Origin of the sequence: Meiothermus sp. (assembly GCF_037443965.1) — a bacterium.
Taxonomy (GTDB): Bacteria; Deinococcota; Deinococci; order Deinococcales; family Thermaceae; genus Meiothermus.
The window spans coordinates 1-54,173 of record NZ_JBBINI010000006.1 but is presented as its reverse complement, the minus strand read 5'-3'; the positions used below and the strand labels follow the sequence as shown (position 1 = coordinate 54,173).

63 protein-coding genes, 2 tRNA genes and 1 pseudogene are annotated in these 54,173 nt (G+C 58.6%); 22 read left to right on the top strand and 44 right to left on the bottom strand.

The genetic code is table 11. The features are described from left to right. Positions 1-97: 97 nt before the first annotated feature. On the bottom strand, positions 98-769 hold the full coding sequence (locus tag WKI89_RS04980; protein ID WP_337868114.1) for a DUF3108 domain-containing protein: 672 nt from the start codon (positions 767-769) through the stop codon (positions 98-100). 62 nt (positions 770-831) lie between these two features. After that, a complete protein-coding gene (ald, locus tag WKI89_RS04975; protein WP_337868113.1) occupies positions 832-1,935 on the bottom strand; it encodes an alanine dehydrogenase in 1,104 nt (367 codons plus the stop codon). 109 nt (positions 1,936-2,044) lie between these two features. Between ald and WKI89_RS04970 the strand changes: the two genes are divergently transcribed. Further along, positions 2,045-2,506, top strand: coding sequence for an Lrp/AsnC family transcriptional regulator (locus WKI89_RS04970; protein ID WP_337868112.1), 462 nt, complete (start codon positions 2,045-2,047; stop codon positions 2,504-2,506). A gap of 80 nt (positions 2,507-2,586) precedes the next feature. Here the strand turns inward: WKI89_RS04970 and truB are convergent, their stop codons facing one another. Beyond that, complete coding sequence (gene truB, locus WKI89_RS04965) at positions 2,587-3,516, bottom strand: tRNA pseudouridine(55) synthase TruB (protein WP_337868111.1); 930 nt, start codon at positions 3,514-3,516, stop codon at positions 2,587-2,589. Between the two features lie 443 nt (positions 3,517-3,959). Between truB and WKI89_RS04960 the strand changes: the two genes are divergently transcribed. After that, positions 3,960-4,766: an enoyl-CoA hydratase/isomerase family protein gene (locus tag WKI89_RS04960; RefSeq protein ID WP_337868110.1), complete on the top strand. Its 807-nt coding sequence runs from the start codon at positions 3,960-3,962 to the stop codon at positions 4,764-4,766. A gap of 246 nt (positions 4,767-5,012) precedes the next feature. Here WKI89_RS04960 and WKI89_RS04955 read toward each other — a convergent pair whose 3' ends face one another. Next, entirely contained in the window at positions 5,013-5,885 is an 873-nt protein-coding gene (locus WKI89_RS04955; protein ID WP_337868109.1) for a DMT family transporter, read from the bottom strand. Positions 5,886-6,060: 175 nt separating this feature from the next. On the opposite strand from WKI89_RS04955, the gene WKI89_RS04950 reads away from it, so the two are divergent. From WKI89_RS04950 to WKI89_RS04940, 3 genes are all read left to right on the top strand, one after another. Then, positions 6,061-7,008: a pseudouridine synthase gene (locus WKI89_RS04950; RefSeq protein WP_337868108.1), complete on the top strand. Its 948-nt coding sequence runs from the start codon at positions 6,061-6,063 to the stop codon at positions 7,006-7,008. Beyond that, on the top strand, positions 6,914-7,444 hold the full coding sequence (hpt, locus tag WKI89_RS04945; RefSeq protein WP_337868107.1) for a hypoxanthine phosphoribosyltransferase: 531 nt from the start codon (positions 6,914-6,916) through the stop codon (positions 7,442-7,444). Before WKI89_RS04950 ends, hpt begins: the two co-directional genes overlap by 95 nt. A 202-nt stretch (positions 7,445-7,646) precedes the next feature. Next, entirely contained in the window at positions 7,647-8,324 is a 678-nt protein-coding gene (locus tag WKI89_RS04940) for a queuosine precursor transporter (protein ID WP_337868106.1), read from the top strand. A gap of 315 nt (positions 8,325-8,639) precedes the next feature. Here the strand turns inward: WKI89_RS04940 and WKI89_RS04935 are convergent, their stop codons facing one another. The 4 genes from WKI89_RS04935 to WKI89_RS04920 form a co-directional block, all read right to left on the bottom strand. Beyond that, on the bottom strand, positions 8,640-9,794 hold the full coding sequence (locus tag WKI89_RS04935; protein ID WP_337868105.1) for a DegT/DnrJ/EryC1/StrS aminotransferase family protein: 1,155 nt from the start codon (positions 9,792-9,794) through the stop codon (positions 8,640-8,642). 283 nt (positions 9,795-10,077) lie between these two features. Next, positions 10,078-11,262 carry a glycosyltransferase family 4 protein gene (locus WKI89_RS04930; RefSeq protein WP_337868104.1) on the bottom strand — a complete coding sequence of 395 codons (1,185 nt, stop codon included), beginning with the start codon at positions 11,260-11,262 and terminating at the stop codon, positions 10,078-10,080. Positions 11,263-11,436: 174 nt separating this feature from the next. Continuing rightward, entirely contained in the window at positions 11,437-12,534 is a 1,098-nt protein-coding gene (locus WKI89_RS04925) for a polysaccharide deacetylase family protein (protein ID WP_337868103.1), read from the bottom strand. 186 nt (positions 12,535-12,720) lie between these two features. Then, positions 12,721-14,094: an O-antigen ligase family protein gene (locus WKI89_RS04920; protein WP_337868102.1), complete on the bottom strand. Its 1,374-nt coding sequence runs from the start codon at positions 14,092-14,094 to the stop codon at positions 12,721-12,723. A 209-nt stretch (positions 14,095-14,303) separates the two neighbouring features. Here WKI89_RS04920 and opgC point away from each other — a divergent pair, with 209 nt between their 5' ends. Further along, positions 14,304-15,410: an OpgC domain-containing protein gene (gene opgC / locus WKI89_RS04915; RefSeq protein ID WP_337868101.1), complete on the top strand. Its 1,107-nt coding sequence runs from the start codon at positions 14,304-14,306 to the stop codon at positions 15,408-15,410. On the opposite strand, the gene WKI89_RS04910 is transcribed toward opgC, so the two are convergent. Together WKI89_RS04910 and WKI89_RS04905 are read right to left on the bottom strand one after the other, a co-directional pair. After that, positions 15,407-16,996 (bottom strand): right-handed parallel beta-helix repeat-containing protein, encoded by a 1,590-nt coding sequence (locus WKI89_RS04910; RefSeq protein ID WP_337868100.1) that lies wholly within the window; start codon positions 16,994-16,996, stop codon positions 15,407-15,409. The genes opgC and WKI89_RS04910 overlap by 4 nt on opposite strands. Positions 16,997-17,181: 185 nt before the next feature. After that, positions 17,182-18,447 carry a lipopolysaccharide biosynthesis protein gene (locus WKI89_RS04905; protein WP_337868099.1) on the bottom strand — a complete coding sequence of 422 codons (1,266 nt, stop codon included), beginning with the start codon at positions 18,445-18,447 and terminating at the stop codon, positions 17,182-17,184. Between the two features lie 296 nt (positions 18,448-18,743). On the opposite strand from WKI89_RS04905, the gene WKI89_RS04900 reads away from it, so the two are divergent. The 7 genes from WKI89_RS04900 (at position 18,744) to WKI89_RS04870 (ending at position 28,063) form a co-directional block, all read left to right on the top strand. Then, positions 18,744-20,306 carry a Wzz/FepE/Etk N-terminal domain-containing protein gene (locus tag WKI89_RS04900; RefSeq protein ID WP_337868098.1) on the top strand — a complete coding sequence of 521 codons (1,563 nt, stop codon included), beginning with the start codon at positions 18,744-18,746 and terminating at the stop codon, positions 20,304-20,306. 159 nt (positions 20,307-20,465) lie between these two features. Beyond that, positions 20,466-21,908, top strand: coding sequence for an FAD-linked oxidase C-terminal domain-containing protein (locus tag WKI89_RS04895; protein ID WP_337868097.1), 1,443 nt, complete (start codon positions 20,466-20,468; stop codon positions 21,906-21,908). Positions 21,909-21,914: 6 nt separating this feature from the next. Then, positions 21,915-22,988 (top strand): FAD-binding protein, encoded by a 1,074-nt coding sequence (locus tag WKI89_RS04890; RefSeq protein WP_337868096.1) that lies wholly within the window; start codon positions 21,915-21,917, stop codon positions 22,986-22,988. Between the two features lie 14 nt (positions 22,989-23,002). Beyond that, positions 23,003-24,280 (top strand): glycolate oxidase subunit GlcF, encoded by a 1,278-nt coding sequence (gene glcF, locus WKI89_RS04885; RefSeq protein ID WP_337868095.1) that lies wholly within the window; start codon positions 23,003-23,005, stop codon positions 24,278-24,280. A 4-nt stretch (positions 24,281-24,284) separates the two neighbouring features. Continuing rightward, positions 24,285-25,649, top strand: a complete 1,365-nt coding sequence (locus WKI89_RS04880; protein ID WP_337868094.1) for a glycerate kinase — start codon at positions 24,285-24,287, stop codon at positions 25,647-25,649. A gap of 84 nt (positions 25,650-25,733) precedes the next feature. Beyond that, a complete protein-coding gene (locus WKI89_RS04875) occupies positions 25,734-26,594 on the top strand; it encodes a permease-like cell division protein FtsX (RefSeq protein WP_337868093.1) in 861 nt (286 codons plus the stop codon). A 182-nt stretch (positions 26,595-26,776) separates the two neighbouring features. Then, positions 26,777-28,063, top strand: a complete 1,287-nt coding sequence (locus WKI89_RS04870; RefSeq protein ID WP_337868092.1) for a peptidoglycan DD-metalloendopeptidase family protein — start codon at positions 26,777-26,779, stop codon at positions 28,061-28,063. Between the two features lie 371 nt (positions 28,064-28,434). On the opposite strand, the gene WKI89_RS04865 is transcribed toward WKI89_RS04870, so the two are convergent. Continuing rightward, positions 28,435-28,511, bottom strand: a tRNA-Ile gene (locus tag WKI89_RS04865). Between the two features lie 122 nt (positions 28,512-28,633). Here WKI89_RS04865 and WKI89_RS04860 point away from each other — a divergent pair. Then, positions 28,634-28,710 (top strand) — tRNA-Pro (locus WKI89_RS04860). Positions 28,711-28,937: 227 nt separating this feature from the next. On the opposite strand, the gene WKI89_RS04855 is transcribed toward WKI89_RS04860, so the two are convergent. Further along, positions 28,938-29,732, bottom strand: a complete 795-nt coding sequence (locus WKI89_RS04855) for a class I SAM-dependent methyltransferase (RefSeq protein ID WP_337868091.1) — start codon at positions 29,730-29,732, stop codon at positions 28,938-28,940. Positions 29,733-30,272: 540 nt separating this feature from the next. On the opposite strand from WKI89_RS04855, the gene WKI89_RS04850 reads away from it, so the two are divergent. The 8 genes from WKI89_RS04850 to WKI89_RS04815 all read left to right on the top strand — a co-directional run bounded on the left by WKI89_RS04850 (position 30,273) and on the right by WKI89_RS04815 (position 36,894). After that, positions 30,273-31,922 (top strand): PASTA domain-containing protein, encoded by a 1,650-nt coding sequence (locus WKI89_RS04850; RefSeq protein ID WP_337868090.1) that lies wholly within the window; start codon positions 30,273-30,275, stop codon positions 31,920-31,922. Continuing rightward, positions 31,919-32,245 (top strand): YraN family protein, encoded by a 327-nt coding sequence (locus tag WKI89_RS04845; RefSeq protein WP_337868089.1) that lies wholly within the window; start codon positions 31,919-31,921, stop codon positions 32,243-32,245. Before WKI89_RS04850 ends, WKI89_RS04845 begins: the two co-directional genes overlap by 4 nt. Before the next feature lie 35 nt (positions 32,246-32,280). After that, entirely contained in the window at positions 32,281-32,805 is a 525-nt protein-coding gene (locus WKI89_RS04840; protein WP_337868088.1) for a hypothetical protein, read from the top strand. A gap of 10 nt (positions 32,806-32,815) precedes the next feature. Then, positions 32,816-34,636: a menaquinone biosynthesis decarboxylase gene (locus WKI89_RS04835; RefSeq protein WP_337868087.1), complete on the top strand. Its 1,821-nt coding sequence runs from the start codon at positions 32,816-32,818 to the stop codon at positions 34,634-34,636. 45 nt (positions 34,637-34,681) lie between these two features. Continuing rightward, positions 34,682-35,110, top strand: coding sequence for a hypothetical protein (locus tag WKI89_RS04830; RefSeq protein WP_337868086.1), 429 nt, complete (start codon positions 34,682-34,684; stop codon positions 35,108-35,110). A gap of 54 nt (positions 35,111-35,164) precedes the next feature. Then, positions 35,165-35,407: a hypothetical protein gene (locus WKI89_RS04825; protein ID WP_337868085.1), complete on the top strand. Its 243-nt coding sequence runs from the start codon at positions 35,165-35,167 to the stop codon at positions 35,405-35,407. A gap of 53 nt (positions 35,408-35,460) precedes the next feature. Beyond that, positions 35,461-36,354: a hydroxymethylbilane synthase gene (hemC, locus tag WKI89_RS04820; RefSeq protein WP_337868084.1), complete on the top strand. Its 894-nt coding sequence runs from the start codon at positions 35,461-35,463 to the stop codon at positions 36,352-36,354. Between the two features lie 135 nt (positions 36,355-36,489). Beyond that, positions 36,490-36,894 carry a transcriptional repressor gene (locus WKI89_RS04815; RefSeq protein ID WP_337868083.1) on the top strand — a complete coding sequence of 135 codons (405 nt, stop codon included), beginning with the start codon at positions 36,490-36,492 and terminating at the stop codon, positions 36,892-36,894. A 519-nt stretch (positions 36,895-37,413) separates the two neighbouring features. Here the strand turns inward: WKI89_RS04815 and WKI89_RS04810 are convergent. From WKI89_RS04810 to tuf, 32 genes and pseudogenes are all read right to left on the bottom strand, one after another. Continuing rightward, positions 37,414-37,899, bottom strand: a complete 486-nt coding sequence (locus WKI89_RS04810) for a L17 family ribosomal protein (RefSeq protein WP_337868082.1) — start codon at positions 37,897-37,899, stop codon at positions 37,414-37,416. A 73-nt stretch (positions 37,900-37,972) separates the two neighbouring features. Next, positions 37,973-38,944, bottom strand: coding sequence for a DNA-directed RNA polymerase subunit alpha (locus tag WKI89_RS04805; RefSeq protein WP_337868081.1), 972 nt, complete (start codon positions 38,942-38,944; stop codon positions 37,973-37,975). Positions 38,945-39,015: 71 nt separating this feature from the next. Continuing rightward, positions 39,016-39,633, bottom strand: a complete 618-nt coding sequence (rpsD, locus tag WKI89_RS04800) for a 30S ribosomal protein S4 (RefSeq protein WP_337868080.1) — start codon at positions 39,631-39,633, stop codon at positions 39,016-39,018. A gap of 113 nt (positions 39,634-39,746) precedes the next feature. Further along, positions 39,747-40,148, bottom strand: coding sequence for a 30S ribosomal protein S11 (gene rpsK / locus WKI89_RS04795; protein ID WP_337868079.1), 402 nt, complete (start codon positions 40,146-40,148; stop codon positions 39,747-39,749). A gap of 191 nt (positions 40,149-40,339) precedes the next feature. Then, positions 40,340-40,720 (bottom strand): 30S ribosomal protein S13, encoded by a 381-nt coding sequence (rpsM, locus tag WKI89_RS04790; protein WP_337868078.1) that lies wholly within the window; start codon positions 40,718-40,720, stop codon positions 40,340-40,342. Between the two features lie 27 nt (positions 40,721-40,747). Beyond that, a complete protein-coding gene (gene rpmJ, locus WKI89_RS04785) occupies positions 40,748-40,861 on the bottom strand; it encodes a 50S ribosomal protein L36 (RefSeq protein ID WP_013014843.1) in 114 nt (37 codons plus the stop codon). A 90-nt stretch (positions 40,862-40,951) separates the two neighbouring features. Beyond that, positions 40,952-41,170 (bottom strand): translation initiation factor IF-1, encoded by a 219-nt coding sequence (infA, locus tag WKI89_RS04780; RefSeq protein ID WP_119357170.1) that lies wholly within the window; start codon positions 41,168-41,170, stop codon positions 40,952-40,954. Between the two features lie 31 nt (positions 41,171-41,201). Further along, positions 41,202-41,993 (bottom strand): type I methionyl aminopeptidase, encoded by a 792-nt coding sequence (map, locus tag WKI89_RS04775; protein ID WP_337868077.1) that lies wholly within the window; start codon positions 41,991-41,993, stop codon positions 41,202-41,204. Positions 41,994-42,017: 24 nt separating this feature from the next. After that, positions 42,018-42,590, bottom strand: coding sequence for an adenylate kinase (locus WKI89_RS04770; protein ID WP_337868076.1), 573 nt, complete (start codon positions 42,588-42,590; stop codon positions 42,018-42,020). A gap of 13 nt (positions 42,591-42,603) precedes the next feature. Continuing rightward, on the bottom strand, positions 42,604-43,926 hold the full coding sequence (gene secY / locus WKI89_RS04765) for a preprotein translocase subunit SecY (protein WP_337868075.1): 1,323 nt from the start codon (positions 43,924-43,926) through the stop codon (positions 42,604-42,606). 1 nt (position 43,927) lies between these two features. Then, the gene (rplO, locus tag WKI89_RS04760; protein ID WP_337868074.1) at positions 43,928-44,389 is read right to left on the bottom strand and encodes a 50S ribosomal protein L15; all 462 of its coding nucleotides are present in this window, start codon (positions 44,387-44,389) and stop codon (positions 43,928-43,930) included. Next, positions 44,386-44,562 (bottom strand): 50S ribosomal protein L30, encoded by a 177-nt coding sequence (gene rpmD, locus WKI89_RS04755; RefSeq protein ID WP_337868073.1) that lies wholly within the window; start codon positions 44,560-44,562, stop codon positions 44,386-44,388. Before rpmD ends, rplO begins: the two co-directional genes overlap by 4 nt. Then, on the bottom strand, positions 44,562-45,050 hold the full coding sequence (gene rpsE / locus WKI89_RS04750) for a 30S ribosomal protein S5 (RefSeq protein WP_337868072.1): 489 nt from the start codon (positions 45,048-45,050) through the stop codon (positions 44,562-44,564). The genes rpmD and rpsE overlap by 1 nt, the downstream gene beginning before the upstream one ends. An 83-nt stretch (positions 45,051-45,133) precedes the next feature. Further along, entirely contained in the window at positions 45,134-45,472 is a 339-nt protein-coding gene (gene rplR / locus WKI89_RS04745) for a 50S ribosomal protein L18 (protein WP_337868071.1), read from the bottom strand. A 56-nt stretch (positions 45,473-45,528) separates the two neighbouring features. Continuing rightward, positions 45,529-46,068 (bottom strand): 50S ribosomal protein L6, encoded by a 540-nt coding sequence (gene rplF / locus WKI89_RS04740; RefSeq protein WP_337868070.1) that lies wholly within the window; start codon positions 46,066-46,068, stop codon positions 45,529-45,531. Beyond that, positions 46,068-46,463 carry a 30S ribosomal protein S8 gene (gene rpsH / locus WKI89_RS04735; RefSeq protein ID WP_337868069.1) on the bottom strand — a complete coding sequence of 132 codons (396 nt, stop codon included), beginning with the start codon at positions 46,461-46,463 and terminating at the stop codon, positions 46,068-46,070. The genes rplF and rpsH overlap by 1 nt, the downstream gene beginning before the upstream one ends. A gap of 161 nt (positions 46,464-46,624) precedes the next feature. Then, entirely contained in the window at positions 46,625-46,894 is a 270-nt protein-coding gene (gene rpsN, locus WKI89_RS04730; protein WP_337868068.1) for a 30S ribosomal protein S14, read from the bottom strand. A gap of 65 nt (positions 46,895-46,959) precedes the next feature. Then, entirely contained in the window at positions 46,960-47,508 is a 549-nt protein-coding gene (rplE, locus tag WKI89_RS04725; protein WP_337868067.1) for a 50S ribosomal protein L5, read from the bottom strand. A gap of 14 nt (positions 47,509-47,522) precedes the next feature. Further along, complete coding sequence (gene rplX, locus WKI89_RS04720; protein WP_337868066.1) at positions 47,523-47,873, bottom strand: 50S ribosomal protein L24; 351 nt, start codon at positions 47,871-47,873, stop codon at positions 47,523-47,525. A 230-nt stretch (positions 47,874-48,103) separates the two neighbouring features. After that, positions 48,104-48,472 carry a 50S ribosomal protein L14 gene (rplN, locus tag WKI89_RS04715; protein ID WP_119340844.1) on the bottom strand — a complete coding sequence of 123 codons (369 nt, stop codon included), beginning with the start codon at positions 48,470-48,472 and terminating at the stop codon, positions 48,104-48,106. Between the two features lie 37 nt (positions 48,473-48,509). Further along, positions 48,510-48,803 carry a 30S ribosomal protein S17 gene (rpsQ, locus tag WKI89_RS04710; protein WP_337868065.1) on the bottom strand — a complete coding sequence of 98 codons (294 nt, stop codon included), beginning with the start codon at positions 48,801-48,803 and terminating at the stop codon, positions 48,510-48,512. Continuing rightward, positions 48,803-49,078: a 50S ribosomal protein L29 gene (gene rpmC / locus WKI89_RS04705; protein WP_337868064.1), complete on the bottom strand. Its 276-nt coding sequence runs from the start codon at positions 49,076-49,078 to the stop codon at positions 48,803-48,805. Before rpmC ends, rpsQ begins: the two co-directional genes overlap by 1 nt. Continuing rightward, on the bottom strand, positions 49,056-49,481 hold the full coding sequence (gene rplP, locus WKI89_RS04700) for a 50S ribosomal protein L16 (RefSeq protein ID WP_119340846.1): 426 nt from the start codon (positions 49,479-49,481) through the stop codon (positions 49,056-49,058). The genes rpmC and rplP overlap by 23 nt, the downstream gene beginning before the upstream one ends. Before the next feature lie 3 nt (positions 49,482-49,484). Beyond that, positions 49,485-50,246 (bottom strand): 30S ribosomal protein S3, encoded by a 762-nt coding sequence (rpsC, locus tag WKI89_RS04695; protein ID WP_337868063.1) that lies wholly within the window; start codon positions 50,244-50,246, stop codon positions 49,485-49,487. Continuing rightward, on the bottom strand, positions 50,239-50,631 hold the full coding sequence (gene rplV, locus WKI89_RS04690; protein WP_337868174.1) for a 50S ribosomal protein L22: 393 nt from the start codon (positions 50,629-50,631) through the stop codon (positions 50,239-50,241). The genes rpsC and rplV overlap by 8 nt, the downstream gene beginning before the upstream one ends. A gap of 113 nt (positions 50,632-50,744) precedes the next feature. Then, a complete protein-coding gene (gene rpsS, locus WKI89_RS04685; RefSeq protein WP_337868062.1) occupies positions 50,745-51,026 on the bottom strand; it encodes a 30S ribosomal protein S19 in 282 nt (93 codons plus the stop codon). 45 nt (positions 51,027-51,071) lie between these two features. After that, positions 51,072-51,899 (bottom strand): 50S ribosomal protein L2, encoded by an 828-nt coding sequence (rplB, locus tag WKI89_RS04680; RefSeq protein ID WP_337868061.1) that lies wholly within the window; start codon positions 51,897-51,899, stop codon positions 51,072-51,074. Between the two features lie 257 nt (positions 51,900-52,156). Then, entirely contained in the window at positions 52,157-52,447 is a 291-nt protein-coding gene (locus tag WKI89_RS04675) for a 50S ribosomal protein L23 (RefSeq protein ID WP_337868060.1), read from the bottom strand. Further along, positions 52,447-53,076, bottom strand: a complete 630-nt coding sequence (rplD, locus tag WKI89_RS04670) for a 50S ribosomal protein L4 (protein ID WP_337868059.1) — start codon at positions 53,074-53,076, stop codon at positions 52,447-52,449. The genes WKI89_RS04675 and rplD overlap by 1 nt, the downstream gene beginning before the upstream one ends. Then, positions 53,076-53,720, bottom strand: a complete 645-nt coding sequence (rplC, locus tag WKI89_RS04665; protein ID WP_337868058.1) for a 50S ribosomal protein L3 — start codon at positions 53,718-53,720, stop codon at positions 53,076-53,078. Before rplC ends, rplD begins: the two co-directional genes overlap by 1 nt. Continuing rightward, complete coding sequence (rpsJ, locus tag WKI89_RS04660; protein ID WP_119340854.1) at positions 53,720-54,034, bottom strand: 30S ribosomal protein S10; 315 nt, start codon at positions 54,032-54,034, stop codon at positions 53,720-53,722. Before rpsJ ends, rplC begins: the two co-directional genes overlap by 1 nt. A 12-nt stretch (positions 54,035-54,046) precedes the next feature. Next, positions 54,047-54,173 (bottom strand): annotated as a pseudogene (tuf, locus tag WKI89_RS04655) (elongation factor Tu); the annotation flags it as partial.

Genomic DNA, 54,173 nt, shown 5'->3' with positions numbered 1-54,173 from the left:
CCGGGTATCGCTCGAGGGCCTGGACCCCCAAATTACTTCAGGACTTTGGGATGATCCCTCGGATCAAGCCACCACAAAGTCATCTATTCCGGACACCCTAGCGCCCGTTGTTGCTTTCGATAAGGGTGGCTTCCAGTCGGCCAAAGTCACGCCCAAAGATGATACGCACCGGGGTACGACGGGCATCCTGGCGGTACCAGACTTCTACCAGCAGGTCTTCACGGGCAAAACGATATCCAACTAAGCCGTTCCCTGGCAGATATTCCAACCTTCCTTGGGCCAGCTTGGGATAGTCTACCGCGTGAACCAGGCGGGTCTCGGGGCGATGGCGCAGGTAGTAGATCAGCGATACCTGATCCACCACCTCTTCATTTGAACTGCTCCAACTGGATTGCTTGCCGTCAGGGTGCGTCACCCTGGCCCAGGAGCCGTTGTTCTCCTGGCGCTCGAACACCAGCCGGGTCGTGCCTTTGAGGGGTTCGGTCAGGGTTTGCCAGAAGCGGTCGGTAAAGAAGTCGTAGCCGACCTGGCTTTCCGACTCGAGGCCGTATCCCAGCGCCTGCGCCAGCCCGGTGGGCTCGAGCTTAAGTCGAAAGCGCCAGCCACCCTCTACCGGATCGGCGCTCAGGTATAGCTTCCCCACCCCCAGGCCCTGCCAGGAGAGGTTGTAGGTGAGCCGCTCACCCGCTGGCCAGGGCACCGGCTGCGCCCAGGCCAGGGAACCCAGGCTCCCCAGCAAGAACAAAAACCACCACCCTCCCCGAAACATAGGCCTTGCTATACAGGGTACAGCAAAGCCGGTGATGCTTCGGGTTGGGGCGGGGGTAACGGTTACAGGACCGCTCTGGGGTCGGTGTAGGTCAGCCCGAAAGCTTCCGCAACGCCCAGGCAGGTCAGCTTGCCCTGATGGGTGTTGAGGCCCAGCATCAAGGCGGGGTCGTCGTGCAGGGCTTCCAGGCCCTTCTCGGCCAGCCGCAGCAGGTAGGGCAGGGTCTGGTTGGTAAGGGCAAAGGTGGAGGTGCGTGGCACCGCGCCCGGCATATTGGCCACCCCATAGTGAACCACCCCATCCACCACATAGGTGGGGTCGGCGTGGGTGGTGGGCTTGATGGTTTCCACACAACCGCCCTGATCCACGGCCACATCCACAATCACCGAGCCCTCCTTCATGGTGGAGAGCATCTCACGGGTAATCAGTTTGGGCGCCTTGGCGCCGGGAATCAGCACCCCGCCAATCAGCAGATCGGCATGGCGAATGGAGGCCGCAATGTTGGCCTCGGTGGACGCGAGGGTAATGACCCGCCCACCAAACACATCGTCGAGGTACTGCATCCGCGCCTTGCTGACGTCCAGTATGGTGACCTGCGCCCCCATCCCCAGCGCTATTTTGGCGGCGTTGGTGCCTACAATTCCCCCACCGATAATCACCACGCTGGCCGGGGCCACCCCCGGCACCCCGCCCAGCAGCACACCGCGCCCACCGTGGGGCTTCTCCAGCGCTGCCGCCCCCACCTGAGGGGCCATCCGCCCCGCCACCTCGCTCATGGGCAGCAGCAGGGGGAGCGAGCCATCCTCGAGCTGCACCGTTTCGTAGGCAATGCCGGTTGTTCCCCCCGCCAGCAAGGCTTTGGTGAGCGGCTCGTCGGCTGCGAGATGCAGGTAGGTGAACAGAATCAACCCCTCGCGCAGGTATTTGTACTCCTCGGCGATGGGCTCCTTAACCTTGACCACCAGATCGGCGGCCCAGGCCTCTGGGGCGCTTACAATTTCGGCCCCGGCTTTTTGATACTCGGCATCGGAAATTCCCGAGCCCACACCGGCGCCCTGCTGCACCAACACCCTGTGCCCCCGCCGCACCAGGCTGGTCACCCCTCCTGGTGTAAGGGCCACACGGTTCTCGAGCGTTTTGATCTCCTTAGGAACCCCGATTATCATAGCGACCTCCTGTTTTTTCCAAGGTTAAGTGGCCTGCCCGGCAAAAGGAAGGGGCGTCTTAAGCATTTGGCGGGGCTCAACCTTGAGTTCTTAAGCCATAATTGTCTTTATGGCTTCCAAATTGTTAGATAAGGCCAACCTGGCTATTCTGAACGAACTCCAACAGGACGGACGGCTCTCCTACAGCGAGTTGGGCCGGCGGGTAGGGCTCTCGACACCTGCCGTCAGCGAGCGGGTACGCCGCCTCGAGGATGCCGGTATCATCGTGGGCTACGGTGCACGGATTGACCCCGGTGCTTTGGGATACACCGTCACTGCCTTAATCGAGGTGGCCACCCCACCGGGCCGCTACCAGCAGATGCTCGAGTTTGCCCGCGCCACCCCGGCGGTGCGGGAGTGCTATTTTGTGACCGGCGAGTCTTCTTTTGTAGCCAAGGTCATGACCCCCTCAATACAACACCTGCAAGCGCTAATCCAGCAGTTGGGTTTTTATGGCAGCACCCGCACTTCGGTGGTCTTGTCCCAGCCCATCATCAAAGAGGCCTTTGAACTTAGAGAAGGCGCGGGTTAGGAGCCAGTAGTGGGATACTTATTGAGACCCGCACCAACAGCAAGGACTGACCCGGCCGTGATGGGGATGCTGTTCGAGCTTCATTCCTTGAACACCCGTTTGATGCGCAGCTTGAAGCCATCTCCCTCGGCAATGGCCACCAGGCGGCGCTTGGGCCCGACCAGGGCAACCAAACCCTTGGCCGGAATGGGCAACGGAACGCCCTCCATCACCCGCTTGGCCTCGGTGTGGGAGAGCTCGACACTGGGACAGGAGAGGACCTCGAGCTCATCCAGTGTTTTGTGGATGTCCAGGTTTTCGATGGTCTGGGCCTGCTCGAGGCCAACCTTCCCCACCCTGGTTCGCACCAGGCCCGACAGGAAGGCTTTACTTCCCAGTTGTTCACCCAGGTCTCGGGCAAACGAGCGCACATAGGTACCGGGCCCCACCACCAGACGAATCACCGCGGTGGGATACTCGCCCACCGGTTTGGGCAGTTCCACCTTGCGGCCCCGTTCGGAGAGCTGCCAGCCCGTCGCTGAGGGGGCGATGCGGTGGGCGATGGGGGCCAGGTCGTAGGCCAGTAGACTCACCTCGAGGTACTTAACCGGGCGGGGCTCGAGCTGGATGGCCTGCCCTTTACGCGCCGCTTCATAGGCCTTGACCCCCCCCACCTTAACCGCCGAGTAGGCCGGTGGGGTCTGCTCGGTCACATCCAAAAAGGCCGGCAGGGCCTGCTCAATCTCGCGCCGGGTTGGACGTTTGGGGCTCTCTTCCACAATCTGCCCTTCGGCATCCAAGGTCAGGGTGGTCACCCCAAACGAAACCCAGGCGATATACTCTTTATCTTCTACGGACAAAAAAGGCACCAGCTTGGTCGAAGCATCCACCGCCAGTATCAAAACCCCGGTTGCTAAAGGGTCGAGGGTTCCGGTATGGCCCACCCGGCGCGTTCCAAGTCGTTTACGGGCCATATCCACCACGTCGTGCGAGGTGCGGCCCAACGGTTTGTTCACGGCAAAGAGAGCCATGCCAGCGGATTCTACACAGAAACAACCCGCCACGGGTAGCCAGTGATACCGGATTCGAATAGACAGTCATCCATCAAAAAATCCAGGTGGCACGGCTGACTCACGCTAAAGCCTCCCCTACGCGGTAGGGGAGGTACTGGCTGTCCTTCGGCCAGCTAGGAGGGGTGGGTTCCGAGGTCGTCCATGCAATCTGTGATGGCATGGACTGGTGCGGAACAAACCCCGCCCTACCCACCCCTAGGCGGTAGGGGTGGACTTTACGATGCCGGCAGGCTGATTGACGGGTTTTCAACCTTCGGCTCAGCTTTTTCAGCTTGTTGGATAACTTCGAACTGACGTTAGAATACACCCGTCGGTCGGGTTAGTTCGGAGGCGAACTAACCGAATCTGGTAGGAACCACTCCCCTACCCTCATCACCGCACCTATTCCGTAAACTCTTAGCATGAACTGGCAACTGCACTACCAGCGTTTGAAGTTTTCCCAGCCCAGCGAGGGCGTGCTGGAAATTATCCTCTCCAACCCAGGTCGGCTCAACGCCGCCGATAGCCAGATGCACCGCGAGCTGGCCTATGTCTGGCGGGATATAGACGCCGACGAAACCATTGGGGCGGTACTGGTGCGGGGCGAGGGCGGGGCTTTTAGCAGCGGGGGCGACTTTGAAATGATCGCGGAGATGATGCGAGACTACGACGCCCTGCTGCGGGTCTGGAAGGAAGCCCGCGATCTGGTGTATGGGGTGGTGAACTGCTCCAAGCCCATCGTGGCTGCCATCGAAGGCCCTGCGGTGGGGGCCGGGCTGGCCGTCGCCCTGCTGGCCGACATCAGCATTGCCGGCAAGACTGCCCGCATCGTGGATGGACACGTGCGGTTGGGGGTAGCAGCGGGCGACCACTCGGTAATGGTCTGGCCTTTGCTGTGTGGACTCAGCAAAGCCAAGTATTACCTGCTCCTGAACGAGCCCCTATCGGGGGAAGAAGCCGAACGCATCGGTTTAGTATCCCGGTGTGTGGAAGATGGAGCGGTGTACAACGAAGCCCTCAAAATCGCACAAAAATTGAGCCAGGGTGCCCCTACCGCCATTCGCTTTACCAAGTATGCCCTCAACAACTGGCTGCGCATGATGGGGCCCAACTTCGATACTTCGCTGGCGCTGGAGTTCATGGGTTTCTTAGGGCCTGATGCCAAAGAAGGACTGGCTTCACTCCAGGAAAAACGCAAACCCAAATTCCAGAAAAAATCCCCTCTCTAGCGCGCTCTTGACAATTATCGAGCGACTCATCATTGAATGGTTTTGTCCTGCACAGCACAGTTGCCTTCCATCTAGGAGGCAGCGGCTGTGAAGCGTGCGATAAAGCACCATGTACCTCTATAAAAAACTACCAGCACCAGCTTTGGATTCACACCGGACTTCCTAGCATAAATAACCACCCACCTCGAGCTGTACGCTATCTGCAATCAACTGGGGCGTGTGTACTGCTTGCTCTATTGCGGGGAACTACCCTGTGTTGGGCCTACCAAAAACCCGGTTGACCAAGGCCACACTCAGCAAGATCAAGGCCATGCCTGCAAACAGACTCCAGGTCAGGGGCTCGTCCAGAAACAGGTGACCCCAAAGAATGCCGAATGCTGGGATTAGGAAACCCACGCTGCCCGCCTGCGTAGGGCCGGCGGCGTTGATGAGGTGGAAGAACAGCAGGTTGCCCAGCGCGGTAGCCACCAGCGCCAACAACAAAAACATTCCCAGGATGCTGAGGGGAGGCGGTTCTGCTGGTAGGGTAGCCATAGCGGGAACCACCAGCAACACCGCTCCAAGCAACAACTGACCAGTTACGGTAGCCAAGGGTGTACCTCGGCTATAGCGCCGTGCAAAAACGGTGCTATAGCCAAAACACAGCGCCGCCAAAATACCTGCCCCGATTGCCAGCAACACCATAGGGCTGAGGGCTACGGGGCTCCAGCCAACCAGGATGCCGACGCCCACAATTCCCAGTTGCAAGCCCAGTATTTGGCCAAAGGTAAAACGCTCCTTGAGCCATAACGCTCCAATCAGGGCCGAAAACAGCGGGGCCAGGGCATTGAGAATGGTAGCCATCGAGGCGTTGATATGTAGAACCGAGAAGGCAATTAAGCTAAAAGGAATGGCTGCATTGGTGGCCCCCAATACCAGGTATTCGAACCAACGCCGGGAGAACTCGAGGTGTCCTCTTGTCCAGCGCAGATAGAGAAGCAACAGCAACCCCGCCAACAGCAACCGCCCCTCGACCTGCGGGAATGTGCCCATCACCGGTGTGACCACTCGAGCCAACAGGAACGATGCCGCCCAGATCGCCGCCAACAAAAACAAAATCGCCAGATTTCCAAGCTTCATAGAGCACTCTTTAAAAAGATCGGCCAACCGCTGCCGCTAGAAACGCCCCTGCACCATACAGCCTATTTGCTTTCAGAAACAGGCCTGTACGAAGGGTTTAGAAATTAGCAGAAGAAAAAAGCTGCTCGCGGCTCGAGCTCCCAGGCCCAACGCTTCCTGCGTTACTATGGTGTGTATGCGCCTTCAGCAATTTCTGGCTCGCGCGGGCATTGCCAGCCGCCGCAAGGCGGAGGATTTGATTCGCTCTGGACGGGTTTCCATCAATAATCAGGTCGTGGGTATTGGGGCTGTGGTGCAGACCGGCGACATCGTGCGGCTGGATGGTGAACGGGTTCGAATGCCCCAGAAAAACGTGGTCATCGCTTTACATAAGCCCAAAGGCTACACCACCACCCACGAAGATGAACATGCCGAAAAACTGGTTTATGAGCTGGTGCCCAAGCACCCTGGCCTGCACTCGGTAGGACGGCTGGACAAAGATACCGAAGGGCTGTTGTTGCTTACCAACGATGGTCAGCTCACCCAACTGCTTACCCATCCCCGCAACCAGGTGCGCAAGCTCTACCGGGCTTGGTGCAAGCGCGGTAGGGTCAGCAAAGAGGCTTGCCAGCAGTTGGTACAAGGGGTGATGTTGGGGGATGGCCTCGCCCGAGCCCTCGAGGCCCAGCCCGTCAAAGATGGTATCAAGCTGGTTCTGGCCGAGGGGCGCAAACGCGAGGTGCGGCGTATGTTGGGCAAGGTGGGGCATCCGGTAGAACGCCTGGTTAGGCTGGCGGTGGGGCCGATTGAGCTGGGAGACCTCGAGGCCGGCACCTGGCGCTACCTTACCCCCGAGGAAATCAAGCTGCTGTACACCAACGCCGGACTGCCCCGATTGAGCAAACCCGCCCAAGCTCAGCGCCAGAAGCCAGCTACGGCCATCAGTCGAGCCACGTCTCCTAGTAAACGCAGTGAGTCCCAGCCAAAACCGGAAGCAAAATCACCCCAGGCCAGTGTACGAGCCAAAAAGAGTGCCGTAGAATCGAGCAGTGAGCGTCTTTCAACCCGGAAAAGGCAAGGTACAACTCAGCGCGGCCCAAATCGCCGCCCGAATACGCGAACTAGGCGAGCAGATAAAACGTGATTATGCAGGCCAAGAGCCTCATCTGGTCTGTGTGCTGAACGGGGCTTTTATCTTCATGGCCGATCTGGTGCGGGCCATAGACATGCCGGTAACTATGGACTTCCTGGCAGTTTCATCCTATGGCAACGCCCAGAAAACCAGTGGGGAGGTGGAGCTACTCAAAGACCTACGTATCCCCATTGCAGGCCGCCAGGTGATTATCGTGGAAGACATCGTGGATACCGGCATCACCATCAACTACCTGTTGCGGATGCTGGAAGCCCGCCAACCCGCCTCGCTCAAAATTGCCGCACTGCTCTCCAAGCCCAGCCGCCGCAAAATTGAAGTGCCCATTCACTACCTGGGATTCGAAATCGAAGATGCCTTCGTGTATGGCTATGGCCTTGACCGGGGTCAGTACGACCGCAACCTGCCCTTTATCACTTCCCAGGCCTAGCTGGGTTAGAAGCCAGGGGTTCCGGGCTGTGCAGCAGAAACCAAGTGTGCATCTCTGCAAAAGCCTTTCGCACCGCCCAATCCCGACGTCCAGCAGTGCAGGTTCTTCTGCATCCTTGATTCTCTGTTCTCGGACCTTTAACTCGAACTTTTGAACCAGGAAGCTTGCTAAGGACTTACTAGGCATACCAAACATGTCGTCTATGAAAAACTATCGCTATCTCGACCTGATTACCGCCCTCTTCGTAGTAGTGCTGATCGTGTCCAATATCGCCTCAACCAAGGTGGTGCTTTTGGGCCCTTTCACCTTCGACGGCGGTACGCTGCTATTTCCACTGGCCTATATTTTTGGGGATGTGCTCACCGAAGTGTACGGCTACAAAAAAAGCCGCCGGGTGATTTGGACGGGTTTCTTTTTACTTCTGCTCTCCACCCTCACCTTTGGTTTGGTAGGCAGCCTGCCCGCACCCGCCGACGAGTTCAGCCAAAAGGCCGCGGAGGCTTTTTCCACCATTCTGGGCCTGGTGCCCCGCATCGTGCTGGCCAGCCTGGTGGCCTATTTTGTAGGCGAGTTCGTCAACAGCTACATCCTCGCCAAGCTCAAGGTGGCCACCAACGGACGCTGGCTGGCCCTGCGCACCATTGGCTCCACACTGGTAGGACAGGGGCTGGACACCGCCATTTTCCTGCTGATTGCCTTCTATGGCATTTGGGATAACAGCCTGCTCTGGACAGTGTTTGTCTCTAACTACATCTTCAAGGTGGGTATCGAGATTTTATTTACGCCCCTTACCTACACCGCCGTAGGCTTCCTCAAACGAACCGAGCAGGAGGACTACTACGACCGCAACACCAACTTCAATCCCTTCTCAGCTCGGTAGAGTAGCGCTGCTTTTGCTAGGGGAACCACTGAGTCAAACTCGTTCAGGATGGTTCCTCAGAGCGGTTCCCACCAATACCCAGTACAGCGGTTTTTGCTGTGATGGGGTAATTTACTCCCCACCGCGTGCAGAGTAACTATGGGAAGCGCAATCCGTCTTTCCGGTTGGGCTCACAGCATTTTTGTTGTCAAGCCTTACCAAGGTGGCTGAGCGTTCGCCTGACAACACTGCCCGCATCTACGTTCACTTCGGGAGGGGAGGCGTGCATTGCCCGGCAACACCTACTGCCATACGGCTTATTCAAAAGAGAAACTACTAGGCTTGTACTGCTGACAGCTCGAGCACAGCCTCCATCACATCGGCCACGTCTTGGTCGCTCATGCGGGGGCTTAGCGGAAGGCTAACCATGCGCTCATAGCTATCGTAGGCTACAGGAAAGTCCTGGGGCTTGAAGCCGTATTTATCACGGTAATAGGGGTGGATATGAATGGGGATAAAGTGCACCGATGTCCCTATGTTGCGGGCTTTGAGTTCCTCGATGAACTGGTTACGGGTTATACCCAGACGTTCGGGCCACAGGCGCAGCACATAAAGATGCCAGGCGTGATCTACCTCGGGGCGGGCCACCGGGGTTTGAAAAACCCCTAGCGGGGTAAAGGCCTCTTGGTAAGCCGCCACAATCTCACGACGGCGCGCTTGCATAGCCTCGAGCTTGCGCAACTGCACCAAACCCAGAGAAGCCTGCAAATCCGTCATGTTGTACTTGAAGCCGGGGGTTACCACTTCGTAATACCAGCTACCCTCTTTGCCATAGCGCTTCCAGGCATCGCGGTTCAGGCCGTGCAGGGAAATCAACCGACAACGGTCCAGAAACTCAGCGTCTCCTGTCAGCATGCCCCCCTCGGCTGTCGTAAGGTTCTTGGTGGCGTAAAAGCTAAAGGCTACCGGATTGTTACCTGAGCCAATGGGCCGACCTTTATAGCGAGCCGCAATCGCATGTGCGGCATCTTCAATCAAGGCGATGTTTCGGGATTCGGCCAATTTTCGAAGGGCATCCAGATCAGCGGGATGGCCGCTATGGTGCACCACCATAATGGCTTTGGTTCTTGGCGTAATGGCCCGCTCTACCCAGGCAGGATCCATATTCAGCGTGTCGGGTTCCACATCCACCAGTACAGGGCGTGCCCCCACATGCTCAATCACGTTTACTGAGGCTGCAAACGTGAGGGTGGTGGTGATTACTTCATCCCCAGGGCCGACACCCAAAGCAACCAAGGAAGTATGCAGGGCAGCGGTGCACGAATTAAGGGCTAAGGCAGCCGGCGCTTGCACATACTGGCCAAACTCCGATTCAAAACGCTTGGTCTTGGGGCCGGTGGTGATCCAGTCAGAACGCAAAGTATCTACCACTTCAGCAATTTCTTCGTCCCCAATTAACGGTGGAGAGAAAGGCAAAAAAGTGCTCCGCATAGAAAGAAGGGTAGCACGGCATAACATAAAAAAACAGCCAACTTTTGTGTTACGCAACGTTAAGTTTTACGAAAAAAATTAGTTATAGCAATAGCGGAATTTATACACAGCGTTGAATAAACTAATGCTTTATGCTGTGTCCCACACAAAGCCTTTAAAGCTCAAGTTATACCGTTTCCGCTTGAATCCTTCACCGTTGGACGAAGTCAGAGGTGAAGGGTTCTCTGTGTTGACGATCACTACAGTAGTTATTTCTGCACCGGATACTCATATGAGCCCTATCTCAAGGTGCTTGCACTGGCCAGCCTGCCCCTGCTGCTTCTTTGTATATGTCAAGAAGCATCTGCAAGTTTTGTTTGGCCGAGTAACGGGTCTCAAACTCCCGACGGGCTTGCCGACGCATCTCGGCCAGTGTATGCGGTTGGCTGGCCAGCCACTGCACTTTTTGGGCTAGGTCAGCCGGGTTTCGCACCTCAAAAAGGAGGCCATTCTGGTTCTCTTTGATTACCTGGGGCATCGAACCGTAATTGCTACCAATAACTGGCAGTCCTGTAGCAAAGGCTTCGGCCAGGGTCATGGGGAAGCCCTCGTATGTAACCGATGGAAAAACCAAAAAGGCTGCTTTTTGCATCAATTCAAATATCTCCTGGCGCGGTCTGCGGCCTAGCCACTCTACCTGCGGCATGGATTGCGCGGCCTGCGCCACCACGGAACCCAGAGGGCCATCCCCCGCGATTTTGAGGGGGATGTCAAGGCCTTTCCAAGCCTCCAAAAGCACATCCACCCCTTTTTCAGGAGAAAGGCGCCCCACAAACAAGGCATAACCCCCCTGCCCATCTCCTGCGCCGGGATCGGGATGAACAAAGTTAGGCTTGAGTCTAATCTTCTGGGAATCGAGGCCGCCCTTGACGAACACCGAGTTTTCGTAGTCGGTGAGTACGATAAATCGGTCTATTTTGTCGGTCCAAGTACGCAGCAACCGGTGCATCACCAGCATGGAAGCCAGCACGCTCGAGGCCGCCCGATTGCGATAGCACGAATGCAGAACTCCGGGCCAGGGGATGCTTTTGCCCACACACAGCACACACTCCTGACCTTCTCGTTGTAAGGTCGCGTTCAAGCACAACAAGCGATAGTTGTGCAGGGTTTGCACGATGGGAACCCCCTCGGCCTTGATGGCGTGGTAAATAGCCGGCGAAAGCAGTGGAAAGGTGTTGTGTACATGAACCACATGGGGTTTGTGAGTTGCCACCAGCGAACGCACCTGCCGGTATGCCTCGCTGTTCCACAAGGTCACCTGGGCGAGCTCGAGGGGCCCCATCTGGGCAAGTTCGTCATTGTGGGCGATGTGCTCAATAACCTCTACCCCGGCTTCTTGTAGCATGGCTTGCTCAGCCCTGAAAACTTGATCTTCTCCTCCTGGCTGCTGATAGAAATTGTGAATAATCATGACCCTAATCTGGTTCATTTGCCGATCCTCCGCAATTGCTCACTCGCTAACACAACTATCCGTAGCGCCAGGCTCCTATAGTATATTCTTCAAACATCCGGCATTCATCCAAAACTGTACGCACAAGACACAAAAAGCCACAAGCTCTGGCTCTGCCAAAACTCTAGTATCAATTTGCGGGCAGTACTGGTATTAGATCAGGCTTAGAACCTTGCAGTCCTTGAGTTCCACCAACCACTGTTTCTCGAGCAAAGCAAAAGTCAAGGTGGCCAGCGTTTTTGATAAGTATGTGTGGCGTGCAGAAAAACGCCACTCCTGATACCAACCAATCGGATCCAGTGCGCCGGCCACAATTGCTTCCAATTCGTCCAAGCTTTCGTTAACAATGGTAAACCGTGGAATCTGTAGAGCTTTCTCCAAGGGTCGCACGGCCCGCCAGCACACCATAGCCCCTCGGGTATAGCCGAGAGCCTCGGCTATTTGAGTAGTGGTGAGGTCGAAGGCCTTTCCCGGCACGCCAAAGGGATAGGCCACACTCTGGATGGGGCAGCCCAGAAGGCTCTCGAGTATTTCCTTACTGCGCCCAAGCTCTTCCTTTTGCTCCGGCTCCGTCAAACTGAGCAAATTGCGGTGGGAGTGGGTGTGGGCTTCCACCGGCATACCAGCCGCAAATAGCTCTCGCAAAGCTGCAACATCCATAAAGTCTTCAGCAGTGGTCTGGAAGGTACGCGCAAAGATATCCAGAATCACCGAATCGCGCTGTAAAAAACCGGTCGAAACGAAAAAGGTGGCTTTAAGACCATATTTTTGCAACAGAGGAACCGCGTAGTCCAGGTTGTCACGGAAGCCGTCGTCAAAGACAATGGCTACTCGAGGTTTATCGGTAGCGGGAGCGAACACATCTTGAAAGTCCACCACTTCGCAGTGGGTAGCCAGCCACTCTAGATGTTGCTCGAAAACTGTGGTGGACGTGGAGTTGAAAAAAAGCTGGGAAGGTCTGACCGAATGGTAGTTCAATACCAGCGTACGCCCAGCCCACCGCAAGGCCAGGGGACGCAACTTTTTATAGATACCGAACAATGCTGTGCGCATAGCACTGAAAGCTGGGCTATAGGGATTCATACGATTTCCAATCCTAGGCCTAGAAGAGCGCTTCTTTGGATTCTTATTTACACTGTCTAAAAAAGACTCTTGTCGAGCACCCCTCACAAGACGAAATGCCAAGCGCTGAAAGTGCTTTCCAACGATTGTATCAGGTACGCAAAGGGAACAGGTCATTTTTTTACCCAAAAAAAACACCCAGAGCGCCTGCTGGAAGCTGGGCCGAGATATACGACGAACCGCGTCTGTTGGGTATAACTAGCGCGTAGGCGTTTTTACCCTCTGACGAGGACTTTGTCCGGCCGATGATCAACTGTGTTGTTCGAAGCGAATGCGGCAAGAACTGGCTGCTCTTGTGCGATATCTGAAAAAGACCTATTCCACCGCGTACGGGAGACGGCCTCGGGGGGTTTCCAGCCCCAAAGCCTGTCCTAAAAAAGGGCGGCTTGAGGGGTGAGCATAAACCCTCACAGCCGCAAATCCCAGGCCCATCAGCAGCCAAAAAGGAACACCTCCCATCGGGCCTTCCAGGAAAACATCAAAGCTGGCATTGACCAAAAAAGCTAACCAGTAACAGAACAGCCACACAAATAGCTTGGCCCAAAGGTGGTCCCCATTATGGGCCGCCTGATATCGAGCCCTCAGCACCACCCAGGCCCACCCTATTAGCATCCCAAGCCACAAAACCAAGCCAGGTACACCCGAACGGGCCAAAACGGTCATGTGGCTGTTGTGCGGACTGCGCAAAGATTCCTGCTTGTCTACCTGGAAGCCATCTACGGTCGCCAGGTTGATTCCATAGCCTTTGCCTGTCCAGAAGTAAGGACCGTATACGGTGTAACCGATAATCTTCTCCCACCACATCAGCCGCCAACGACGGTTGGCGTTGACATTACCGGCGTCATTTTCCGTTTGCAGGACAATGCTCAGCAAATTGGTAGTTATCTGCTCGACACTGACGGGCCTCGAGCCAACCAATTGAGTGGAGGACAAAAGCGTGAGAGAGACCATTGCAAACAGCACCAGACTCAGCACAAACCCAACCGCCAGACCAACCACTCTTCCATTGATTTTTGGGAATACCGTTGCCAAAGCCAGCAGTACCGCCAGGACAAAAGATAAAGCACCTCCCCGGTTTGCAGAAGCGGTAAAACCAAACACTGCTGTTACACTCAGCACCCAAACCGGCCCGTGCAACACCACCCAGCGCCAACTCAACACCAACCCCAGCAACACAAAGACCACCACTCCGGCCAGATGAACCCCTGTATCGCCAAATTTCAATGCCACAATTGGAACTGTGCTACCAGGGAAACTAGGTAGAGGAACATTGAGCAGGTCGAAAACTATCCCCGGAATGATGAGCAATGGAAAGACCAGGGCGAAGTAACGGTAGTAACGGATGAACATGAAAAATACGGCATGGTTTTTTAGAATAGCCCCGTATATCAGAATGGCAAAGAGGGCATAACCCCAAAATGCTGCATCGCGAAGGGCATTAATGCCATACTCGCCCAGGTAGGGCAGGGTTTGCAGCAAACTCCAAAACAAAAAGGGTAAAACCAAGGCTACGGGCCAGGTAAACACCCGGCGCAAGATGCTCGGGTTGGCAAAAGCCACCAGCAGCCCCAGTAGCAAAACCAATTCAGCTATGTACAAAGGAGCAATCCCCAGGTAGGCAAAGCCTTTGCCCATGAGGGTGTAGCCCAGAAAAATAAACGCGACGGACAAAATAAAAAGCCTGAGCATACGTAACCGGCTCCTGTCGGCTTGATTGTATTACGCCACTGTAAAGGAAGAGGGTCAAACCCATCCATTGCTCCATGTTCTCAAGATCGTGGTCTTATGAATAGGCCACCACAAAGTTAAGGAGACCCTGGTTCATGAAAGCGCTTAGGTCGGGGGTGATGGGTCAAAACCTTCGGCCTCCGACCTCGAGCAGCCCTAGAATGTGCAACATGCTTCAATGGTTTCGAGCATTGCACTATCCCAACATATCCAAGCGCGATTTACGAATTGACTGGTTGCGCGGCTTCGCGCTGTTCGTGATGGTGATTGACCATATCGTAAACGACAGCTCTCTGTTTTATTCCCTCACCGGTCGCGCCAATTTTTATATCAGTGCCGCCGAAGGCTTCTACTTCATCTCAGGCTTGACCCTGGGTATCCTGGCTACCCGGCAGGGCCTATCCAAATCCCTCGAGCACGTTTTGTGGCGTACCTGGGTTTTATATCGAACGACGGTGCTGATCTGTCTGGGGTTTGTACTCGCCAACTACGTGGGCCTCGAGGTGTGGTACAACGATTGGGACAAATCACAAAATCTGCTCGAGTTCATCGCCGGCGCTCTCACCCTCTACAACGACTACAACGGCTCGGGCATTCTGGCGCTGTATGTGTTCTTCATGCTACTAACCCCGCTAGCACTCCTGTTTATGTTTCGCGGCTTCACCTGGGTTGTCGTGCTGGCCAGTCTGGCAACATATATCCTCAGCCAAACATACCCGAATGTTGTGGAAGTACCCATCAGTACACTATTTTTTGAGGCAGCTTGGCAGCTACTATTCTTTGGAGGTCTGGTGATCGGTTTTCATCGTGAACGCTTAAGCCGCTTCTGGGCCAAAAACCACCACTTACGCGATGCACTGGGCTGGTTGACGCTTTTAGCCGGTGCTCTCTTTATTGTCGTGAAAGTCAGAGACTTGTGGCCCGAGCTAAACCAAGTCGTTATTGGAAACGAACCACAGCAACAGCTCATCTGGCCTCGGCTTCTGCTGGTGATCTTGTATTTACAGGCTTTTTACCTGCTCATCACCTGGTTCTGGAAGCCCCTAAACCGTGCTACAGGTTGGCTTCTAATTCCCCTGGGCTCGGCCTCGCTGTGGACTTTTACCTGGCACCTAATAGTTATGCTACCCTTATATAACCTCTTCGATTATGCGGCACTAACCTCCAATATATGGGTGGGCACAGCTTTTCATGTTCTAAGCCTGCTGGTTATCTGGAGTTCGATCTTGCTTTATCGCCGTTGGCGTAAAAGCAACGTTCGAGGGGTCGCCGGCTAAAGTGGGCTGTTGCGCTCGGGCTGTAGCGGCATCCCTGCACTTCTAAGCACCGCCTCCAAATCTGCACGGCTAATTTCCTGGCTTCCACTACCTCCGCCCAGTGTCGCTCTAAAACGAGCAATGTCGGATATTTCACCTTCCCAGGCATAATTGACCCGATAGGTTACATTTTGCGCCGATACCGTAGGCTCGCGGTAAAAGCGGTTGTTATCGCCGGAGTTGGTTCCATTGGTATACAACGAGCGGCTGGGGATATCGGTGAGCCAGCCCATGGCATAGTCGAGCACCCCGATGGCCTTGACTGCTACGGTGTTGTTTTCTACCCTTACGCCGCTAACCTCGGTTGCATTATGGTCTTCGCGACTTTGCTGTATCACCGAAATTCCATCCGCGTTCCATGCCACTACGTTATTCCGCACCACACAATTGGAGGAATTTTGCACCAAAATCCCAGCTCCCCAACCCCACAACGGAAAACCAAAACCATTCTCCCAGGCTTTGTTATTTTCGATGGTGCAGTTTCTGCTGACCTCGTACTGCAGGCCCGCTTTCCAGTTATGGTACAGGCGGTTGTTGCGGAAAATCACGCCGTCACACTCAATATCGCACCAAAAACCTGAGCCCGAATTTTCATACGACTCGTTATCTTCCACCAGCAAATCCTTCACCAGAGCCCATTTGCTACCTCCGGCTTCCCAATTGGTATCGAAATCCTCGGTGTTGTTTTGGTAGACTTTATTGCCGCGAATAATCATTCCCCTTCCAGTATCGCCAGCCAAGCCTAGTTGCCCGTTGTGGTGGATCAGGTTCTGTAAAACCTGGGCTCCATCGCCGTTGGTCTCGATACCTGCACCGTGGGCGTAGGCCACGTCGTTGTTTTCGATAATCCAGCGTGGCCCGCCACCATCAAAAACACCCCCATGCTGCGCGTCTACTCCCGCATGGCGAAACACGAAACCCCGAATCCGAACGTCACCCACCCTGTTGGTTCCCTCAATCCAGCGGTAGCGATTGGTGACTTCCACCGTACGGTTGGTGGGGTCGCTGCCCAAGTAGATTTTTCCATTGCCCACAAAAAAATCGCCTGAGCCCACCTCACTCAAGCTGGTTTCCTGGAATAAGGGCTGTTCATCTACGAAAACCTGGTCGGGATACTGGCAGCGTCCGTTGCTATTTGGGCGGCAAAACCCACGAATAATTCGGTTAAAGCTTGGGTTATAGGGTCTAACCCAGTAGCTGCCCTCTCTGGTCCACCCTGTCCAGATATCAGAGCCTTTGATGATAGCTCCAGGCTCACCAATGAGGGTAAGGCGTTTGTCAATGCGTATGCTCTCTCGGTACGTCCCGGCAGCCACCCGGATGGTATCGCCTGGTCGGGCGCTGCGAACTGCTTGGGCTATGGAGCCAAAAGGCCTGTCCGAGCTTCCATCACCATCACTGGCCCCAGCACGAACATAGATCGCGTTGGTTGGCAGGGGTGGATCGGTGCTCCCAGGTGGCGTGGAAACCAGCGGAACCTGACCACACGACCCCAGAAGCAGTAAGGCGAAGAAGGAACCGCTGCTGTTCATGAGTTGGCGTATCACCGTAGTTACTCTGAATCCTGGTAAAGGCTCGATCGTCTGGTTACTGGGTCGGCCCTGGCTTCGTCTCACCCTTGCAAACATGCCACGGCCATTTACGAGAAAAGTTAAGCAACCTACTTGAGTACTTTAAGGTATGCTCCCCTCGAGCAGTCGGAGTCAAGCCACGATTTGAAGATGTGCTTTCTTTAGCGCTTGAGTTTGCGCCCATACCTGAGCCAGATGGTCAGCGCCAGTACCGCCAGTAAAACCTGCGTCGCAAGGATTGTGATCACCGCACCGAGTAAGCCCGCGCGGTCTATGAGGAGGAAACCAAAAATCCCGATGAATAAGGCAGCCAGCATGTACAGCCAGGCTATCCAGCGCGGCTGCTCCTGGGCTCGGAAAGCGCTGAAAAAGACTTCGCCAAACCAGGTAAAAAGCGGAATTAGGGCAAACCATAACAGGTAGTGGCTGATACCCTGATAGTTTGCTCCGTATAGAAAATTGAAGATAGGTTCGTGCAACCACGACATCAACGACCAGGCCACCACACCCACGGCGGAGAAAAAAAACACGTAGCGCCACACCATCCCCTCTAATGCCGCTGTTGTGGAGGCTCGAGCAAAAGCAGGTAACATCAGAGAATTGAAGGCCGACAGAAAGCTATTAACCGGTGCGAGGGTGTTTTCCAGCACGCGCAATCCCGCCACCGACTCCAGACCATGCAGGCGCACCAACAAGATATAGGGGAGGCTGGAAACCAGCACCCACAGCAGGCTGGCGGGCAATCCCCAACGCCCGTAGCGCCAATGGTATTGCAAAACCGTACGAAACATCGAAAACCAAATCCCGAAATTTTTCGTAGGGCTCGGCATGGCTCCCATGTCGGAGCCCCGTTTCCACCAGAGCATCACCCAGTATCCTGAAACCAACGATGCAAGACCCATCAGTACCATGGCCGTAAAAGCATTGAGTAAGGACATCTCCTGCAAAGCCAACGCTGACAAAACGAAGAGGGGCAAGTAGATGAGCCCTCCCAATGCCGACAGCCTGGGAACCAGGTTGGCATAACAGATTCGGCGGGCCAGCATCGCGTACTGTACGAAAGGCAGTGCAATTGCAAGCCCAAGGTAAACACCCCTGAAGGCTGGGTCGGTCTGAAACCACGCCAAAAAAACGAAAATCAACGACGCCATCGCGGCTAGCAACCAATGCAACCGTACGACTTGCTGCTGGTATATGTGGGGGGCTGAGCGGAAGCGGTTGGGGGTATAAACCGCCAGCGGTTCAGTAATGAGGGGATTTTGAATCTGAAAACCAATCAGCAGAATCATCCAACCCACTGCGAAAGCACCGTATTCGGCGGGCTCGAGCCAGCGCGCCATAAGGGTATTGGCCAGAAAATTGGAAACGCCAAACAAAGCCTGATCCATAAGTGCCCAGCCTGCCCGTTGGGGAAGGCGTCGGCTCAAATTGCGAATTTTACGCAATGTATCCGTCACATCGTACCCGTCATCAATATGGTATGGTCATTTGAAGCAAAGATGCGCATCAATACACCTCGAGCGACCCCATGGCTCGTTTCACATGCTGTTAGCTTAAGCCCCACGCAAGTAACAATGGCACTTGGTTGCCCCACAACCATCTTCACCCCACCGAGAAAACACTTGTTGCGATTGAAAGAAATAGCTGAAACATCCGCCACAAAATAAGCGATAGGTCAAATCCAGCCAACAGCACAACCCACAGCACCTATAATCTGGGAGGTATGATTCCGCAAATTCCGCAAGAACCCGAACTAGACCTTGCGCGCCTGGGTCAGATTCTACGACGCAATATCCGGACGCTGTTGCTTTTTGCTGCTTCTTTGGGTTTGCTGACCTTCCTGGTCTCCTGGCTGCAAGCACCCACCTACCAGGCCAGCTCTCGCCTACTGGCAGCGCAAAGCAGTGCTTTTTCGGGAAGCAGCCTCCTGGGAACCGTGCCCTCTCAGAACCTTATTGATGCCGAAGCCTACCGCGAAGCCGCCCTCAGCAGCCTGGTTTTGGGGCGCACTCTCCAAACCGCTGGCCTGAAAAGCGACCCTGGAGATCTGGAGCGGTTTGCTCGCAGCGCACGGGTACGCACCATCGAAGGCCAGAACTCCAACGTGATTATCCTGAGCATACGCAATGCCGACCCCCAAAAAGCAGCCGAACTCGCAAACATCTGGGCCAGCAGCCTCATGCGCTGGGACGACGAGCGCGTGCGGGGCAGTTTTGGAAGTTATCGGGAGTCGCTTGAAGCCCAGCTGGCGGTGGTCAGAAACCAGATCAGCCAAGCCACCAACCGCAGCAGCGAAAATCTGTCGGGGCTGCTCACCCTACAAGCCACCTTGCAGCGGGACATTGACTTGGTTCGGGCGCTCGAGCGCAGTGCCAGCGGGCAACTAACGTTGATTGACCAGGCCATAGCCCCCGCCCGCCCCACCAGCCCCCGCCCCACGCTGTATGCAGCGGTGGCTTTCGTGGTGGGGCTGGTGCTGGCACTTGGGCTATTGCTGTTGCGCGAAGCCAGCGTGCGCACCGTGCGCAACGCCGATGAAGCCTTTGGCCTGACCTCGCTGCCGATACTGGGCGAATTCCCCGAAATTCCGGCCAGTGCAGGCCGGGCTTTATCCCCTGAGATAGCGGGCTACCTCGACATCAACGTGACGCACATGATTGCCGGTGGCGGTCCGCGCATCATCGCCGTTACCAGCCCGGCGGCCCTCGAGGGCAAAAGCAGCGTGGCCATTAGCCTTGCGCGGGCCTGTGCCAAAGCTGGAAAGCGCACCCTGATCATAGACCTCAACAGCCGTAGACCCGTGCTGCATCAGGAGTTTCGCATCTCCCAGGGCGGCGACATCGTGAGCACCCTGGTCAACCTGCCGGGCATCCAGCCCCAGCCCCACTTGGTGGAAAACAACCTCTATGTGATTCCCTGCTTGCAACCCATCGAGAACCCGCCCCGTCTGCTCTCGGAGTTGTTCCGCCCCTTCATCGAAAGCCTCAAGGAGAGCGGTCAGTACGATGTCGTCATCCTCGACACACCCCCTGTGCTGACCGTTACCGATACCCTGATTATCGCCCCTTACGTCTCCGGGGTGCTCATGGTGGTGCGGGAGGGCCAGACCGACAAGCGCCAGTTGCGCTCGGCCCTCGAGATCCTCAAGCGTGTGGGAGCCCAGACCCTGGGCCTGGTGATGAACCGGGTGCGCGAAGGCCAAACCTTGCCCAAACCCGACAAGGTGTACGAGGGCAGCAGCAAAAGCACCGGTATCTTTAGACCTGCTACCGAAAAAAAGCAATAAACCTTCCTTACTCCCCATAGCCCAGGTCTGCCCTGGGCGTTTTATTTTTCAAAATATAAAAAATAGTTTTATTTATTGACATAACTAGAATGAAAAGCTAGTTTCTAAGCAATACCGGAGGTGGTGTAGTGGATACGCTTGCACTGGGGAAGGAGCCATATGAACCTAGCTTTGGGTGAACTCGAGCGCCTCTTTCCACCGGGTCGCCTGCTGCACAAACCCGGCGAACTGACCCCCTACGAGTCCGATGCCCTCACGGCCTTCCGGGCCCGGCCCCTGGCGGTGGTGTTACCCGAGAACCACGACGAAGTAGTGGCCGCGGTGCGCTGGTGTGCCAAATATCAGGTGCCCTATGTAGCCCGCGGCTCCGGCACCAGCCTTTCGGGGGGCTCGCTGCCGATTGATGGCGGGCTTTTGATTGGCCTCAACAGGATGAACAAACTGCTGCGGCTAGATCCACAGGAACGCATCGCGGTGGTAGAGCCGGGCTTTATCAACCTCCAGGTCTCAAACGCCGCCGCCCCCTATGGCCTTTACTACGCCCCCGACCCCTCCTCCCAGCCGGTCTCGACCATCGGGGGGAACCTGGCTTTTAACTCGGGCGGGGCCCACTGCCTTAAGTACGGCATGACCTCCAACCACGTGCTGGCGGCCAAGGTGGTGCTGCCCGACGGCGAGAGCGTGGTGCTGGGCAGCGAGAGCCTGGAAAATACCGGCCCCGACTGGCTGGGCTTGTTCGTGGGCAGCGAGGGACTTATGGGCATCGCCACCGAGATCACCCTGCGCCTTTTGCCCAAACCCGAGACCTATCACACCGTGCTGGCGGCCTACGACACGCTGGAGAAAGCCGGTGAGGCGGTGGCCGCGGTGGTGGCCTCCGGGCTTTTGCCGGGTGCAATGGAGATCATGGACTCGCTGGCGATTGAAGCTGCCGAGGCCGCGGTCAAGGCCGGTTATCCAAGGGAGGCCCGGGCTCTGTTGATCGTGGAGCTCGAGGGCGAAACCCCCCAGGTGGAGGCCGAGGCCCGCTACCTGGACGAAGTCATCCGGCGGTCGGGGGCCTACGAGGTGCGGGTGGCCCAGAGCGCCGAGGAGCGCCTGAAAATCTGGAAAGGGCGCAAGGCCGCCTTCTCGGCGGTGGGGCGGCTCTCGCCCGACTACATCGTGCAGGACGGGGTGGTGCCCCGCTCCAGGCTGGGCCAGGCCTTAGCCGAGATCGAGCGGCTCTCCGCGCGCTATGGCCTGCGGGTGGCCAATGTTTTCCATGCAGGCGACGGCAACCTGCACCCCCTGATTCTGTACAACGGACGGGTCGAGGGCGAGCTCGAGCGGGCCGAGGAGCTGGCGGGAGAAATCCTGCGCCTGTGCGTGGCCCTGGGTGGCTCCATCACCGGCGAGCACGGGGTGGGCATGGAGAAAAAAGCCTACATGCCCGAGATGTTTTCCGAGACCGACCTAACCGCCATGCGGCGCATCCGATTGGCCCTGGATCCCCTCGAGCTTTCCAACCGCGGCAAGATGTTCCCCGGCGGCGAAGCCCCTGCGCTGCGCCAGACCGGGCCCCACCCCCTGGAGCGGGCCGGGGTTATTTCGAGGGAGTAGGCTGGCATGCGCGTGCTCCACCCCACCAGCCCCGCCGAGGTACAGGAGGCCATCCGGGCTCACAGCCGGGTGCGGGCCAGGGGCGGCGGTAGCAAACCGGCGCTTTCCACACCCGCGGAAGGCCAGACCGTTTTGGAGATGCGCGGCCTCTCGGGGGTGATCGAGTACGACCCCGGCGAGTACGTGCTGGTAGCCCGAGCCGGAACCCCGCTGGCCGAGGTGGAGCAGCTTTTGGCCCAGCACGGGCAGTACCTGCCCTTCGACCCGCCCTTGGTGGAACAGGGGGCCACCCTGGGGGGCACGGTGGCGGCGGGGCTTTCCGGCCCCATGCGGCAGCGCTATGGGGGGGTGCGCGACTTCATCCTGGGGGTGCAGTTCGTGGACGGCACGGGCCAGCTGGTGCGGGGCGGTGGCAAGGTGGTCAAGAACGCTGCCGGTTTCGACCTGCCCAAGCTGATGGTGGGCAGCCTGGGGCGGCTGGGCCTCCTGACCGAGCTGGCCTTCAAGGTGTTTCCCTTTCCTAAAGCCACCGCCACCCTGCAGATCAGTTTCTTCAAGCTGGAAGAAGCGCTCGAGGCCCTCTACCGGCTAGCGGGCTCGCCCATCGAGCTCTACGCCCTCGACCTCGAGCCCCCCGCCACCCTGACCCTGCGACTGGGGGGCCTGCCCGAAGCTCTCCCGGCCCGGCTGGAGCGGCTCACAGCCTTTGTGGGCAGGGCCGGCGACCTCCTGCAGGGCGAGGCCGAGACCCGCTACTGGCGCGACCTGAACCGGCTCGAGCTGGGCGAGGGTTATCTGGTTAAGGTAGCCCTCACCACCCGGCACATCCCCGCCCTGGAGCAGGCCCTGGGCAGCGCCCCCCGCCGGTACATGAGCGCGGGCCACCTGCTGTACCTGGCCTGGAACGACGAACTCGCCCAGTTGGATACCCTGTTACGGTCTCAGAGTTTATCTGGTCTGGTTCTAAAGGGCTCTACGCATCAGCTCCGGATTGGAATAGACTTGGAACAGGTCTTTGGTCAGCGGGTGGCCGCCGCCCTCGACCCTCAAGGCCGGTTCAGCCCTGCTCCACCCCAGTAACCCCAGGAAACCCTATGCAGCACAAGATTGACGTCGAAAAGCTCGGCCCCCAGGGCGAAATCATGGCCCACGCCATCGAGGCCTGCGTGCACTGCGGCTTTTGTCTGCCGGCCTGCCCCACCTACCAGGTGCTGGGCGAGGAGATGGACTCCCCCAGGGGGCGGATTTTTCTAATGAAAGAGGTGCTGGAGGGCAACCTGCAACTCGAGGAAGCCCAGCCCTACCTCGACAAGTGCCTGGGCTGCCAGGGCTGCGTGACGGCCTGCCCCAGCGGCGTGCCCTACGGCGAGCTCATCGCCACCTACCGGGGCTGGAGCGAGCCCCAACGCCACCGCTCCCCTTTCCAGAAGCTCTTCCGCATCGGCATTCAGGAGACCCTCCCCTATCCCTCGCGCTTCCGCGCTGCGGCCACCCTGGGCCGACTGGGCCAGCTCCTGAAGCCGCTCCTACCGCCCATGCTGCAAGCCCCGCTCGAGCTGCTCCCCGACCAAATGCCCAAACACCAGCCCCTGCCCGAGGTGGTTCCGGCTGAGGGGGAACGGCGGGCTCGGGTAGCCTTTCTGGGGGGCTGCGCCCAGCAGGTGTTGCAGCCCAACTTCAACCACGCCACCCTGCGGGTGCTGGCCCGCAACGGGGTGGAGGTGGTGATCCCCAAAGGCCAGGGCTGCTGCGGCGCGCTGGCCATGCACACCGGCGAGCGTACGCGGGCCCTGCGCTTCGCTCGCGCCAACCTCAGCGCCTTTGCTGGTGAGTACGACGCCATCCTCACCAACGCCGCCGGCTGTGGCTCGGGCCTTAGGGAGTACCCCCTGCTCTTCCACGGGGAACCCGAGCAGGCCCAGGCCCACCAACTGGCTGCCAAGGTCAAGGACGTCTCGGTTTTCCTGGTCGAGCTGGGCCTGAAAGCCGTGCCCCCGCTGGAGCGGCCCCTCAAGGTGGCCTACCACGATGCCTGCCACCTGGCCCACGCCCAGCAGGTGCGGGCTGAGCCGCGCCAACTACTCAAAAGCATCCCGGGCCTCGAGCTTGTGGAAATTCCCGAAGGCGAGCTTTGCTGTGGCTCGGCGGGTACCTACAACCTCGAGCAGCCCGAAATCGCCGCCACCCTGGGCGAGCGCAAAGCCCGCCACATCCTGGCCACCGGGGCCGAGCTGGTGGTCACCGGCAACATCGGCTGCTTTACCCAGATCCAAACCCACCTGCGCAAACTGGGCCGGGAGATTCCCGTACTGCACACCCTCGAGCTGCTGGATCGGGCCTACACCCAAAGCCCCATCCCCCAAGCCGGATAAAACTATGCGCGCACTGCTCACCGCCAGTTTTCGGCAGGCTTTAGAGCAAACCCACCCGGCCCGTCTCGCCGCCCAGCACCTGCCCGAGGAACCCCCGGCGCTCATCGTTTCGGTGGGGAAAGCGGCCATGAGCCTGCTGGCCGCGGCCCGGGAGCGGTTTCCAGAGGTGCCCTTTATAGCGGTGCCCAAGGCCGAGGTGGGCCGGGTCTGGCCGCCAATGGAGCAGGGCCAGATCATCCCGGCCAGCCACCCCGTGCCCGATGAGCGGAGCGTGCGGGCTGCACAAACCATCCTCCAGGCCGTCTCGCGTTTACAGGCCAGCGATCTTCTGCTGGTTCTGGTCTCGGGGGGTGGCAGCGCACTTTTGTGCGCACCCTGGGGAATTGACCTGCCCACCAAGCAGGCCCTGACCCAGGCCCTTTTGCGCTCGGGGGCCGACATTCAGGAGATTAATGCGGTGCGAAAGCACGTCTCCCAAATCAAGGGGGGGCGGCTGGCCGCGGCCACTTCGGCCCGCATCCGGGCCCTGTACCTATCGGACGTGCCGGGCGATGATCTTTCGGTGATTGCCTCGGGCCCCACCGTGCCCGACGAGACCACCTTCGCCCAAGCCCTGGCGGTGCTCGACAAGTACGGCTTGGACTTCCCCGAGGTGCGTGCCCACCTGGAACAAGGCGCAAAGGGCGCCCTGCCCGAGTCGCCCAAGCCGGGGGATGTCCTCTTCCAGCGGGTAGAAAACCGCTTGATTGGGGGCAACCAGGCTCTGCTCGAGGCCGCCCAGCGCTTCTGGCAGGCCCAGGGCTACCCAGCGGTCATCCTCTCCGACCGCTTCCAGGGCGAGGCCCGCGAGCTGGCCCGCTTCCACGCCAACCTGGTGCAGAGCATCCGCGCTCACGGGCAGCCCTTCCGCCCCCCGGTGGTGCTGCTCTCGGGGGGCGAGGCCAGCGTCACGGTGCGCGGATCGGGCCAGGGGGGGCGCAACCAGGAGTTTCTGGGCTGGCTGGGCTTTTACCTGGGCCAGGATGGGGTCTGGGCCCTGGCTGCCGACTCCGATGGCATAGACGGCAACACCCCCGCGGCAGGCGCCATCCTGGAACCTAATACATGGCATAAAGCCCGCCAGCAGGGCCTCGACCTCAAGGCCCTGCTGCGCGACAACAACGCGCACGGGTTCTTCCAGGCCCTGGGGGGTTTGCTCATCACCGGCGAGACCGCCCACAACCTCAACGATTTTCGGGTGCTGGTGGTGGAATCGTACCGTTTCCGCTTGAATCCTTCACCGTTGGACGTAGTCATAGGTGAAGGATTCAAGCCGACCGAAGGGAGTAGAAAAGCATTTCGGCAGTATCGTTTAGGCTTGTCAAAGTGAACGATACTACCGAAATGCGTATCGAAAGACGTTTCTAAGGGCCAATTCACATAAAACCCGTATGTAAACTGTACACTAAAAGCCGTGTATGCCCTTTCCCAGGCTTTGCGTTCGCTGCGCCAACACCTGACCAGCACGCTCGCCACCTTTTTTACGGCCCTGGTATCGTTTTCACTGCTGTTTTTGCTGGGGCTGGTGTTGTGGAACCTGGATCGGGTGGTGGCCTCCCTCGAGCGCGAACTCGAAGTAGCGGCTTTCCTCAAACCGAATGCCCAGGCTACCGCCATCCTGAACGAGATCAAAACCTGGCCGGAGGTGAGCGAAGCCAAGCTGCAAACCAGGGAGGAAGCCCTGGCCACCCTCCAGTTGGACTATCCCTATCTGGCCCAGGCCCGTGAGTTCATCCAGAACCCCCTCCCCGACACGATTCGTCTCAAGCTCACCGACCCCCAGGAAGTACGCGAGATAGGGCGGCGGGTGGCGCGGATTGAAGGGGTGGACAGCGTGGAATACGGCGGCGCCCTCACCGAGCAACTGGTGCGGGTGCTGGCAGGCTTGCGCATTGCGGTCAATATCCTGATTGTGCTGCTGCTCCTGGACACCTTGTTTAGCGTGATGGGCACCATTCGGCTTTCCATCGAAAACCGCCGCGAGGAGTTGCGGGTCATGCAGTTGGTGGGGGCCACCCGGCGCTTCATCCAGGGGCCCTTCGTGGCTGAAGGTACGCTGCTCACGCTGGCCGCCGGGCTGGTGGCGCTGGGGCTGGGGGTTTTGTCCTATCGTTTTCTGGCCGAAGCCCTGCAAAACCTGCTGCCTTTTGTGCCGGTGCTGGCCGGAAGCGACCTGATTCGGGCGGCCCTGGCCATGCTGGTGCTGGCGGTGCTGTTAGGAGCCACCGGGGCCTATCTGGCCAGCCGGGCCAACCTGCGGGAGGCCGATTTATGAAGCAGGGGCCGAAGGCTGGATTTATTGCCAGACATATCGCGGTTCCACCTGTTTTCTGCGCTAAGACCAGCGACAAAAAACTTGTTCGGCGCAGCTTTTTGACTTTTGAGAATTCCTGGGCTCTTTCCGAGAATCACTCTAAGCAGCCAGCAAGACGCTTTGACTACTCCCTCAAACTCAACATGCACAGCCTCTGGATGTTCGTGCTGCTGTGGGCTTTTGGCTTCCATCTTCTGGCCTTCGGTCAGCCAAGCCTCAATCAGCTTCAGCAGCAGGCCGAGCAAAACCGGCGGCTACAACAACTCCAGCAGCAGCGCATCGAGCAACTCAACCGCGACCTGGCCAACCTTGACGCCGCGACCCGACAGCAGCTCCAGGAGCTACGCCGCCTCGAGGCCGAAATCACCCGCCTCGAGCGCGAACGGGCCGACCTGACCCGGCAAATTAACCTGCTGGATGGGCAAAAAAAGCAGGCCGAGGCCCGCATTGCCAGTCTGCAAAAGGAGCTCGAGGGCCTGCGGGAGCGGCTCTCGGCCTTGTTGCAAAGCCTGCACCGGGAGCGGGCCGGGCGCTATTTACCCCTTCTGCGGGCCGAATCCTTCACCGATTTATCGGTTCGCAGCAAGTGGGTGGGGGTGTTGGGCCAGCACCAGACCGACCTGATGGACCGCATCAAAAACACCGTGCGCCAGCTCGACGAAGAGCGAGTGCGGCTCAAGCTGCTCATAGACACCCTAACCGAGCGTCGGGCCGAACGGCAGCAGCGCATCCAAGCCCTGGCACAAAACCGCCAAACCGTGCAACTTACAGTCGCCAACCTGCGCCAGCAACAGGCCGGGCGGCAGGTTATCCTGCGCGAAACCCTGCAGGCCCAGGCCCAGCTTCGCACGGAGTTAAACCGGTTGCAGAGTCGGATCGCTGCCGAGCTGCGCCGCATCGCTGAGGAGCGCCGCCGGGCCGAGGAAGAACGCCGCCGCCGCGAGGCCGAAGAGCGCCGTCAGCGCGAACAGCAGGCCCAACGCCAGCGCGAAGAAGCGGCCCGCCGCGAGCGCGAGGCTGTCCGTGAAATCCCCTCGGTGCCACGGGAGTTGGTGGGCGCATTGCAGTTTCCCGTGCGTGGGGGGCGTATCGCCGAGGCCTACGGGTTTCAGGGCAACGACTGGCAGACCCTCCAGGGCGAGGAGGCTTCCAGCACCATTGTTGCCGCCGCCGATGGCGTGGTGATTGATAGCCTGTTTATTGCCAATCTGGGCTATACCCTTACCATTCGTCACTCCGACCAGATCGCGACCCAGTACGTAAACGTGCTCGAGCCCAGGGTTTCGGTGGGCCAGCGGGTCGGACAAGGCCAGGTTATCGGTTTCACCGGCGGCGGTGTGCTAATTCCCAGCAACCAGATGTGGTTCAGGGTGATTTTTATAGACGATAACGGCAATTTCCGCTACGTTGACCCATCCAGATATTACTGATAGAAGCGCCCCTCAAGACGTCAGACGGTTGTCACTTAGGCCTGCTGCCATAGAGTCTTAACCTCTGCTATGCAAAAAAGCCATAAAGCGGCCTCCCATGAATACGCTGTGTGCGTTTTTGCTATACGGCATAGATTGCATGATCCTGATGCATGGGCTGTAAGTGTCTCCATAGTTGAAATGCGAGATCCGATCCTCAAAGATCAGTGGGGAATTGCGTCAGGTACGCCTTGCCTATTCCGCTGGTTTTGCCAATCTACCCTGGCGCAACTTAGACCATTGTCCAATGGGTGACCCCATCCTGTACAGGTTGGGCGAAACCGATCCAAAAAACCCCCGAACTTTGTCGGGAGTCGTCTTGTAGATGAACTTGGTGGGCGATCCGGGACTCGAACCCGGGACCTCACGCTTATCAGGCGTGTGCTCTAACCAGCTGAGCTAACCGCCCCCACAGCGAGTTATGAGTATAGCGGTGGCTTTGCCATTGGTCAAGCCGATGTGTTGACGTTTAGGCTTCAGGTCGCTAAACTTGTGGATGCGCCTGAGGCTTTGGCTCAGGTACAACCAAATCGAGGCGTAGCGCAGCTTGGTAGCGCACACCCTTGGGGTGGGTGTGGTCGGAGGTTCAAATCCTCTCGCCTCGACCAAAAGAAAAGTAAGTGCAAGGAAGCAAAAACCGCTGTGAGCAGTCTAATGTTCGCACGGTTTTTTGCTTATAGGCGTTACTGAAAATGATTAGTATCCCGGAGAGGGTCGGCCTCGACAGGATCGGCTTGAACAGGTTCAGCCACCTATACGCTGGATAAAACCGGGAAGCACTAAAGGTTACTTTGTGCGGACTGTTGCTGAGAACCGCTGTATTCGGCTGAGCTTTTCAAGAGATCCTCGAGCTTCGCACCACAAATTTCCAGTGTATGGGATACTCCACATCGGGATCGGGATAGGTGGCTGCTACCCACTGTGCCAACTCGGCCACCGAGGGCCGGAAGACCTCCTCGGGCACGTCCCAGGTGAAGGAGTAGATGCGCTCTAGAAGCATCTCGAGGCTGGTGCGGGGGCTACGCAGTTCGATCCAGTCGGCCACGGTCTTGGTTTTGGCCTCGAGGCCGTGCTGAGCCAGCTCTTTTTCTACCTCGGCCAAGCGGGCTTGGTGGCGACCCCTAAGCAACCGATAGCCCATGTCAGCTAGGATTTCCTTCCACTTTTGCTGGATGCGCCAGTCCTCGCTTTCGTCGTCGGATTGATCCCAACCCTCAAACAAAAAACCACCCGGACGTAGCACCCGCAGGCTTTCTTGCAGGGCTTGCTGCCAGTTGTCGAGCAGGTGCCAGAAATGTACAGCAATCACCGCGTGGAGGCTACCTCGCTCGAAGGGTAACTCGCGGGCATCCGCTTCGACCAAGCGGGCCTTGCGGGCCACCCCAGCCACCTTTTGCCGCAAGACCTCGAGCATGGCCGGGTTGTCGTCTAGGGCAATATAGCGATACCCTCGAGCAATAATCGGCACCGAAATTCGACCTGTGCCTGCCCCAATTTCCAAAAACAAGGGATCGCGGAACAGCTTCTCCACCGGGGCCGTGAGTGCCGTAGCGATGCGCCCCGAAACTTCCGGCGGATGATACCGCGTCCGGTCGTAGGTAAAGGCCACCCGACTAAAATGAGAAGTCATGCTCGGTTTTTATGATAACAATGCAGTGTCAAATTGCAAATGATACCGCATAGTGGTCGGCTCGAGTGTGAAGTTTTGGCTTGGCCCATCCAGCAGGGCTTTATCGCTATACGATAGGCGTTATTTACATCCAGCACTACAAAAGTCGGGCTTCGGCAGTTTTTTGGGTAGTCCCTCACCAAAAGATAGCAGACTACCCGACTGAAGTTATCCGCGCAGCGGAGGGCGATACCGCCCCTTGGAAGTTATCCGCGCAGCGGAGGGCGATACCGCCCCTTGGAAGTTATCCGCGCAGCGGAGGGCGATACCGCCCCTTGGAAAGGAAGCGAATTCTGCATCGTGCAGCGAGGGGTGCGCTCTGCCTCGGCGTGAGCTCGGTCTAACGCTCAGCAACCGTGCTTCGGCGAGTTCGGCAACCTTAATCATAAAAGGTAGCCTCTGCGACCCAGCGCGAAAGATTCAACCCAAGCCATAAGTTGGCGAATCTCGCCTGTTTAACCACTCACAAAGCCCTTTCTTCGGTCTGTATAATCGCTTGTGGTGTCGCTACTGGAGGACAAGTTCACCATTCTTGGCGAAGAGCCTTCCCAAGGCTTTTTGCGCCCCTATCAAGTACAGACCCCCGAGGGTCTGAAGGGGCAATTGTATTGGTTTGAGGTGCATACACCCGAAGCCCGCACCGCCTTCCACCGCTACAAAAACGCGATCCGGCGCCTCGAGAGCCAGGGCTACTTGCCCCAGGGCGTGGTGGTCTCGGCCAACCCAGGGCGCTACTATGTCTTCTGGCCCGATCAGCCTAAGGTGGCGCTCAAGCCCAGGCGGATCAAGCCCTTACTGGAAGTCCTCGAGCCTTTTGGCTACCAGGAAAGCGATTTGGAAACCACCGAGGAAAGCGGACGCCCCCTGGTGGGGAATCTGCGTCCCCAAACAACCGCCCCCCTCAGCCGACCCGATCTGAACCCTTCCCTTCCTGCTCTGCCCCCCCAATCATCGCACTCTCCACCTCCAGTTTCACAAGAACCACCCCCCAAGGCCGAAATGCCCAAAAAACCCAGCCCAACTACCCACAACCGCAAAGAAACCAAGCCCCGTGCTCCACAGCGGACGTACCGCTGGAACTGGCCAGGCTGGCTGCCGGGCCTGCTGATGCTGGTGCTGGGCAGCCTGGCCATCTGGCAAACCGCCGTCCGCTACCTGAACCCCCCCGAGTATGTGCTGCCCGACCTAGTGGGTAAAACCCCCCGGCAGGCTTTGGAGGCGGTACGCACCTACGGCCTCAAGGTGGAGTTTGCCGAGGGTAGCGATGTTTCGCTGCCCAAGGATCAGATTCTGGAGCAAACCCCCGACCCCGGCACCCGCGTCAAGCCGGGCCGGCGGCTCGAGCTGGTGATCAACAAACCCCGTTTTGGCAGCGTACCCACCGTGAGCGGGCGCTCGCTCGAGGATGCCCGTCAGGCCCTCGAGGCCGCCGGCTACCGGGTCGCCGGCATTACCCGCATCGCCTCGGGCGACACCACCGATACCGTTCTATCCAGCATCCCCCGCGAGGGCCAGCCCCTGCGCCCCGGCGAGGGGGTGCGGCTTCTGGTCTCCACCGGAACCCGCCCGCCGGTGCGCGAGACCCTGCTGCCCGACCTGACCGGCCTCACCGAGGAGGAAGCCCGCTATATCCTGACCGTAGCCGAACTCCAAGCCCAGATTGTGCGGGTAGCTTCCGGTGCACCGCAAGGCATGGTGGTGGGCCAACAACCTGGCCCCGGGGTGGTACTGGCCCGCGAAACCGTGGTTCGCGTTGTGGTGGCCGCACAACCCGTAGCCGCCCTCCCCAAAGCCTCCCCCTTCGCCCCCCCTCGCCTGGAAGCACCTCCCCCCGAACCAGCCCCCATCCCCGAACCAACGCCTATCCCCGCGCCCATACCGGAACCCACCAACCCAGACGTAAACCAGCCCACCCCGCCCCCGGTTCCCGCCGGGCCGCAAGAGCGCCGGGTCAACGTGAGCTACACCCTGCCGGAAGACATCCCCAATGCGGTGGTGGTTATCACCGTGCAGGACGAGGTACTGGTCAATACGGTGTTTGAGGGGCCGGTGCAGCAGCCCTGGAGCTTTAGCCAGGAGATTGTGGTGCGCGGCAGCGCGGTGCTGCGGGTGGTGGTCAACGGGCAGCAGGTGCTGGAAAGCCCGCTATGAAAGGGGCCTGGGCCGAGGCCCTGGCCTGCCAGCATCTACAGGCCAAGGGCTATGTGTTGCTGGGGCAGAATAAGCGCACCCCTTTCGGCGAGATTGACCTCTGGATGCAGGACGGCCCCACCTATGTGGCGGTCGAGGTCAAGCAGCGCCGCAACGAGGCCTTTGGCACCCCCCTCGAGGCCCTCACCCCCACCAAGTACCGGCGCATCTACCAGTCGGTGGTTTACCTGCTGGGCCGGGACGACCTACCGGTGCGGCTCGAGGCCGTTCTGGTCTACGGCACGCCCCGGCAGCACCGCCTCGAGCACCTCCGCCTGGATTAAGGCACGACCGCCCGGCCCGCCCTATACTGGCTTTTATGCTGGGCAAGTCAATCAAAAAACTGCGGGCGCTTCACCGGGGCCCTGCACTGCCCGCGCCACCGCCCGAACAAACCATCCAAGCCCACCGCATCTGGCTGTACCTGAACCAGGCCAGCCTTTCGCGTCCCCGGCTCACCCCGCCCCTGCCCCTTTCGGCCCGTACGGCTCTCGAGCTTTTCCTGCAGTGGCAGGGCCAAAAAACCGTACCGCTGCTGGAGGTCGGGTTCATCCGCCTGAAGGATCGCAAAACCCTGGCGCTCTGCCACCCCGGCCCCCTGCACCCGGGCCGGAGCCTGCACCTGCAATACGGCGGCCTCGAGCTGGCCGCCCGCCTGGGCTACGGCCAGGCGCTGGCCCCCTACGTGCGCACCGCTGAAGGGCTGCTGTACTACGAACAGCCCTTCGTCTTCGAGCCCGAGCTGGCCTCGGTGGCGGTGCCGCTCAAACCACGGCCAAAAACCCTGCAGGGCCGGGCCCAACCCCTGGGCGAACCTACAGTCAGCAGGCGCTTCAGGCCGTAATCTGGATTGGATGTACAAGAACCTCCAGGCTTTCATCCGCGAACTCGAGCGCCGCCAGGAGCTCATTCGCATCAAGGAAGCGGTCTCCTGCGAACTGGAAATCACCGAGATTGCCGACCGAATGGTCAAGTCGGGCGGCCCGGCCCTGCTGTTTGAAAACGTCGAGGGGCGCGACTTCCCGGTTTTCATCGGGGGGTTTGGCACCGCCGAGCGCACCGCGCGGGCCATGGGCGTGAAAAGCCTGGACGACCTGGCGGTGCGGGTGGCCAACCTGATGAACCTCAACCCCGGCAAGGGCGGCCTCAAGGCGGCCTTCGCCCTGCTGCCCAAGCTGCGGGAGCTCAAAGGCTTCTTCCCCAAAAAAGTGCGGGGTGGGCCGGTGCAGGAGGTGGTCTGGAAAGGCGACCAGGTAGACCTCTTCAGAATTCCCATCCTCAAGTGCTGGCCCCTGGACGGCGGCCCCTACATCACGCTGCCGCTGGTGATCTCCAAAGACCCGGAAACGGGCGAGCTTAACCTGGGCATGTACCGGATGCAGGTGCTGGACAAGCAGTCCACCGCCATGCACTGGCAACTGCACAAGGTGGGGCGGCGGCACTACGACAAAGCCAAAAAACTGGGCAAGCGGCTGGAAGTGGCCGTGGCCCTGGGCGGCGACCCCATCCTGACCTACGCCGCCACCGCCCCTGTACCGCCCATTCCGGGCGTCAACGAGTTCAACCTGGCCGGGTTCTTGCGGGGGCAGCCGGTGGAGCTTACCAAGGGCGTCACGGTAGACCTGCCGGTACCCGCCGAGGCCGAGTTTGTGCTCGAGGGCTACATTGCCCCCGCCGAAGACCTGGTAGTGGAGGGGCCTTTCGGCGACCACACCGGCTTTTACACCCTGGAGGACTTCTACCCCCGCTTCCACCTCACCGCCATCACCCATCGCAAAAACGCCGTCTACCCGGCCACCATCGTGGGCCGCCCGCCCATGGAGGACGCCTACCTGATTGAGGCCTCCGAACGGCTCTTTCTGCCCGCGGCCCAGCTCATCCTGCCGGAAATCCACAACTACCACATGCCGCCCGCCGGGGTGGCGCACAACTGGGTGAATGTGAGCATCGAGAAGCGCTACCCCGGCCAGGCCTACAAGGTAGCCAACGGCCTGTTGGGGCTGGGCCAGATGATGTTTGCCAAGGTGATCGTGGTGCTGGATGCGGGCGCTCCCCTGAAGGGGCCCGAAGCCCTGCAAAAAGCCCTCGAGCACGCCGTGCCAGGGCGCGACACGCTCATCTCGCGTGGCCCCATTGACGTGCTGGATCACTCCTCCCGCGCCATGGGCTACGGGGGCAAGCTGATTGTGGACGGTACGGCCAAGCTCGAGGAAGAAGGCGGTGCCCTGCCCTTTACCCTCAAGGCCCACCCTAGCCTGCCGGGTATTCCGGGGGTGCGGCAGAAACAACTGCCGGGTATCTGGATGGTCACCTTCGAGAAAACCCGCCCCCACCAGGCCAAAGAGATTGCCGAGCGCCTGCTGGTAGCCCCCCACAGCGCGGGCATTCGGCTGATGCTCCTGACCGATGCCGACACCCATCTCGAGTTCGACGAGGTGATGTGGGCAGTGCTCAACAACATTGACCCCGAGCGCGACGCCTGGGTGCTGCCGGGGGTGGAGGGCCCGGTGCTGGTGCTGGACGGCACCCGCAAGCTGGCCGAGGAGGGCTTTACCCGCCGCTGGCCGCCCAAAATCGTGATGGCCCCCGAGATCGTGCGCCGGGTAGACGAGCGCTGGAACCGCCTGGGACTGCCCCTGTTGGCGCCCAAGGATACCCCGGTGGGCCAGCCCTGAGGCAAATAACCCAGCAGCCCCTCTGCCCGCCGATATGCTCGAGGCATGAAAACCCTTTTGCTTGGCTTGCTGCTCCTGCTGGGCGCTCCGGCCCTGGCCCAGACCCTGGTCGAGGTGACCACGGTGGCGGCCATTTCGTCCACCCTCAATGCCAACGTGCGTTTTCCCTCGGGCTCCTTTAAGGCCGGGCGCGGCAGTGAGGCCATTGTGGCCCGCATCCCCGATGCCAGCCGGTTCAACCTGGAGGTCTACGCGGCCAGGGGCGTGGCGGCCCGGCTGCAACCCGGTTTCGTTCAGCAGATTCTGACCGGCTTTGCCGCCGCCGGCTATTTTGTGGAGAATCAGCAGGAAACCCAGGTAGCAGGTGAGGTGCGCGCCCGCTACAACCTGCGGGACGAGGCCGGCAAGGCCGCCATTTTGTTTGTGGTGCGCAAGGGCGACGAGCTGGTTTTTGCCTTCGGGGTCGCCAAGTAGAGCAGCGTGCCTCCCTCACCTTGACGGTCGGCCACGCGCAGTAGGCTGGCTATCATGAGCACCGTGCGCTGGAGCGCCCTCGAGGCCGCCCTCCCGCTGAACGAGCTGCCCGCTTTTCACCGGGCCTTTCTCAAGCTGCACCGCCCCGAGCTACAGCCCGAGACCCTCCCGCTGCGGCGGGTGCAACAGTATGTCAACCAAACCCTGCATTTGCTGGCCAAGGAGGGCAAAGCCAAAGCCGTGCAGGGCGATTTCGAGCTGGAGCCGGACTGCATCCCCCTGCCATACCGCCCATAGAGGCCCGCTGCGCATACCACTGCAGGCAATTTCCGGCTAATATATTGGGCGTTATGCGCGTCATCGTAATAGGGGCCCGGGCGAGCCTGCTGGCGCAAGCTCAGACCCGTTGGGTGGTAGAGCGTCTGAAAGAGAACTGGCCCGAGACCGAGTTCAAAATACGCACCATACAGTCGAAACACACTTCGGAGCAAAGCGCGGCCGAAGCCTTGCGACAGGCACTTGGCAAGCGGGAAGTGGATATTGCTGTGTATTCGCTCAAACACCTACCCACCCAGGAAGCACCGGGGATTCGCCTGGTGGCCGTACCTAAGCGCGTAGAGCCCCGTGAGGCCCTGGTTGGGCGCAGCGCCAAGCGCCTGGAAGATCTGCCCAAAGGAGCCGTCGTGGGGGTCAACAGCCTGCGGCGCAAGGCCCAGTTGCTGGCCTACCGCCCCGACCTGAGCCTGCGCAACCTCGAGGGCGACGTAGACGATCGCCTGAGCGCCCTCGGAACCGGCGAGTACGATGCGGTGATTATCGGGGCGGCCAGCCTGCTGCGGCTGGACTTGAGAAACCGCATTGACCAGCTCATAGACCCCGAAATTGTGCTCCCGGCACCAGGCCAAGGTACATTGGGGCTCGAGGTGCGCCAAGGCGACGACTGGGCCGAGGAGCTGGCCTATAGCCTCAACCACCGGGCCTCTTTTGCGCGGACGGCTGCCGAGCGGGCCTTCTTGAGGGCTTTGGAAGCAGGCGATGAGTGTGCCGCTGCCGCATTGGCTACGCTGGAAGGCGACGATACCCTGGTCTTGCAAGGCGTGGTCTGCTCGCCCGATGGCCGCGAACTGATTCGCGCCGAGATAGAGGGCGACGCCGAGGAGGCTGCCGAACTGGGCAGCGATCTAGCCCAGGATTTGCTGGCCGAGGGTGGAAGGGAGTTGCTGAGAGCTGTTCAAGCTAGGTAAGCAGTCAAAGGCAGTGGCATCATTCCCCCACTACCCCACTTTCAGACTGCAATTCTGCGGTAGACTGAAAATCGAAGGCAATATGTCCGGATTGTGGCCTTTGTCCCTTCCGGCTGGCTATAATTAAGGACAACGATGGGAATGAAACGTTTGACCAAGCAGCGCAAGGCCGTACTCGAGGTGGTTCGCCATGCCAGGGGCCACCACCCCGACGCGGCTTGGGTTTACAGCGAAGTTCGTAAAGCGGTGCCCAGCATCAGCCTGGGCACGGTGTACCGCACCCTGGATGCCCTGACCGAGGAGGGCTATCTGGTTCCCCTCTCCCGCCCTGGTGAAGCCCTGCGCTACGAGGCCAACCTGGACGGGCATCTGCACATGGTCTGCCGCAATTGCAACGAGTTCTTCGACATCGTGCATCCCCTGCCCGACCTTTTGAGTGGGGTCAAGGCCAAATACCCCGAGTTCGACATTGACAACGTGCAGGTCGAATATCAGGGCGTTTGCCCAAAGTGCAGAGATAGGCTCGAGCGTGTCAAATAAACCACATTTCTGGCTTTGAAAGCTGACCCTGTGCCACTTTGCAGCCTCGATTCTGCGGCAATAACCCTAAAGCCTGCCCATCTTCTAGACAGCGTGCAACTCCCATAACAGCGAAGCTATTCTGGCCCGTACCATCACTGGGTACAGCGTTTCATATCAGATTCGGTTAGTTCGTCACCTAATAGTGGCGAACTAAGTGGTTTGGTAAGTTAAAGATTGATATGCAGTGAAGTTCCCCAAATGAAGCGCTCAAAGCAACTCCCAGATATTAGGGGAGCCAAATCCAACCCGGGAATTAAGTTACCGGAGCACTAATACCGTTTCCGCTTGAATCCTTCACCGCCCTGCGTAGTCAGAGGTGAAGGATTCAAGCCGACCGAAGGGAGTAGAAAAGCATTTCGGCAGTATCGTTTAGACTTTCAAAAGTGAACGATACTGCCGGAATGCGTATAAGAGACTGTCTTAATATCTTCCCTCCCAACTAGAGGATTTTAAGACAGTCTCTCAAACGCCTCGAGTTTAGCTGACCAGTTCGACCAGAGCGAGCTGCGTACCATCTCCCCGGCGGCGCTCGGCCAGTTTGAGTACGCGGGTATAGCCCCCCGGACGATCGGCGTACTTGGGGGCTATTTCTTCAAATAGCTTTTTGACCAGCTTGGGATCGTGCAAGTCCCGCAACACCTGCCGGCGCAGATGGTTACGCTGGGCGTAAGCGGCCAGTTCTTCCGGCGTGGCCATGCGCTCGCCTTCCTGGAGGGGCAGCTCCTTGCCGTTCTTGTCCTTGCGCTTGGTGAAGCGCACATTGTCGGGCACAGTTAGGGTGGGGGCTTTCTTGGCAGTCGTAATCAGGCTGTCCATATAGCCCGCCAGTTCCTTGGCCTTGGGAATGGTGGTAGTGATTTTACCCTCCTCCGAAAGCAGCAGGCTCTTGGCGAGGTTGCGGAACAGGGCCACGCGATGCGAGGAGTTCCGGTTGAGTTTTCTTCCAGCTTTCTGATGACGCATTATTGCTCCTTGCTGAGGGCAGAGGCTAAAGAGCCTTGGGCGAGAGGCAACCAGGGCTCTGCACTCTGCAAGTTCAGTCCTTCATCACAAGCCCGTGCTGGGCGAGGCAGTCCTTGATCTCCTGGAGGCTGCGGTCACCGATGCCCGGCACTTTCTTGAGCTCACGTTCCGAGAGGGCCAGGAGGCTTTCCACACTCTCGATTCCCTCTTCCTTGAGGTTGTGCAGGACGCGGGTGGTCAGACCCAGATCGTCCAGGGTCAACCCCACCCCCTTGGCCACAGGGGCTACGGGGGCTGCGGTAGAGGTGGTAGCGGGGATAGTTGCAGCTACTGGCGTGGGCTTGTGCTCGACCCGCACCACCGGAGACTGGTCGAAGAAGCCCAGTTGCTCGCGCAGGATGGCCACCGATTGTTGCAGCACATCCATGGGCGAAACCGCACCGTTGGTCCAGATACGCAGGGTCAGCTTGTCCAGGTCGGTGCGCTGGCCCAAACGGGTATCTTCCACCTGATAAGCCACACGGCGCACCGGGGAGTAGAGGGCATCCACTGGGATGGAGGAGATACGGTCTTTGATACCGTGTTTTTCCGTCGGCACATAACCGGTTCCTTCATCCACCCGCACCTCCATCACCAGCTTGCCTTTGTCTTCCAGGGTGGCGATGTATTGGTCTGGGTTGACGATTTCGGCATCGGGGGGGCACTCGAGGTCGCGGGCATAGACCACTTTGGGGCCATTCACCCGAAGGGTCAGGGTTTTGGGGCCGAGTCCAGGGTTGGCAAACCGCACCACCAGCTCTTTGAGGTTGAGAATGAGCTGGATGGCATCCTCTTTGACCCCTGGAATGGTGGAAAACTCGTGCAGCACATCTTCGATGTAAACGCTGGTAACGGCAGTACCAGGAATCGAAGAAAGCAAAATTCGGCGCAGGGGATTGCCCAAGGTCACGCCGAAACCCCGCTCGAGGGGCTCGAGCACAAACTCGCCGTAGTTTCCGTCAATGCGGGCGTTGAAAACAGGGGCTTTGGTCTTGGTGGTTTCCAAACTAGAACCTCCTCGGAGGCGCTCATCGCTAATGGCTCTTAGCGGTTTTACTATCGGCCATGGGCTATGGACTATCGCGAATAGAACTCGATCACAAGCTGCTCGTTGACGGGCAAAGACAGCATTTCCCGCTCAGGCACACGCAGGAAGCGCCCGGTCATGGTGTCAGCGTTGAACTCGAGCCAGGGGAAGGTCTTGCGGTTTTTGAAACGCTCGATGTTCTGAACGATGAAATCAATCTTCTTGGCTTTTTCCGAGACCTTGAGTTCATCGCCTTGGCGCAGCCGATAGCCAGGGATGGTGACCCGCTTGCCATTGACCAAAATGTGGCCGTGACGCACGAACTGCCGGGCCTGGCGGCGGGTAGAGGCAATGCCCATGCGGAAAACCACATTATCCAGGCGGCTCTCGAGCAACTGCAAGAACACCGTACCAGTCACGCCTTTCTTGCGGCTGGCCTCTTCGAAGAGGTTGCGAAACTGCGTCTCCGAGACATCGTAGATAAAGCGCAATTTTTGCTTTTCGCGCAGGCGCACCGCAAAGTCGGAGGGACGGCCCCTGCGCTTCTGGCCATGCTGGCCCGGCGCATACGGGCGGCGATCCAGATACTTTTGCACTTTTTCGGTCTCGGCCACGTTCACCCCAAGGTGACGCGCCACTTTTACGATTGGCCCTCTGTAACGACCCATTCTCTTCTCCTTCATCGGTTAAGAAACCAGATGTTCTGACTCCTTTCCCAACCGGGTTCCCAAGGTATGTAGGGTGAAGCAGGGAACCAAAGTTTCACCCCGGCAATAAAGGTTTAGATGGTTTTGCGGAACTTCTTGCGGGGACGGCAGCCGTTGTGCGGCAGGGGGGTATCGTCCACAATCGAGCGCACCTGAAGGCCGCTGGCCTGCAAAGCCCGGATGGCCTGCTCGCGGCCCGCGCCAGTACCCCGAACCACCACTTCCACACTGTTCATGCCAAAACCCTGGGCCTTCTTGGCCGCATCCATGGCCGCCAGTTGCGCCGCATAAGGTGTGCCCTTGCGGCTACCCTTGTAGCCAATCACCCCACCCGACGACCAGGTTACGGGGTGTCCGTTGGTATCGGTGATGGTCACGATGGTGTTGTTGTAGGAGGCATGAATAAATGCCCGCCCTGCCGAGACTTGGCGTTTGACCTTTTTCTTACGACTGGTTGAAGCTTTTTTCTCAGCCATACTCTCCTCGCGTTTGCCCTCAGGACTTTTAGCCCGTCCCGATTGGGAATCCCCACGCAAAATGGGTGTGGAGCGCTCTTAGGAGTCTCAACTGGCGTGTACACGATGCACTATTGCAGCACCTACGTTCCAGCTTTATGGGGTGGTGGGAGGTACAAAAAGGATCTTACCCACGACCCAAGTCCTAACCTCTACTTGCGGGGTGCCTTTTTCTTGCCGGCCACCGTCTTGCGGGGGCCTTTGCGGCTGCGGGCGTTGGTACGGGTACGCTGACCCCGCACAGGCAACCCGCGCCGGTGACGCAGTCCCCGGTAGCAACCGATATCCATCAGGCGTTTGATGTTGCCTGCTACTTCCGCACGCAGTTCGCCCTCGAGTTTGTAGGTGTTCTCCACAAACTCCCGCAGCCTTGCCACTTCGGCCTCGCTAAGGTCTTTGACCCGGGTAGCCGGATTGACGTTGGTGGCTGCCAGTGCTTCTTTCGCTCGAGCCGGGCCCACTCCGTAAACGTAGGTCAGGGCGATATCCACGCGCTTGTTGCGGGGGATTTCCACACCAGAAATACGAGCCATTCATTCACCTCCTTTCTCAGATTCCAATCAGCCTTGACGCTGTTTGTGGGTAGGGTCTTCGCAGATCACATACACGCGACCATGGCGTTTGATGACCTTGCATTTGTCACACATTTTCTTGACGGAAGTACGTACTTTCATGGTTAGCTCCTTCGTGGTGTCTGGAGGTCTTAGGGTCTAGGTCTTTTTTGTGTTTGGCTCTCGGACGGTCGGCTTGTTGGCTTTCGGCGTTTAGCGGCGGTAGACAATTCTCCCCCGGCTCGGATCGTAAGGGGTAATCTCAACCACCACCCGGTCCCCGGGAAGAATGCGGATATAGTTCATGCGCATCTTGCCCGAGATGTAGCAGAGAATCTCAGGGCCATTGTCGAGCTGTACCCGAAACGTAGTGTTGGGCAGGGCCTCGCTAATCACCCCTTCGGCGCGAATTGTGTCTTTTTCCTTGGCCAAGCATTTCCTCCTAGAATCCCCAGTCCCGACGCTAACCTCCTACCGGCATGGCTCTCCGGCTCCCCGTCAAGAGGCGAGGGCCAGACTCGGTAATCAGCACCGTGTTTTCGTAGTGGGCCGCCAGGTTGCCTTTGCCAACCGTGGCCGTCCAACCATCCGACAATATTACCATCTTGGCGGGGTATAAGGCAACCATGGGCTCAAACGCCAGGGTCATGCCAGGGCGTAGCTTGGGGCCTTTACCGGGCTCGCCGTAGTTGGGAACCTGGGGGTCTTCGTGGAGCTCGCGCCCCACTCCATGTCCCACCATCTCGCGGATACACCACAGACCGTTCTGCTTTTCTACAAAATCCTGTACCGCAGCAGCCACATCACCAATGCGCTTACCGGGCTGTAGAAGTTCCAATCCCAACCAAAAGGCTTCTTCGGTCACCTGCATCAGCTTCTGGGCTTCGGGCGAAACCCTGCCTACCGCATAAGTGCGGGCCATATCGGTGGTGTACCCATCGTAGGTAAAAAGGAAGTCCACCTTCAAGAGCTCCCCTTCCTGCAAGGGACGCTTGGAGGGGAAACCGTGCACCACCACATCGTCAATGGACATGCAGGTAGCACTGGGATAGGGCACCTGCCCACCGGCCCGGTAGCCAATCTGGGGCGCTTTCCCTCCCACCTTTTGAATGGCCCGCAAGATCATCTGGTCGAGCTCATAAGTGCTCATCCCAGGCCGAATATGGGGCTCCACCTCAGCAAAGATCTGGGTGTGAAGCTGACCGGTTTTGGTCATCTTCTCGATTTCCCAGGGCGATTTGATGTGGATGGCCATAAATGGGTCAAAAATATCGCGTCTCTAGGCTTTGACGCCCAGCGCTTCCTGGATGGCCTGGTACACCTCGTCCACCTTGCCCAGCCCATTGATTTGCTTGAGGCTACCGGTCTTTTGATAGTAGTCCACCAACGGCTGGGTTTTCTGGCGGTACTCGGCCATACGGGCCCGGATGGTTTCCTCGTTGTCGTCCGAGCGGCCTTCTTCCAGAGCCCGACCCAACAAGCGCCGCACCAGTTCATCCTCGGGGGCCGTAACCAACAAAACCCCCAGCAGGCGAATCTTGCGCTCCCGCAAAAGTTTGTCCAGGGCTTCAGCCTGAGCCAGGGTACGGGGAAACCCGTCAAAAATGACCCTGGGGTCTGGCATGGACGATAGTTCTTCCCCGATCAACCCCAAAATAAGCTCGTCGGGTACCAGCTTCCCAGCATCCATAATGGGCTTTGCCAGCCGGCCCAGCTCGGTACCCCGGGCCACGTGGCTGCGCAAAATGTCGCCAGTTGAAAGCTGTTTGAATCCCATCTCTGAAGCCAGGCGCTTGGCCTGGGTACCCTTGCCCGCACCGGGGGGGCCTAAGAAAATGACCGCCTCTGCCATATCTCAAGTCTCCTTAGCGGGTACGGCCCCGCAAGCGGCCCTTGGACAAAAAGCCCTCGTAGTTGCGCATCTGCAACTGGGCCTCAATTTGCCGCAAGGTGTCAAGCGCCACCCCTACCACAATCAACAAGCTGATGCCCGAGAAGTGGAAGGCCAGGGTAGTCACGCCGGTCACGTTTTGCATGATGGTGGGCAGAGCGGCCACAATGCCCAAGAAGATAGCCCCCCATAAGGTCAGGCGCGAGACAATGTGCTCCAAGAACTTCACCGTAGGGTCACCGGGGCGAATGCCCGGAATGAATCCGCCATATTCTCGCAGGTTTTCTGAGATTCGCCGTGGGTCGAACTGCACGGCTGTGTAGACATAGGTGAAACCCACAATCAGGAGCACCTCGATCAGAAGACCGGGGAAACGGGTAGGGGTGAAAAAGTTGGCCACCGCCTGGGCTACCGCCGACTCGGGAAAGACCCCCGTGATAAACAGCGGAAGCTGGAGCAGCGCTGCTGCGAAGATGATGGGAATCACCCCGGCAGCATTGAGCTTGATGGGGATATAGGTAGCCTGCCCGCCAAACATCTTACGGCCTACCTGCTTGCGGGCATATTGCACCGGAATCCGGCGCTCGGCTTGTTGGACCGCAGCCATGGCCGCAAAGGCCAGCACGATAAAAGCCAGGAAGATCAGGAGGGCAATCAGGTTGACCTCGCCGGTGCGCACCAGGCCAAAAGTGCGGCCCAGTTGCGGCAACCAGGCCGCCACAATGCCGGCGAAAATGACCATGCTGGTGCCGTTGCCGATGCCATACTCGGTAATGCGCTCGGCCATCCAGAGCAGCAAGGCAATACCGGCCACCTGGGTAATCACCACCACAAAGTAGAAGAAAAAGCCGGGCTCCCAGCCGGGCAGCAGGAAAGCCCCGTTGTTGGAACCCAGGAAAGCGGTGGCCAAGAACAAGCCCTGCACCGCCCCCAGAGCAATACCGGCTATGCGGGTGTACTGGGTGATGATGCGACGGCCTTCCTCGCCCTCTTTTTGTAGCTTTTCCAGGGCCGGGATGACCGTTACCAAAAGCTGCATGATGATGGCGGCGGTGATGTAGGGCATGATACCCAGGGCAAAAATGGAGAACTGCTCGAAGTTACCACCAGAAAAGAGGTTCACCAGCCCCAGGGCACTGCCCGCCTGGGTTCCCAGAAACTCGCGGATTTTGCTGATATCCACCCCGGGGGTGGGGATGAAGGTACCCAACCGATACAGCGCCAGCACCAAGAGCGTAAACAGGATGCGCTTACGCAACTCGGGGATGATCAGCGCGGAGCGGAAGGCCGCGAGCATCTTAGGCCCCCTCGATCACAATAGCTTCGCCGCCCGCAGCCTTGAGTTTCTCGACCGCAGCCTGCGAGAACTTGTGGGCATGCACCTTGACGCCCTTGGCGTCACCCTGGGCCAGCACCTTTACGGGATAGCCGGGGCGCACCAGTCCCGCCTGGGCCAGGGCTGCGGGGTTTACCTCACCTCCGGCGAAGTGCTTGGCTATGGCGCCCAGATTAACTACCTGGTATTCCACTCGTCTGAGTTCACCGTGGGAGTCACCCTTCATGCCGCGCTTAGGCAGGCGCATCAACAGGGTGGAGCGACCCCCCTCGAAGCGGGCCGGGTTTTTGAGGCCACCCGAACGGGATTTTTGGCCCTTATGACCGCGCCCTGCCGTTTTACCCTTGCCCGAGCCAGGGCCACGGCCCACGCGCTTGGGGCGCTTATTGGCCCCCTGATTGGGACGAATATCGGTGAGTTTCATTCCACCACCTCCACCAGGTGGGAAACCTTGCGAATCTGGCCGCGCATGGCGGGGTTGTCCTGCACCTCACGCACGCGGTTCATTTTGGTTAAGCCCAGTACCTTGAGGGCGGCTTTCTGGTCTTTGGGATAGCCGATTGGGCTCTTGACCAGCCGAACTTTGACGGTAGCCATCAGGCCACCTCCTCGGCTTTGGTGGGTGTCTTGCGCAGGCGCTTGACATCGTCCCAGGTCTGCAGTTGGCGCAGGGCCTCCATGGTGGCATAGGCAATGTTGACCGAGTTGCGCGAGCCCAGTTCCTTGGTCAGGATGTCGGTAATGCCGGCGAGCTCGAGGATGGCACGGGGCACCTGTCCGGCAATTACCCCAGTACCGGGGGCAGCAGGGCGCAGCAGGATGGTGGAAGAACCCCAGGTCACGCTGATCTCGTGGGGAATGGTGCCGTTTTGCAGGGGCACCTCTACCATCTCACGCTTGGCATAGTTGTTGGCTTTTTGCACTGCCATCGGTACTTCTTTGGCTTTGCCCAGGCCCAGGCCCACCCGGCCTTGCCGGTCTCCTACGGCTACCAAAGCTCCGAAGCGGAAGCGACGACCCCCCTGGTAGGTCTTGGAGGTGCGGCGCACAAAGATCATCTTTTCTTCAAAATCGGTTTCAGGCATATAAAACCTCGCAGAAAGCCCACCACTGAAAGCTAAAAGCGGAGCCTTTTCGGGCCTTGGGCTTTAGGCTTTCAGCCTTCGGCTTAGAACTCCAATCCCCCTTCACGTGCACCATCAGCTAGGGCCTTCACGCGCCCGTGGTACTTGAACGAGCCCCGGTCAAAAACCACTTGGGCAATGCCTTTGGCCTTGGCCGCCTCGGCAATGGCCTGGCCGACCTTTTTGGCCACTTCGGTCTTATTACCCGAGAGTTTGAGGGATTTGCTCGAGACCGCTGCCAGGGTCTCCCCTTTCGCGTCGTCAATGATTTGTGCGTAGATATGCTGCAAGCTCCGGTGGACGCTGAGCCGCAACCGTCCTGAGGATTTGACGGCGTTGCGAACCCGGAACTTGCGGCGATCTTCAGTGGACAAACGAGCCACAGATTCTCCTTCCTTCTATCACCCGCTCCCCCTTTGCACAACGGGGCAGGATGCGTCTATTTGCCCGCAGTCTTGCCGGGCTTGGTCTTGATCACTTCATCAGCGTAACGAATGCCCTTAGCATGGTAAGCATCGGGAGGACGCACGGCCCGTACGTTGGCTGCAACCTGTCCCACTAGTTGCTTATCAATTCCCACAATACGGATTTTGGTGGGTTCGGGCACTTCAAAGGTGATACCTGCAGGCGGTGTAACGATATCTTTGTGGCTGTGCCCTACAGTGAGCTCGAGGTTCTTGCCTTGCATGCTTGCGCGATAGCCCGTACCGCTGATCAGCATTTCTTTCATATAGCCCGCCGAAACGCCCTGAATCGCATTGGCAATGAGGGTACGGGTCAGGCCATGGAGGCTCTTGTGGGTACGGCTATCCGAGGGGCGGCTCACCGTGATGGCCCCGTTCTCGTTCTTCACGGTAAGGTCGGCGTGAATGGGAACGGTCAGTTCGCCCTTAGCACCCTTGACCTTAACCAACCCCGCAGCCACATCCACGGTCACGCCCTTGGGCAAGGCGATAGCTTGCTTTCCAATGCGGCTCATTACCACACCTCGCAAATCACTTCGCCACCCACACCCAGCTTGCGGGCTTCGCGGTCGGGCAACAGACCTTTAGAGGTCGAGACAATGGCCACCCCTAGACCGCGGCGCACGCTGGGCATGTTCTCGGCAGTCACATAGACCCGGCGACCTGGGCGGCTGACCCGCTGAATGTGCTGGATCACCTGTTCGCGCCGAGGGCCGTATTTGAGGGTCAGGCGGATGAAGGGCTTGCCATTCACTTCAACCTGCTCAATCCCCTTGAGAAAACCTTCCTTGACAAGGATGCTGGCAATCTGCTGCTTGAACTTAGAAGCAGGCACATCCACGCTCTCCTTGTGAACCTGGATTCCGTTGCGAATCCGGGTCAACATATCGGCAATTGGATCACTAAGCATTACAGAATCTCCTTCTTTTCAAGCGTTCTGCCTTGTTTGGAGGTTTGCGGAACCCGGTCTTGGCCAAATCTGCCAACCAGCCAGTTCAGAACATCCGCAGAGAGCGCTCGAGGATTGGCCTTGCGGTATCGGTGAAAACTCACCGACCTACAAAGCAATCTTTACCAACTGGCTTTCTTGACACCCGGCAACTGGCCCTTGTGGGCCATTTCGCGAAACTGAAGACGCGAGATACCAAAGTAGCGCAAAAAAGCCTTGGAACGACCCGTCACCGCACAACGGTTCTTATGGCGGGTGGGGCTGGCATCGCGGGGCAGTTCAGCCAGTGCAGCGTAGTCGCCCGCTGCTTTGAGGGCAGCCCGCTTGGCCGCATACTTGGCGATGGTTTTTTGCTTGCGCTTCATCTTCTCGACTTGGGATTTTTTAGCCATTGATTCACCTCCTTTCAGTCGCTAGTCAAAAGTCTATTGTCCGTAGGGGATTGGGCTATAGACCTCTACTTTCGGAACGGAAACCCGAGCAATTCCAACAGCGCCTTGGCTTCCTCGTCGGTCTTGGCCGTGGTGACCACCGCAATATCCATCCCGCGTACCGTATCCACCATATCGAAGGTGATCTCGGGGAAGATGGCTTGCTCACGCAGGCCCAGGTTGTAGTTACCGCGACCATCGAAGGCACCGGGGTTGACCCCACGGAAATCGCGGATGCGGGGCAGGGCGATGTTGAGCAGTTTTTCCGCAAAAATCCACATCCGGTCACCGCGCAAGGTTACACGCAAACCAATGGGCATTCCCTGACGCAGCTTGAAGTTGGAGATGGACTTCTTGGCACGGGTGATGGCGGGTTGCTGACCCGTAATGATGGCCAGTTCTTTGCCAGCTTTTTCCAAAATCCGGCTGTCTTCCTTGGCCTCTCCCAAACCCTGATTAACCACAATTTTAACCAAGCGAGGCGCAGCCATGATGTTGTTATAGGCAAAGCGCTTCATCAGCTCGGGGCGAATCTCCTCGGCGTAGCGTTTCTTGAGGGCAACTTCTAGAGCCATATCTGAATCTCCCCTTACTTGGTAGTATCCAACACGCCATCGCATTTGGCGCAAACGCGGATGTTGCGCTCTTTGCCGTCATCGCCCTTAATTTTCCGGTGACGGATGCGGGTGGGCTTCTCACAACTTGGGCAGATGGGCATCACCTTGGAGGCATGCAGCGGGGCCTCGCTCTCGATGAAGCCCCCCTGTGGGTTGCGGGGGTTGGGGCGCACCGCACGCTTGATCATGTTCAGCCCCTCGACCACCACCATACCCTCTTTGGGCATGACGGACTTGACCTTGCCGGTCTCACCGCGCAGTCCTTCTTTACCAGAAAGAACCACTACCATGTCCCCTTTTTTGACGTGTACTTTGGACATCATTCCTCCGATTTTGCTTTCGGGCTGGGACCGCCAAATCCTAGACACCAAATGGCAAGTTTACCAGAAATTGCCCTAAAAAGCATCCTTTGCTCGAGGCTTGTTCCGCATTGAGGGCTGGCTGTTGCCTTCTTTTGCTGCAACAAGCTGGGTGCGGGACGGGAGACCTGGGGAGCCTCCGGTGTATCGGAAACAACTTGCCTACGGCAAGAACCCGCAACCCATACTGAGATTCAGAGCACCTCGGGTGCCAGCGAAACGATCTTCATGAAACCGCGCTCGCGCAGTTCACGGGCCACTGGGCCAAACACGCGGGTTCCACGGGGCTCGTTCTGGGGGTTGATGATCACGGCAGCATTGGTATCGAAGCGGATGGAAGAACCATCCTGGCGGCGGATTTCCTTAGCAGTGCGCACCACCACGGCTTTGACCACATCGCCTTCCTTGACCATGCCACGAGGAATGGCTTCCTTGACCGAGGCCACAATCACATCGCCTACCCCGGCATATTTGCGATAGTGGCCGCCCATCACCCGGATACAGGCAATTTTGCGAGCGCCAGTATTGTCGGCGACTTCCAGCACAGTTTCTTGCTGAATCATGCTAGGCCCTCCTGGTTATTCGAAGCGCCGAACGGGATCACGCTTTACCACGCTCCTTGCGCAATTGGTAGCGCTCGACCAAGTCCATACGGCCTTCCTCGAGGCGCCCCACCACCACAAACTTCTTGTTCTTCGACATGGGGGTTGCCTCCCTTATCTCGACGATGTCACCCAGCTTGTACTGGTCGTTTTCATCATGAGCAAGGTATTTTTTGGATTGTTTGATGACCTTGCCGTAGAGCGGGTGCTGCATCTGGCGCTCGACCAAAACCGTGACGGTCTTCTGCGCCTTATCGCTTACCACCACGCCGGTTAGAACTTTTTTGGGCATCACCGACTCCTTTCTTGGACCTTCTTGGCGCGGGGCTTTTTCGCGGCTGGAGCTTCGGCCTCACTCACCACCGTGATCCCTTTGGCCTTCTCGCCCAGCACGGTCATCATGCGGGCAATCTCGCGCTTGGCCTCGGCTACCCGATGGTTTTTGTCCAGTTGCCCGATACTGGACTGAAAGCGCAACTCCATTAGCTCTTTTTTGGTGTCCTGGATTCGCTTTTGCAGCTCCGACACCGGCAGTTTGCGCAGCTCACTGGGCTTCGTCATAGGCATCGCGTCTCACCACCTTGGTTTGCATGGGCAGCTTGTGTCCTGCCAGACGAAGGGCTTCGCGGGCTTGTTCTTCGGTTACACCGGATACTTCAAACATCACCCGGCCTGGCTTCACCACAGCAACATACCCCTCTACATTCCCCTTTCCCTTACCCATCCGGACTTCCAGGGGCTTCTTGGTAAAGGGTTTGTCTGGGAAGATCCGAATAAAAATCTTCCCTCCACGGCGGAAGTGGCGTACCATTGCCACACGCGCCGCTTCGATTTGCTGGCTGGTCACCCAGGTGGGTTCCATGGCCACCAGGCCCCATTCGCCAAAGGCCACATAGTCGCCACCCTTGGCCGTGCCGCGCATCCGGCCCCGGTGGGCCTTGCGGTATTTCATGCGTTTGGGCATCAACATGCTTTACTCCCCTTCCTTGGTGCCGGCCCCCGCTTTGCGCACCGCCGAGCGACGGCGCGGCTTGCTATCCTCGCGGTCGCGCTTGGGCGCTGCGGGACGAGCGGCAGGCGTTGCACCGGGCACAATCTTCTTGCCGCCAATTACCTCGCCCATGAACACATAGGCTTTGACGCCCAGCGAGCCGTAGGTGGTCTCGGCCCTGGCAGTTCCATAATCTATGTTGGCCCGCAGGGTATGCAGGGGCACCCGGCCTTCGGCAGCCCACTCCACGCGGGCCTGTTCGGCCCCACCGATCCGACCCGAGACCACAATTTTGGCCCCCTGCGCACCGGATTCACGCACCCGCTGGACGGCTTGTTTAATGCTGCGGCGTACGGCGAAACGGCGTTCGATCTGTTCGGCTACACGCTGGGCCACCAGGGGCGCCGACAGGTTGGGGTTGCCGACTTCCTGGACGTTTAGGGCTACGGTCTTACCAGGGAACTTGTTTTGTAAGGTCTCGCGCAGGCGCTTGATGGTTTCACCACCACGCCCAATCACCACCCCGGGCTTGGCTGCATAAACGGTAATGGCAATGTTGTCGGCGGCCCGCTCGACATCTATACGGGCCAGACCTGCCGGGCGCAGTTCTTTCTCGATGGTGCGGCGAATCAGGCGGTCATCTTGAATAATCTTGGCATAAGACTTCTTGCCTGCGTACCAGCGCGATTCAAACTCGCGGGTGATACCCAAGCGCAAGCCTACGGGATTGATCTTGTTACCCATTTTTCTCCCCCACGACAATGGTAATGTGGCTGGTACGCTTCTTGATCATGTTGGCGCTTCCACGGGCGCGAGGCAGCATCCGCTTGATGGCAGGGCCTTCATCCACAAAGGCTGCCTTGACGAAGATCTGATCTTCGATCATGTTCTTGCGGTCATCGTTCATGCCATTGGCAGCGGCGGACTCGAGCACCTTGGCCACAATCTCTGAAGCGCGGTGCGGGGTGTACTTGAGGATGGCCCGGGCTTCCTCGAGTTTCTTTCCGCGAATCAGGTCTACGACCAAGCGCACCTTCTGCGGCGACATGCGAACGTGGCGGGCGGTGGCCAGGGCATAGGTGTGGGCGGTCTCAGCCTTGAGGGCCTCGCTTCGCTGACGCAGCGACATCTTGGCATAGCGCTGCAAACCCGCCGAGCCGGGATGGTGAACATCACGGAGGTCATTGCGAATGTCCTTGCGGTCACTCTTCTTGAGACGTTTGGCTTCCATGCTTCACCCCCTTATTTCTTGGCTGCGGTCTTGGCCTCGCGGCTGTGACCCTTGTAGGTGCGGGTGGGCGAGAACTCGCCCAGCTTGTGCCCCACCATCTGTTCGGTCACATAGACCGGTACGTGTTGCTTACCGTTGTAGACCGCCAGGGTATGGCCGATCATCTCGGGCACGATGGTGCTCCGACGGCTCCAGGTCTTGATCACCCGCTTTTCGCCTTTGGCGTTCATCGCCTCGACTTTTTCCAGCAGGTGGCCTTCCACGAAAATTCCTTTTTTCAAGCTGCGTGGCATAGTTTCCTCACCTGTGCCGCCGCGCGCGGCGGCACGAAAAAGTTCTTACTTTCGACGAGACACGATGAGCGCGCTCGAGGGCTTCTTCTTCTTGCGGGTCTTGAGACCTTTGGCCTGCTGGCCCCAGGGCGAGACCGGCGGACGGCCCCGCGGCGCCCGGCCTTCCCCACCGCCGTGCGGGTGGTCTACTGGGTTCATGACCGTTCCACGCACGTGGCCCTTGCGACCCTTGTGGCGGTTACGACCCGCCTTGCCGATTACGATATTTTTGTGATCGCTGTTGGAAACCACCCCGATGGTGGCAAAGCACTCCCCGTGCACCTTGCGTAACTCGCCCGAGGGCAGCCGCAAGATCACATAATCGCCTTCGCGGCCTTGCACCTGTACGCTGGTGCCCGCACTGCGGGCCATTTTGGCTCCCTTGCCTGGCTCGAGTTCAACGGCATGAATTACCGTACCGACCGGGATGAAGCGCAAAGGAAGCGCATTACCCACAGCGATTGCGGCTTCGGGGCCACTGCTGACGGTACTGTCTACGCTCAGGGTGTCGGGCGCCAGAATGTAGCGCTTCTCGCCATCGCGGTAGAACAAAAGTGCGATGCGGGCGGTACGGTTGGGATCGTACTCGATGGCCGCAACCCGTGCAGGAATTCCGACCTTGTCGCGGCGGCGGAAGTCAATAATGCGGTAGAGCTGCTTGTGCCCACCAGAAATGAACCGGCTGGTGGTGCGGCCCTGGTTGTTGCGCCCCCCGGTTTTTTTCATCGGGGCAGTGAGGCTCTTCTCCGGCCGCTTCTTGGTCAGATCGGAGAAGTCCGCCACCGTCATGGTGCGGCGTGATGGGGTATAGGGTCTAAACTTCTTTACAGCCATTTTCTCTTTCCTCTCACCTGATACGGACTAACCGAGTCGTCCTGATTCCAAGTGGATTTTTTGCCCCTTCATCCGCCCCTGTTCGTGAGATAGACAGGCTTGGCTCGGTCTCGAGGCGATGGAAGAAAAGTGGAAAGGGTAAAAGGGTGAAAGCAAAAAGGCAACTGCAACCATCACGCTGACTCGCTCTAGCTTCTACCCTCTTATCCCTTTACCTCCCTTCCTTAGATAAAGCCCGCTGTCTGTGCAAAGCTGCGCTAGATCAGTCCTTCCAGGGCTTCGATCTTCTGTCCGGCGGCCACCGTCACGATGGCCTTCTTACGGTCGGAACGCTTACCGGCAAAGCGGCCCAGGCGCTTGTCTTTGCCCAAGGTGTTCTGGGTGTTGACCCGCACTACCTTGACCTTGAAGGCAGCCTCCACCGCATTGGCAATCTCGGTCTTGTTGGCCTCAGGGTGCACCCAGAAAGTATAGATACCTTCGGAGAAGCGACCATAGGCTTTTTCCGACAAGACGGGTTGAAGAATTACGTCGTGGGGAGTTTTCATTAGGCCTTACCCCCTTCGCCCTGAGCCGATGCGCTCACCCGAGTCTGCACACCTTCCCAAGCAGCCACCTCCATCACCAAGGCTTCTTGGCGCATGATGTCGTATACATTGAGTCCCTCGGGCGCCAGCACCCGTACCTTGGGCAGGTTGCGGGCGGCACGGGCTACCTTCTCGTCACTGGTGACCAGCAAGATGGAATGGCCTTCGAGGTTGTTGGCTTTGAGCCAGGCCACGAACTCCTTGGTTTTACCGTTCACGCCCTTGAAGTCTTCGACCAAGAAGAGCTTGCCTTCCTTGGCGCGGTCGGCCAGGGCCATCAAAAGACCCAGCTTGCGAACTTTTTTGGGCAAGGTATAGCTGTAGTCGCGGGGTTGTGGGCCAAAGACCGTACCCCCCCCCACAAAAATGGGGGCCGCATAGTCACCGTGGCGCGCGCGCCCAGTGTGCTTTTGCCCATACATCTTTTTGGTGGTGAAGTTCACCATGCCACGGGTCTTGGTAGCAGCTGTGCCCCGGCGGCGCGAGGCCAGTTGCCAACGCACTACTTCGTAGAGCACGTGGCCATTAACCGCTTCGGGAAGATGGGCCTCCACGGTCTTTTTGCTTCCGAGCACCGGAAGGTTATACATTACTTACCTCCCTTTCCGGCCTTGACGGCGGGTACTTTACTGGTCTGGCGCACCACTACCAAGCTGCCGTTGGCCCCTGGTACCGAGCCCTTGACCAAGATCAGGTTTTCCCCCTCGAGCACGTCCACGACCTCGAGGCCCTGGATGGTCACTTTTTCGTTGCCCCAACGCCCGGCCATCTTCTTACCCTTAAAGACTCGGCCCGGCGTCTTGCGGTTACCAATCGAGCCCCCGTGGCGGTGAATCTTGTGAGCACCATGCGAGTCGTTGCCGCCGGCAAAGTTCCATTTCTTCATCACACCGGTAAAGCCGTGGCCTTTGGAGGTGCCCGTCACATCCACCACTTCCCCCGCATTGAAAATACTTACCGTCACGGTATCGCCGTCGGGGTTGAAGCCCCGCAGTTCCCTGAGGAATTTCACAGGTTCAACCCCAGCCCTGGCGAAATGGCCCTTGGCAGGCTTGTTGATCCGTTGGGCCTTCTGGCTTTGGAAGCCAAGTTGCACCGCTTCGTAGCCATCCTTATCGGCGGTTTTGCGCTGTACTACCGGACAGGGGCCCGCCAAAATCACCGTCACGGGAACGGCCTTATCGCCCTTCCAGACCTGGGTCATACCCACTTTGGTTCCAAGGATGCCCTTCATTAGCGGCCTCCTACCATCTTCAGTTCGATCTCTACCCCGGTGGGCAGGTCGAGGTTGCGCAACCCTTCAATGGTTTTGGGGGTGGGGTCGGTGATATCCACCAGGCGGTTGTGGGTACGCAGCTCAAAGTGCTCACGGCTGTCCTTGTGCTTGAAGGGACCCCGCAGCACGGTGAAGCGACGGATGCGGGTCGGCAGCGGCACCGGGCCAGCTACCTGGGCCCCGCTGCGGCGGGCGGTTTCCACAATCTTGGCTGCCGAAGCGTCCAAGCTTTTGTGGTCAAAGCCCCGAAGTTTGATACGAATCTTTGGCATTCAGGGCCTCCCTTACTCGATAATCTTTGCCACCACACCGGCACCCACGGTGCGACCGCCCTCACGGATGGCGAAACGCAGCCCTTCCTCCATGGCGATGGGCTTGATGAGTTCAACGTTGAAGGTAATGTTGTCCCCC

What these genes read in the sequence shown, in the direction of transcription:
- WKI89_RS04980 (WP_337868114.1), bottom strand. Translation starts at nt 769, where the DNA reads ATGTTTCGGGGAGGGTGGTGGTTTTTGTTCTTGCTGGGGAGCCTGGGT.
- ald (WP_337868113.1), bottom strand. Translation starts at nt 1,935, where the DNA reads ATGATAATCGGGGTTCCTAAGGAGATCAAAACGCTCGAGAACCGTGTG.
- WKI89_RS04970 (WP_337868112.1), top strand. Translation starts at nt 2,045, where the DNA reads ATGGCTTCCAAATTGTTAGATAAGGCCAACCTGGCTATTCTGAACGAA.
- truB (WP_337868111.1), bottom strand. Translation starts at nt 3,516, where the DNA reads ATGGCTCTCTTTGCCGTGAACAAACCGTTGGGCCGCACCTCGCACGAC.
- WKI89_RS04960 (WP_337868110.1), top strand. Translation starts at nt 3,960, where the DNA reads ATGAACTGGCAACTGCACTACCAGCGTTTGAAGTTTTCCCAGCCCAGC.
- WKI89_RS04955 (WP_337868109.1), bottom strand. Translation starts at nt 5,885, where the DNA reads ATGAAGCTTGGAAATCTGGCGATTTTGTTTTTGTTGGCGGCGATCTGG.
- WKI89_RS04950 (WP_337868108.1), top strand. Translation starts at nt 6,061, where the DNA reads ATGCGCCTTCAGCAATTTCTGGCTCGCGCGGGCATTGCCAGCCGCCGC.
- WKI89_RS04940 (WP_337868106.1), top strand. Translation starts at nt 7,647, where the DNA reads ATGAAAAACTATCGCTATCTCGACCTGATTACCGCCCTCTTCGTAGTA.
- WKI89_RS04935 (WP_337868105.1), bottom strand. Translation starts at nt 9,794, where the DNA reads ATGCGGAGCACTTTTTTGCCTTTCTCTCCACCGTTAATTGGGGACGAA.
- WKI89_RS04930 (WP_337868104.1), bottom strand. Translation starts at nt 11,262, where the DNA reads ATGAACCAGATTAGGGTCATGATTATTCACAATTTCTATCAGCAGCCA.
- WKI89_RS04920 (WP_337868102.1), bottom strand. Translation starts at nt 14,094, where the DNA reads ATGCTCAGGCTTTTTATTTTGTCCGTCGCGTTTATTTTTCTGGGCTAC.
- opgC (WP_337868101.1), top strand. Translation starts at nt 14,304, where the DNA reads ATGCTTCAATGGTTTCGAGCATTGCACTATCCCAACATATCCAAGCGC.
- WKI89_RS04900 (WP_337868098.1), top strand. Translation starts at nt 18,744, where the DNA reads ATGATTCCGCAAATTCCGCAAGAACCCGAACTAGACCTTGCGCGCCTG.
- WKI89_RS04895 (WP_337868097.1), top strand. Translation starts at nt 20,466, where the DNA reads ATGAACCTAGCTTTGGGTGAACTCGAGCGCCTCTTTCCACCGGGTCGC.
- WKI89_RS04890 (WP_337868096.1), top strand. Translation starts at nt 21,915, where the DNA reads ATGCGCGTGCTCCACCCCACCAGCCCCGCCGAGGTACAGGAGGCCATC.
- glcF (WP_337868095.1), top strand. Translation starts at nt 23,003, where the DNA reads ATGCAGCACAAGATTGACGTCGAAAAGCTCGGCCCCCAGGGCGAAATC.
- WKI89_RS04880 (WP_337868094.1), top strand. Translation starts at nt 24,285, where the DNA reads ATGCGCGCACTGCTCACCGCCAGTTTTCGGCAGGCTTTAGAGCAAACC.
- WKI89_RS04870 (WP_337868092.1), top strand. Translation starts at nt 26,777, where the DNA reads ATGCACAGCCTCTGGATGTTCGTGCTGCTGTGGGCTTTTGGCTTCCAT.
- WKI89_RS04855 (WP_337868091.1), bottom strand. Translation starts at nt 29,732, where the DNA reads ATGACTTCTCATTTTAGTCGGGTGGCCTTTACCTACGACCGGACGCGG.
- WKI89_RS04845 (WP_337868089.1), top strand. Translation starts at nt 31,919, where the DNA reads ATGAAAGGGGCCTGGGCCGAGGCCCTGGCCTGCCAGCATCTACAGGCC.
- WKI89_RS04840 (WP_337868088.1), top strand. Translation starts at nt 32,281, where the DNA reads ATGCTGGGCAAGTCAATCAAAAAACTGCGGGCGCTTCACCGGGGCCCT.
- WKI89_RS04835 (WP_337868087.1), top strand. Translation starts at nt 32,816, where the DNA reads ATGTACAAGAACCTCCAGGCTTTCATCCGCGAACTCGAGCGCCGCCAG.
- WKI89_RS04830 (WP_337868086.1), top strand. Translation starts at nt 34,682, where the DNA reads ATGAAAACCCTTTTGCTTGGCTTGCTGCTCCTGCTGGGCGCTCCGGCC.
- WKI89_RS04825 (WP_337868085.1), top strand. Translation starts at nt 35,165, where the DNA reads ATGAGCACCGTGCGCTGGAGCGCCCTCGAGGCCGCCCTCCCGCTGAAC.
- hemC (WP_337868084.1), top strand. Translation starts at nt 35,461, where the DNA reads ATGCGCGTCATCGTAATAGGGGCCCGGGCGAGCCTGCTGGCGCAAGCT.
- WKI89_RS04815 (WP_337868083.1), top strand. Translation starts at nt 36,490, where the DNA reads ATGGGAATGAAACGTTTGACCAAGCAGCGCAAGGCCGTACTCGAGGTG.
- WKI89_RS04810 (WP_337868082.1), bottom strand. Translation starts at nt 37,899, where the DNA reads ATGCGTCATCAGAAAGCTGGAAGAAAACTCAACCGGAACTCCTCGCAT.
- rpsD (WP_337868080.1), bottom strand. Translation starts at nt 39,633, where the DNA reads ATGGGTCGTTACAGAGGGCCAATCGTAAAAGTGGCGCGTCACCTTGGG.
- rpsK (WP_337868079.1), bottom strand. Translation starts at nt 40,148, where the DNA reads ATGGCTGAGAAAAAAGCTTCAACCAGTCGTAAGAAAAAGGTCAAACGC.
- rpsM (WP_337868078.1), bottom strand. Translation starts at nt 40,720, where the DNA reads ATGGCTCGTATTTCTGGTGTGGAAATCCCCCGCAACAAGCGCGTGGAT.
- rpmJ (WP_013014843.1), bottom strand. Translation starts at nt 40,861, where the DNA reads ATGAAAGTACGTACTTCCGTCAAGAAAATGTGTGACAAATGCAAGGTC.
- map (WP_337868077.1), bottom strand. Translation starts at nt 41,993, where the DNA reads ATGGCCATCCACATCAAATCGCCCTGGGAAATCGAGAAGATGACCAAA.
- WKI89_RS04770 (WP_337868076.1), bottom strand. Translation starts at nt 42,590, where the DNA reads ATGGCAGAGGCGGTCATTTTCTTAGGCCCCCCCGGTGCGGGCAAGGGT.
- secY (WP_337868075.1), bottom strand. Translation starts at nt 43,926, where the DNA reads ATGCTCGCGGCCTTCCGCTCCGCGCTGATCATCCCCGAGTTGCGTAAG.
- rplO (WP_337868074.1), bottom strand. Translation starts at nt 44,389, where the DNA reads ATGAAACTCACCGATATTCGTCCCAATCAGGGGGCCAATAAGCGCCCC.
- rpmD (WP_337868073.1), bottom strand. Translation starts at nt 44,562, where the DNA reads ATGGCTACCGTCAAAGTTCGGCTGGTCAAGAGCCCAATCGGCTATCCC.
- rpsE (WP_337868072.1), bottom strand. Translation starts at nt 45,050, where the DNA reads ATGCCTGAAACCGATTTTGAAGAAAAGATGATCTTTGTGCGCCGCACC.
- rplF (WP_337868070.1), bottom strand. Translation starts at nt 46,068, where the DNA reads ATGAGCCGCATTGGAAAGCAAGCTATCGCCTTGCCCAAGGGCGTGACC.
- rpsH (WP_337868069.1), bottom strand. Translation starts at nt 46,463, where the DNA reads ATGCTTAGTGATCCAATTGCCGATATGTTGACCCGGATTCGCAACGGA.
- rpsN (WP_337868068.1), bottom strand. Translation starts at nt 46,894, where the DNA reads ATGGCTAAAAAATCCCAAGTCGAGAAGATGAAGCGCAAGCAAAAAACC.
- rplE (WP_337868067.1), bottom strand. Translation starts at nt 47,508, where the DNA reads ATGGCTCTAGAAGTTGCCCTCAAGAAACGCTACGCCGAGGAGATTCGC.
- rplX (WP_337868066.1), bottom strand. Translation starts at nt 47,873, where the DNA reads ATGATGTCCAAAGTACACGTCAAAAAAGGGGACATGGTAGTGGTTCTT.
- rplN (WP_119340844.1), bottom strand. Translation starts at nt 48,472, where the DNA reads ATGATTCAGCAAGAAACTGTGCTGGAAGTCGCCGACAATACTGGCGCT.
- rpsQ (WP_337868065.1), bottom strand. Translation starts at nt 48,803, where the DNA reads ATGCCCAAAAAAGTTCTAACCGGCGTGGTGGTAAGCGATAAGGCGCAG.
- rpmC (WP_337868064.1), bottom strand. Translation starts at nt 49,078, where the DNA reads ATGCCTATGACGAAGCCCAGTGAGCTGCGCAAACTGCCGGTGTCGGAG.
- rplP (WP_119340846.1), bottom strand. Translation starts at nt 49,481, where the DNA reads ATGTTGATGCCCAAACGCATGAAATACCGCAAGGCCCACCGGGGCCGG.
- rpsC (WP_337868063.1), bottom strand. Translation starts at nt 50,246, where the DNA reads ATGGGTAACAAGATCAATCCCGTAGGCTTGCGCTTGGGTATCACCCGC.
- rplV (WP_337868174.1), bottom strand. Translation starts at nt 50,631, where the DNA reads ATGTCGCTGCGTCAGCGAAGCGAGGCCCTCAAGGCTGAGACCGCCCAC.
- rpsS (WP_337868062.1), bottom strand. Translation starts at nt 51,026, where the DNA reads ATGCCACGCAGCTTGAAAAAAGGAATTTTCGTGGAAGGCCACCTGCTG.
- rplB (WP_337868061.1), bottom strand. Translation starts at nt 51,899, where the DNA reads ATGGCTGTAAAGAAGTTTAGACCCTATACCCCATCACGCCGCACCATG.
- WKI89_RS04675 (WP_337868060.1), bottom strand. Translation starts at nt 52,447, where the DNA reads ATGAAAACTCCCCACGACGTAATTCTTCAACCCGTCTTGTCGGAAAAA.
- rplD (WP_337868059.1), bottom strand. Translation starts at nt 53,076, where the DNA reads ATGTATAACCTTCCGGTGCTCGGAAGCAAAAAGACCGTGGAGGCCCAT.
- rplC (WP_337868058.1), bottom strand. Translation starts at nt 53,720, where the DNA reads ATGAAGGGCATCCTTGGAACCAAAGTGGGTATGACCCAGGTCTGGAAG.
- rpsJ (WP_119340854.1), bottom strand. Translation starts at nt 54,034, where the DNA reads ATGCCAAAGATTCGTATCAAACTTCGGGGCTTTGACCACAAAAGCTTG.